47 protein-coding genes (1 of these 47 running past the window's edge) are annotated in these 42,880 nt (G+C 64.3%); 16 read left to right on the plus strand and 31 right to left on the minus strand.

The window, feature by feature from the left end; genetic code table 11:
- The 3 genes from FJ940_RS03665 to pncB form a co-directional block, all read right to left on the minus strand.
- Positions 1-142: the 5' end (the start) of an ABC transporter substrate-binding protein gene (locus tag FJ940_RS03665; protein ID WP_140655316.1), read on the minus strand. The gene continues 1,163 nt to the left of window position 1, outside the view; only the first 142 of its 1,305 coding nucleotides appear in the window; it begins with the start codon at positions 140-142; its stop codon lies beyond the left edge, outside the window.
- Between the two features lie 156 nt (positions 143-298).
- Positions 299-1,738, minus strand: coding sequence for a hypothetical protein (locus tag FJ940_RS03670; RefSeq protein ID WP_140491380.1), 1,440 nt, complete (start codon positions 1,736-1,738; stop codon positions 299-301).
- Between the two features lie 200 nt (positions 1,739-1,938).
- The gene (pncB, locus tag FJ940_RS03680; protein WP_140655318.1) at positions 1,939-3,243 is read right to left on the minus strand and encodes a nicotinate phosphoribosyltransferase; all 1,305 of its coding nucleotides are present in this window, start codon (positions 3,241-3,243) and stop codon (positions 1,939-1,941) included.
- Between the two features lie 194 nt (positions 3,244-3,437).
- Here pncB and speB point away from each other — a divergent pair, with 194 nt between their 5' ends.
- Positions 3,438-4,493, plus strand: a complete 1,056-nt coding sequence (gene speB / locus FJ940_RS03685) for an agmatinase (protein WP_140524199.1) — start codon at positions 3,438-3,440, stop codon at positions 4,491-4,493.
- Between the two features lie 48 nt (positions 4,494-4,541).
- Here the strand turns inward: speB and FJ940_RS03690 are convergent, their stop codons facing one another.
- Entirely contained in the window at positions 4,542-5,945 is a 1,404-nt protein-coding gene (locus FJ940_RS03690; RefSeq protein WP_140524197.1) for an MATE family efflux transporter, read from the minus strand.
- 254 nt (positions 5,946-6,199) lie between these two features.
- Between FJ940_RS03690 and FJ940_RS03695 the strand changes: the two genes are divergently transcribed.
- From FJ940_RS03695 to ugpC, 6 genes are all read left to right on the plus strand, one after another.
- Positions 6,200-7,117 (plus strand): AraC family transcriptional regulator, encoded by a 918-nt coding sequence (locus FJ940_RS03695; RefSeq protein ID WP_140649649.1) that lies wholly within the window; start codon positions 6,200-6,202, stop codon positions 7,115-7,117.
- A gap of 241 nt (positions 7,118-7,358) precedes the next feature.
- On the plus strand, positions 7,359-8,630 hold the full coding sequence (locus tag FJ940_RS03700) for an extracellular solute-binding protein (RefSeq protein ID WP_140655321.1): 1,272 nt from the start codon (positions 7,359-7,361) through the stop codon (positions 8,628-8,630).
- 154 nt (positions 8,631-8,784) lie between these two features.
- Positions 8,785-9,651 (plus strand): sugar ABC transporter permease, encoded by an 867-nt coding sequence (locus FJ940_RS03705; RefSeq protein ID WP_140655324.1) that lies wholly within the window; start codon positions 8,785-8,787, stop codon positions 9,649-9,651.
- 11 nt (positions 9,652-9,662) lie between these two features.
- Complete coding sequence (locus FJ940_RS03710) at positions 9,663-10,475, plus strand: carbohydrate ABC transporter permease (RefSeq protein ID WP_140559032.1); 813 nt, start codon at positions 9,663-9,665, stop codon at positions 10,473-10,475.
- 15 nt (positions 10,476-10,490) lie between these two features.
- The gene (locus FJ940_RS03715) at positions 10,491-11,537 is read left to right on the plus strand and encodes an NAD(P)-dependent alcohol dehydrogenase (protein ID WP_140628697.1); all 1,047 of its coding nucleotides are present in this window, start codon (positions 10,491-10,493) and stop codon (positions 11,535-11,537) included.
- A gap of 2 nt (positions 11,538-11,539) precedes the next feature.
- The gene (gene ugpC, locus FJ940_RS03720; protein ID WP_140655327.1) at positions 11,540-12,628 is read left to right on the plus strand and encodes a sn-glycerol-3-phosphate ABC transporter ATP-binding protein UgpC; all 1,089 of its coding nucleotides are present in this window, start codon (positions 11,540-11,542) and stop codon (positions 12,626-12,628) included.
- Positions 12,629-12,636: 8 nt separating this feature from the next.
- On the opposite strand, the gene FJ940_RS03725 is transcribed toward ugpC, so the two are convergent.
- The 9 genes from FJ940_RS03725 to gcvA form a co-directional block, all read right to left on the minus strand.
- Positions 12,637-14,223, minus strand: a complete 1,587-nt coding sequence (locus tag FJ940_RS03725) for an FGGY-family carbohydrate kinase (protein WP_140655330.1) — start codon at positions 14,221-14,223, stop codon at positions 12,637-12,639.
- Entirely contained in the window at positions 14,220-14,903 is a 684-nt protein-coding gene (locus FJ940_RS03730; RefSeq protein ID WP_140655332.1) for an HAD family hydrolase, read from the minus strand. Before FJ940_RS03730 ends, FJ940_RS03725 begins: the two co-directional genes overlap by 4 nt.
- A 9-nt stretch (positions 14,904-14,912) precedes the next feature.
- A complete protein-coding gene (locus FJ940_RS03735; RefSeq protein WP_140491354.1) occupies positions 14,913-16,391 on the minus strand; it encodes a mannitol dehydrogenase family protein in 1,479 nt (492 codons plus the stop codon).
- Positions 16,392-16,550: 159 nt separating this feature from the next.
- Complete coding sequence (locus tag FJ940_RS03740; RefSeq protein ID WP_140491352.1) at positions 16,551-17,321, minus strand: L-iditol 2-dehydrogenase; 771 nt, start codon at positions 17,319-17,321, stop codon at positions 16,551-16,553.
- Positions 17,318-18,322: an ABC transporter ATP-binding protein gene (locus tag FJ940_RS03745; protein ID WP_140491350.1), complete on the minus strand. Its 1,005-nt coding sequence runs from the start codon at positions 18,320-18,322 to the stop codon at positions 17,318-17,320. The genes FJ940_RS03740 and FJ940_RS03745 overlap by 4 nt, the downstream gene beginning before the upstream one ends.
- A gap of 60 nt (positions 18,323-18,382) precedes the next feature.
- A complete protein-coding gene (locus FJ940_RS03750; protein ID WP_140491348.1) occupies positions 18,383-19,207 on the minus strand; it encodes a carbohydrate ABC transporter permease in 825 nt (274 codons plus the stop codon).
- Between the two features lie 11 nt (positions 19,208-19,218).
- Complete coding sequence (locus tag FJ940_RS03755) at positions 19,219-20,091, minus strand: sugar ABC transporter permease (RefSeq protein ID WP_140491346.1); 873 nt, start codon at positions 20,089-20,091, stop codon at positions 19,219-19,221.
- A gap of 125 nt (positions 20,092-20,216) precedes the next feature.
- Entirely contained in the window at positions 20,217-21,527 is a 1,311-nt protein-coding gene (locus tag FJ940_RS03760) for a sugar ABC transporter substrate-binding protein (RefSeq protein ID WP_140491344.1), read from the minus strand.
- Between the two features lie 212 nt (positions 21,528-21,739).
- On the minus strand, positions 21,740-22,645 hold the full coding sequence (gene gcvA / locus FJ940_RS03765; RefSeq protein ID WP_140655335.1) for a transcriptional regulator GcvA: 906 nt from the start codon (positions 22,643-22,645) through the stop codon (positions 21,740-21,742).
- 110 nt (positions 22,646-22,755) lie between these two features.
- On the opposite strand from gcvA, the gene FJ940_RS03770 reads away from it, so the two are divergent.
- Complete coding sequence (locus FJ940_RS03770; protein WP_140514372.1) at positions 22,756-22,941, plus strand: hypothetical protein; 186 nt, start codon at positions 22,756-22,758, stop codon at positions 22,939-22,941.
- A gap of 47 nt (positions 22,942-22,988) precedes the next feature.
- Here the strand turns inward: FJ940_RS03770 and FJ940_RS03775 are convergent, their stop codons facing one another.
- The gene (locus tag FJ940_RS03775) at positions 22,989-23,948 is read right to left on the minus strand and encodes a sugar-binding transcriptional regulator (protein WP_140491340.1); all 960 of its coding nucleotides are present in this window, start codon (positions 23,946-23,948) and stop codon (positions 22,989-22,991) included.
- 256 nt (positions 23,949-24,204) lie between these two features.
- On the opposite strand from FJ940_RS03775, the gene FJ940_RS03780 reads away from it, so the two are divergent.
- Positions 24,205-24,837 carry an HAD family phosphatase gene (locus tag FJ940_RS03780; protein ID WP_140514374.1) on the plus strand — a complete coding sequence of 211 codons (633 nt, stop codon included), beginning with the start codon at positions 24,205-24,207 and terminating at the stop codon, positions 24,835-24,837.
- A gap of 3 nt (positions 24,838-24,840) precedes the next feature.
- Here FJ940_RS03780 and FJ940_RS03785 read toward each other — a convergent pair whose 3' ends face one another.
- The 9 genes from FJ940_RS03785 to ureC form a co-directional block, all read right to left on the minus strand.
- Positions 24,841-25,608: a class II aldolase and adducin N-terminal domain-containing protein gene (locus FJ940_RS03785; protein WP_140514376.1), complete on the minus strand. Its 768-nt coding sequence runs from the start codon at positions 25,606-25,608 to the stop codon at positions 24,841-24,843.
- Positions 25,609-25,685: 77 nt separating this feature from the next.
- Complete coding sequence (ureG, locus tag FJ940_RS03790; RefSeq protein ID WP_140514378.1) at positions 25,686-26,327, minus strand: urease accessory protein UreG; 642 nt, start codon at positions 26,325-26,327, stop codon at positions 25,686-25,688.
- The gene (locus tag FJ940_RS03795; protein ID WP_140514380.1) at positions 26,324-26,764 is read right to left on the minus strand and encodes a DUF3995 domain-containing protein; all 441 of its coding nucleotides are present in this window, start codon (positions 26,762-26,764) and stop codon (positions 26,324-26,326) included. The genes ureG and FJ940_RS03795 overlap by 4 nt, the downstream gene beginning before the upstream one ends.
- Complete coding sequence (locus FJ940_RS03800) at positions 26,761-27,432, minus strand: urease accessory protein UreF (protein ID WP_140514382.1); 672 nt, start codon at positions 27,430-27,432, stop codon at positions 26,761-26,763. The genes FJ940_RS03795 and FJ940_RS03800 overlap by 4 nt, the downstream gene beginning before the upstream one ends.
- Complete coding sequence (locus FJ940_RS03805; RefSeq protein ID WP_140514383.1) at positions 27,425-27,985, minus strand: urease accessory protein UreE; 561 nt, start codon at positions 27,983-27,985, stop codon at positions 27,425-27,427. The genes FJ940_RS03800 and FJ940_RS03805 overlap by 8 nt, the downstream gene beginning before the upstream one ends.
- A complete protein-coding gene (locus FJ940_RS03810; protein ID WP_140514385.1) occupies positions 27,982-28,587 on the minus strand; it encodes a glutathione S-transferase family protein in 606 nt (201 codons plus the stop codon). The genes FJ940_RS03805 and FJ940_RS03810 overlap by 4 nt, the downstream gene beginning before the upstream one ends.
- A 45-nt stretch (positions 28,588-28,632) precedes the next feature.
- Positions 28,633-29,226, minus strand: coding sequence for a hypothetical protein (locus FJ940_RS03815; protein WP_140514387.1), 594 nt, complete (start codon positions 29,224-29,226; stop codon positions 28,633-28,635).
- 50 nt (positions 29,227-29,276) lie between these two features.
- The gene (locus FJ940_RS03820) at positions 29,277-29,765 is read right to left on the minus strand and encodes a DUF29 domain-containing protein (RefSeq protein ID WP_140514389.1); all 489 of its coding nucleotides are present in this window, start codon (positions 29,763-29,765) and stop codon (positions 29,277-29,279) included.
- A gap of 126 nt (positions 29,766-29,891) precedes the next feature.
- The gene (ureC, locus tag FJ940_RS03825) at positions 29,892-31,607 is read right to left on the minus strand and encodes an urease subunit alpha (protein WP_181171736.1); all 1,716 of its coding nucleotides are present in this window, start codon (positions 31,605-31,607) and stop codon (positions 29,892-29,894) included.
- 164 nt (positions 31,608-31,771) lie between these two features.
- On the opposite strand from ureC, the gene FJ940_RS03830 reads away from it, so the two are divergent.
- Together FJ940_RS03830 and FJ940_RS03835 are read left to right on the plus strand one after the other, a co-directional pair.
- Positions 31,772-32,149 carry a hypothetical protein gene (locus FJ940_RS03830; protein WP_140514392.1) on the plus strand — a complete coding sequence of 126 codons (378 nt, stop codon included), beginning with the start codon at positions 31,772-31,774 and terminating at the stop codon, positions 32,147-32,149.
- Positions 32,150-32,281: 132 nt separating this feature from the next.
- Positions 32,282-32,770: a hypothetical protein gene (locus FJ940_RS03835; RefSeq protein WP_140514393.1), complete on the plus strand. Its 489-nt coding sequence runs from the start codon at positions 32,282-32,284 to the stop codon at positions 32,768-32,770.
- Positions 32,771-32,850: 80 nt separating this feature from the next.
- Here FJ940_RS03835 and FJ940_RS03840 read toward each other — a convergent pair whose 3' ends face one another.
- The 5 genes from FJ940_RS03840 to FJ940_RS03860 are packed head-to-tail and all read right to left on the minus strand — an operon-like array spanning position 32,851 to position 35,246.
- Positions 32,851-33,156 (minus strand): urease subunit beta, encoded by a 306-nt coding sequence (locus FJ940_RS03840; protein WP_140491317.1) that lies wholly within the window; start codon positions 33,154-33,156, stop codon positions 32,851-32,853.
- 6 nt (positions 33,157-33,162) lie between these two features.
- The gene (locus tag FJ940_RS03845; RefSeq protein ID WP_140655338.1) at positions 33,163-33,756 is read right to left on the minus strand and encodes a HupE/UreJ family protein; all 594 of its coding nucleotides are present in this window, start codon (positions 33,754-33,756) and stop codon (positions 33,163-33,165) included.
- Positions 33,757-33,807: 51 nt separating this feature from the next.
- Positions 33,808-34,062 carry a DUF1272 domain-containing protein gene (locus tag FJ940_RS03850; protein WP_140655341.1) on the minus strand — a complete coding sequence of 85 codons (255 nt, stop codon included), beginning with the start codon at positions 34,060-34,062 and terminating at the stop codon, positions 33,808-33,810.
- Positions 34,063-34,072: 10 nt separating this feature from the next.
- Positions 34,073-34,375, minus strand: a complete 303-nt coding sequence (locus FJ940_RS03855) for an urease subunit gamma (protein ID WP_140655344.1) — start codon at positions 34,373-34,375, stop codon at positions 34,073-34,075.
- Between the two features lie 28 nt (positions 34,376-34,403).
- Positions 34,404-35,246 carry an urease accessory protein UreD gene (locus FJ940_RS03860; RefSeq protein ID WP_140655347.1) on the minus strand — a complete coding sequence of 281 codons (843 nt, stop codon included), beginning with the start codon at positions 35,244-35,246 and terminating at the stop codon, positions 34,404-34,406.
- Positions 35,247-35,448: 202 nt separating this feature from the next.
- On the opposite strand from FJ940_RS03860, the gene FJ940_RS03865 reads away from it, so the two are divergent.
- The 3 genes from FJ940_RS03865 (at position 35,449) to FJ940_RS03875 (ending at position 37,814) form a co-directional block, all read left to right on the plus strand.
- The gene (locus FJ940_RS03865) at positions 35,449-35,703 is read left to right on the plus strand and encodes an acyl carrier protein (RefSeq protein ID WP_140491308.1); all 255 of its coding nucleotides are present in this window, start codon (positions 35,449-35,451) and stop codon (positions 35,701-35,703) included.
- 4 nt (positions 35,704-35,707) lie between these two features.
- Positions 35,708-36,916, plus strand: coding sequence for a beta-ketoacyl-[acyl-carrier-protein] synthase family protein (locus tag FJ940_RS03870; RefSeq protein ID WP_140655350.1), 1,209 nt, complete (start codon positions 35,708-35,710; stop codon positions 36,914-36,916).
- 193 nt (positions 36,917-37,109) lie between these two features.
- Positions 37,110-37,814 carry a glutathione S-transferase N-terminal domain-containing protein gene (locus FJ940_RS03875; protein ID WP_140655353.1) on the plus strand — a complete coding sequence of 235 codons (705 nt, stop codon included), beginning with the start codon at positions 37,110-37,112 and terminating at the stop codon, positions 37,812-37,814.
- 40 nt (positions 37,815-37,854) lie between these two features.
- On the opposite strand, the gene FJ940_RS03880 is transcribed toward FJ940_RS03875, so the two are convergent.
- From FJ940_RS03880 to FJ940_RS03890, 3 genes are all read right to left on the minus strand, one after another.
- Complete coding sequence (locus FJ940_RS03880) at positions 37,855-38,172, minus strand: hypothetical protein (RefSeq protein ID WP_140655356.1); 318 nt, start codon at positions 38,170-38,172, stop codon at positions 37,855-37,857.
- Between the two features lie 94 nt (positions 38,173-38,266).
- Positions 38,267-38,878, minus strand: coding sequence for a nucleoside triphosphate hydrolase (locus FJ940_RS03885; RefSeq protein ID WP_140655359.1), 612 nt, complete (start codon positions 38,876-38,878; stop codon positions 38,267-38,269).
- A 129-nt stretch (positions 38,879-39,007) separates the two neighbouring features.
- Positions 39,008-40,111 carry a hypothetical protein gene (locus tag FJ940_RS03890; protein ID WP_140655362.1) on the minus strand — a complete coding sequence of 368 codons (1,104 nt, stop codon included), beginning with the start codon at positions 40,109-40,111 and terminating at the stop codon, positions 39,008-39,010.
- A 272-nt stretch (positions 40,112-40,383) separates the two neighbouring features.
- Between FJ940_RS03890 and FJ940_RS03895 the strand changes: the two genes are divergently transcribed.
- Together FJ940_RS03895 and FJ940_RS03900 are read left to right on the plus strand one after the other, a co-directional pair.
- On the plus strand, positions 40,384-41,214 hold the full coding sequence (locus FJ940_RS03895; RefSeq protein WP_224704518.1) for a D-alanyl-D-alanine carboxypeptidase family protein: 831 nt from the start codon (positions 40,384-40,386) through the stop codon (positions 41,212-41,214).
- A 758-nt stretch (positions 41,215-41,972) separates the two neighbouring features.
- The coding region (locus FJ940_RS03900) for a DUF1003 domain-containing protein (RefSeq protein WP_140655368.1) at positions 41,973-42,880 on the plus strand (908 nt) is incomplete at its 3' end.

Consider the following 42,880-nt stretch of genomic DNA (forward strand, 5'->3'; position numbering starts at 1 on the left):
TCGGGGCGGAGCTTTGCGCCTGGGAGTAGCGGACGAAACCGGGCGCGACCGCCAGGCCGGCGCCGGCGGCCAGACCCTTCAGCGCGGTGCGGCGGGTGAGACCGGCCTTGGAGAGATCGAAAAACCCATTCTTGTCAGTCACGGCAGTTCCCCTGTTTTTGAGTTTTGACCAATGGCTGGAACGTAGCAGACCGCTTCCTGCGGACGGCCGAAATTGCATGTGTACAAACTAAATCACCAAAGTCCGGACACGGCAATGCCGTTTCCCCAGGGGGATCCCGGTTTATTTCCACCGCGTCTAGCCAACGGTCGGCGTGGCGAGCAGCCAGAGGCCGAAGACGGTGTAGGCGATCATCAGCAAGGTGAGCGGAAACTGGCTGAGCGCGGCGCGAGCGGGAACCGGATGCAGGCGTGCGGCGAAGCCGTGGGCGACGAGCACGGCAAGCAGATGACCGAGAATGATGGCACCGGCCTGGATGTTCCACAGCCACCATGCCGAGCCCGCGCCGGCGACGATGCCGGCTTCGATCTGCATGTCGGCGGTGCCTAAAAGGTTCCAGCCGAGCGCAAACGGATCGGACAGTGCCGCAAGCGCATACTGGCCGTCGACCAGCAGCGCCGTCAGGTAATGCGCGATGTGGTAGGCGAGCGCGATCGGCACGATCGACCAGACCAGCAGCCCCGTCGCCTCGCCAAGCCTGTGGCCGTCGCCGGCGAGCTTCTGGCCGACGACCACGGCAAGCAGGAAGACCGCCGCAAGCAGCATGAATGTCAGGACGAGGCCAAAACTGCCACTGCCGATCACCGCCGTGCGGCCGGGGAATTCAAGCGGATTGATGCCGAACAGGCCCAGCCAGAAGAAGGTCTTCGACAGGCCGTCATAGGAAACCGAGGACAGGGCGAGCAGCAGGAAGGCCACGCCGCTTGCCGGCAAAGGCGCGGCGGTCAGCAGCTTGGCGCCCGGCCAGCATAGCGCAAGCCGGCCGCGCTCGTCGCGCACGAGCGGCGCGAAGCGTGCCACCATCGAGAAAAAGACGGTGAGGAATTCGCCGCTACGGGCCCACGCCCCATAACCGAACGACAGCATCGCCAGCAAGGTGAACAACCAGTAGAGGCCGGCGGCCCGGGCCAGCCGTGTCGGATCGTCGGGCGCCGGATCGATGAGCTCGAACCAGGCAAAAGCGAAGAACAGGAGGACAGCCGGCCAGTATCCGAGCCATGATGGAAGGCGCCTGGCCGCTTCACCGCCCCTGCCGGCCAGGCGCGACAGGAGACGCACCGGCCCGTACCAGGGATTGAGCCAGGACCAGAGGTCGCCGAGGAAACCTTGCAGGAGCGTGAAGCCGGCCCACAGCAGTGTCCAGATCACCAGAGGCAGCGGGTTGGAGAGCGGATCGCGGCTGCCGAGAAAACCCGCGGCAATGAGACATGCAAAGCCGGCAAAGGATATCAGGCTGGCAGCGGTGCGGGCATCATCACCCAGTGTGAACAGTGGCAGGCGCCGCCGCCAGAAACGATCGAGCCGATGCGCCGGCAGCAGCGCCAGCACGAGGAAGCTGGCGGCCACGGCGAAAGCGCCGCCGACAAGGTAATAGCCGGTCGGGAGAAGCAGGACGTGGCCGCGGTCCGAGGCGTGGGCGAAGGCTGGGGTGGGTGAGAGGAGCAATAGAGCGATAGGCAAAGATGCTAATGACCGACGACGGCACTCTACGGCGCCCCCCTCTGTCCTGCCGGACATCTCCCCCTCAAGGGGGGAGATTGGCGGTTTCTCTGTCGGCGCTTCCCTTGCAACGCCGGAGGTTCGCGAAGACGAAGATGACAGCATGATCTCCCCCCTTGAGGGGGAGATGTCCGGCAGGACAGAGGAGGGCGCCAAGGAACTCAGCCTATCCGACTTTGCCGTCTCGTATGGCGATGCCGGAAGCACCGGTGGTGCCCTCACACCTTGATCAACTGCTCCACCCGGTCCTTTTCACCGAAGATGCGCAGATACCGCTCGATCTCCTTGAGGTCGCCCGTCGCCTTGGCCGGATTGTCGGAGAGCTTGACCGCTGGCCGGCCGTTGGCCTCGGTCACCTTGCAGACCAGCGATATGGCGTCGAGGCTGTCGGTTGCCGTAGGCGCGCAGCCCTCGAAATCATTGGTCAGGTTCGTGCCCCAGCCGAAGGACATGCGCACCTTGCCCTTGAAGTGGCGGTAGGTCTCCTCGATGGTCTCGACCTCGAGCCCGTCGGAGAAGATCAGCAGCTTCTGCCTGGGGTCCTTGCCCTTCTCGCGCCACCAGGACAGGATCTTCTCGCCGCCCTCGATCGGCGGCGCGCTGTCGGGGCGAAAGCCCGTCCAGTCGGCCACCCAGTCCGGCGCGTCGCGCAGGAAGGAAGCCGTACCGAAGGCGTCGGGCAGCACGATCAGCAAATTGCCGCCATAGTAGCGCTGCCAATCCTGCAGCACCTTGTAGGGCGCCTGTTTCAATTCCTTTTCCGAATTGGCCAGCGCCCCAAGCACCATCGGCAGTTCATGCGCGTTGGTGCCCAGCGCCTCGAGGTCGTTGTCCATGGCCAGAAGCACGTTGGAGGTGCCGGTGAAAGCCTCGCCGATGCCTTCCTTCAGCGCTTCCACGCACCAGCGCTGCCACAGGAAGGAATGGCGCCGGCGCGTGCCGAAGTCGGAAATACGGATGCCGGGCAGCGCCTTCAGCCGTTCGGTCTTGGCCCACATCTTGGCCTTGGCGCGGGCGTAGAGCACGTCGAGCGTGAAAGGCCCGAACGACCGCAAGGCGGCGCGCGAGCGCAATTCGTTGATGATGGCGAGTGCGGGTATCTCCCACAGCGTGGTGTACATCCACGGGCCGCTGAAGGAGAGTTCATACTGCCCGCCGCGCCTGGAAAGCTCGTAGTCGGGCAGCCGGAAATTCTCCAGCCAGGCCAGGAATTCCGGCTCGAAGATCTGCTTGCGGCCATAGAAATTGTTGCCCCCCAGCCAGATCATCTCCTTCTTGGAGAAGCGCAAGGTGCGGGCGTGGTCAAGCTGTTCGCGCAACTCGCCCTCGTCGATCTCCTCGGCCAGCCGCACCGAAGTGGTGCGGTTGATCAGCGAAAAGGTGGCGTCGACCTTGGGGTACATGCCCCAGATCATCTGCAGCATCAGAAGCTTGTAGAAATCCGTGTCCAGCAGGCTGCGCACGATCGGGTCGAGCTTCCAGGTGTGGTTGTAGACGCGCCGCGCAATATCGGTCCTGGCCATGTCTCGTTACCGCCTTCGCTGCCTGCCGCCCATGATCGCGACAGGCCTCATAGCATCGAATTGGCAAAAGCGCTGCCCGGTTTCAGGCTGGCCCGACAAAAAGAAAGACGTGCGGCAGCCAACCCGTCCGAACGCAATTGATTTTTCCAAAGCGCTACCGGACACTCCGGAGAGACAGACAGGAGAAAACCGACATGGGTTATGACAGCGGCAAGCTCGACGCCTTGCGCCGCAAATATGGCGAGAGCCATGGCGGCGAGATGTTCGACCCGAAGTTCCGCAAGGTCGCCGACAAGATATTCTCCAAGTCGGGCACGCGGCTGGCGCCCTATTCCGGTATCCCCACCTTCCTCGCCGCACCCTATCGCGAAATATCGGCCGACAACCCGGATTTCGGCGATTTGCAGGTGGCGATAACAGGCGTGCCGATGGATCTCGGCGTCACCAACCGGCCGGGCTCCCGCTTCGGGCCGCGGGCGCTGCGCGCCATCGAGCGCATCGGCCCCTACAATCACGTGCTGGAATGCGCACCGACGCATGAGCTCAGGGTCGCCGACATCGGCGACGTGCCGTTCCAGAGCCGCTACCGGCTCGAGACCTGCCATGAGGACATCGAGCGCCGCACCAACCAGATCGTCGATGCCGGCGTCATTCCATTGTCGGTCGGCGGCGACCATTCGATCAGCCATCCGATCCTGAAGGCCGTCGGCAAGAAGGCCCCGGTCGGCCTCATCCACATCGACGCCCATTGCGATACAAGCGGCTTGTTCGACATGACCAAGTTCCACCATGGCGGCCCGTTCCGCAACGCGGTGCTCGATGGCGTGCTCGACCCGACGCGCACCATCCAGATCGGCATCCGTGGCTCGGCCGAATATCTGTGGGAGTTCACCTACGAATCCGGCATGACCGTGATCCATGCCGAGGAGGTGACCGGCCTCGGTATCCCCGCCATTATCGGGAAAGCGCGCAGAATAGTCGGCGACGGACCGACCTATGTCTCCTTCGACATCGACAGCGTCGATCCGGCCTTCGCGCCGGGCACCGGCACGCCGGAAGTCGGCGGCCTGACGACTCGGGAAGTGCTCGAACTGCTGCGCGGCCTCAAAGGCCTCAACATCGTCGGCGGCGACGTGGTCGAGGTGGCGCCGCAATATGATGCGACCACCAACACCGCGCATGCCGGCGCCCAGGTGCTGTTCGAAATACTGAGCCTGATGGTGTTCAGCCCGGCGCTCAAAAACAGCTGACGCCGACAATGACGGAAAGGCCACCGGACAACCCGGCGGCCCTCTGCATCAGTGTTCGAACACCAGCGGCGGCGCGAGGCGATCCCGCCGTAGCCAGCGCGCCAGAAGCAACGCCGCCACCACCGCCAGTCCGCTGGACAGCCCGATCCAGATGCCGACGCCATGGAAGCCGAAAGGGAAGGCGAGCAGCACGCCCAGCGGCAGGCCGACGCCCCAATAGCCGATCGCGGCATAGATCATCGGCACCTTGGTGTCGTGCAGGCCGCGCAGCATGCCGGCGGCAACCGCTTGCGCGCCATCGAAGACCTGGAACAGGGCCGCGAAGACCAGGAACGATACGGCAAGCGTGATCACCCTGGCATTGGCCGGATTGGCCAGGTCGATGAAGGCGCTGATCAGGAGATGCGGCCACAGGATCATTATCAGGCCCATCAGGGCCATGAACGAGACGCCGATGACGAAGGCGGTCCAGCCGGCGCGCGAGACGCCTTCCGGATTGCCGGCGCCATGCGCAAGCCCGACGCGCACCGTCACCGCTTGGTTGAGGCCGAGCGGCACCATGAAGGAGATCGACGCGATCTGGATGGCGATGGCGTGCGCGGCAAGCGAATCCGCGTCGATAAGGCCCATCAGCAGCGCCGCGGCATTGAAGATCGTCACCTCGAAAGCAAGGATGCCGGCGATCGGCAGGCCAAGCCGTAGCAGGCCCTTGAAGCGCGGCCAGTCGGACCGCCAGAAGCGGCCGAACAGATGATAGCGCCTGAATTTCTTCTCCCACATCACCACGGCGGCCATGCCGACGAACATCAGCGTTGAGGACAGCGAGGTGGCAAGGCCCGAGCCTGATATGCCCATGGCCGGGACGCCGAGATTGCCGAACATGAACACCCAGTTGAAGAGCGCGTTGCAGGCGACGGCGACGAAGACGATGATCAGCGCCCAGCCCGGCCGCTCCAGCGCCGAGATGAAGGAACGCAGCACGATATAGCCGTAGAAGGGCAGCACCGCCCATTCCAGCCAGCGCAGATAGATGCCGGCGCTGTGCGCCAGAGCCGGTTCCTGGCCCATGGCGAGCAGCACGTTCTCGCCGTGCCAGAGGAAGATCCAGATCGGGATGCAGATGAGGATCGCCAGCCACAGGCCCTGGCGCACGGTGCGGCGCAGGTCGCGCACCGAATGACGGCGGCGGCCGAGCTCGGTCGCCATCATCGGCGAGGTCGCCAGCATCAGGCCGAGGCCGAAGATCAGCGGCATGAAATAGAGATTGGCGCCAAGCGCGCCGCTGGCCAGCGTGTCCGCCCCCAGCCTGCCCATCATCATGACGTCGGTGGCCGTCATGGCGGTCTGGCCGAGATTGGTCAGCACCATCGGCCAGGCGAGCGCCAAAGTCGCCCTGATTTCCTGACGCCAAAGATTTTCCGGCGCGCGAGCGCCGGCTTCGATCGCAGACATTGTTCCGCTCTTTCAAGGTCGCGGCGCGTCGGCAAAAAGCCGGAAGCCGCGTGTCAAACGGCAAAACCTTCGGTTTCGCGGCGTTTGCGCCGTCTCTTGAACGAAATGCGACATGAAGGCAAGGGACGAGGCACCGGAAGAGATTGAGCCAGCGGCATGTCAGGGAGATGCCTGCGTCTCGTTCCCTTGCCGGCCGGGGGCTGCTACGGATCACCAAGAGACATGAGCAGCCGGCGAATTGCCGGGAGGGAAGGATGCAGTTCAGGCGCAGGAAAAATCCGGCCGCGATCCCGCGCACGGCGCCGGCCTTCGAACATATCGTCACCGAGGCGAGCGACAGTTTCCTGTGGCGGCTGGACGACTATCCCTGGGAGCGCAATGTCTGGAATTTCCATCCTGAGTACGAAATCCACCTCTTGCGAAAATCTTCCGGCGTCGTGCTGGTCGGCGACCACATCGGCGAGTTCGGGCCGGGTTACCTGACCATCGTCGGCGGCGGGCTGCCGCATGATTGGGTGACGGCGGTGCAGCCGGGCGAGCTGATCGAAGGCCGCGACATCGTCCTCCAGTTCGATGCCGAGAGGCTGCGCGGGTCGGCTGGCCTGTTGCCCGAACTGCGCGAACTGGAGCCGTTCCTGGAGCGGTCGCTGCGCGGCATGGTTTTTCATGGCCGCACGGCACTGGAAGGCGCCGAGATGATGGAACGGATGGGGGAGGTCAGCGGGCTAACCAGGTTCTGCCTGTTCCTGAACCTCGTCGATCTCCTCGCCAGGACCGACGAATACGAGCTGTTGTCCTCGCCGGATTTCTCCCCGGTTCTGGATGCCGCCTCGCTCGACATCATCCAGCGCACGCTGACCTATCTGTTCCAGCATTTCGCCGATGATCTGAAGCTGCCTGATGTGGCGGCGGTCGCGGGAATGACCGAGAGCACATTCTCGCGCTTCTTCCAGAAGAACACCGGCAATTCCTTCAGTGACCACCTTGCCAAGCTGAGGCTGTGGCAGGCCTGCAAGCTGCTGGCCGATACCGATATTCCGATCACCGACATCTGTTTCCAGGTCGGCTACATGAACATCTCCAATTTCAATCGCGCCTTCATGCGCAAGCACAAGATGACGCCGTCATCCTATCGCAAGCTGTCGCGGCAGCGGTTGGCGATGCGCGCGTAAGCACGCCCTAAAATCACTGTCCCAGAGTCCGATCGATACTCATGTGAGATTGGCCGCAACCGGATGCCGGTTTTTGCGCCGCACAATGCATAAAAGTACAGGTCTTCTGCAACGGGGCTTCTAGCGCGAGCCGCTGCAACTCCGCATTTTGGCGATGGGTGGCAAGTCGCTCGGGCGATGGTGAGGATCGCGCAACCCGAGGACGTCCGCTTCCTGCGACGTGTTCCTGGAGGAGAAAATAATGAAACCAATTCGGCTCGCTGCCAGCCTTGGTGCAGCTTTCATGCTTTCCGCTACCGTTTCAACCATCGCTTTAGCGCAGGCGCCGGTCTGCTCGGCGCCGGTCAAGGTGCTGGCGCAGCCACGTGACGGCCTGACGCTTCTGGAGGACTCCAAGGCCGAGTTCGAGAAGCTTGCCGGCGCCGGCTTCCAGATCGATTACCTCAACGAGAACGACCGCCGGGCAAAATCGCGCGCCGACGCGTCCACGGTCGGCAACTACAACGTCTACTATGTCGACGAAGCCAATGTCGCGCTGTTCGCTTCCTCGAAATGGATCGTGCCGCTGGCCGACTATTATCCGGCCGACTACGACTATGCCGATTTCGACCCCGGCCGCCAGAAGGTCGCCACCTATGACGGCAAGGTCTGGTTCGCGCCGCTGACCGGCGGCGGCGACCTGATGGTCTATCGCAAGGACGTGCTGGAGGCCGCCGGCATCCAGCCGCCGAAGACGCTCGACGAGCTGATCGCCGACGTGCCGAAGCTGACCAATCCGGACAAGGGCATGTACGGCATCGCGCTGCGCGGCGCGCGCGGTTCGGGCGCCAATGTCTGGCGCTGGATGCCCTTCTTCAAGGCCTATGGCGGCCAGTGGTTCGACGGCGACAAGCCGGTCTTCAATTCGGATGCCGCGGTCAAGGCGACCGAGACCTACCTGAAACTGTTCAAGGATTCGGCGCCCGGCACGCAGACCGGCAGCTGGGATGAATCGACTGGCGCCTTCCTGTCGGGCCAGGTCGCGATCCTGGTCGAATCGACGCCGCTGTCGGGCATGGCGGTCGACCCGAAGACCTCGCAGGTCGTCGGCAACATCGGGTTCCTGCCGCCGCCGTCGCCACTGCCCGGCGGCGGTTACGGCCATGGCCTCGCCATCGCGGCGAAGGCCAATGCCGACGACGCGTCGAAGAAATGCGCCGGCCTGTTCATCGCCTGGGCAACATCGAAGGAAAACGAGAAGCGCCGGCTCGACGCCCACCAGTTCGGCGAGCTGAACCGCACCAGCATCCTGGCCAGCAAGGAATTCGCCGATATTTACGGCGCCGATCTCGGCCAGGCACTGGCCGAAACCGGCAAGGTCACGGCGGTCAATTTCTGGCAGGACCCGCGCTGGCCCGATCTCGGCGACCGCTGGGGCATCATCCTCGAGGAACTGGTCACCGGCACCCGCACCGATATCAAGGGCGGCCTCAACGAACTCGAGGCTTATGCCAACGAGCTGGTGAAGAAATAAGCCATCCTCCCCCTGCGGCGCGCGGTCCACGGCATTCGGTGGAGCGCCGGAACCTGTGCGCCGCAGGTCTTGGTTCATCATTGCGGTTTGAGCCAGCCTTCGCGCGAAAGGTCAGTCATGCTCAATCGTTCGAGACGCAGCAGAGGTTAGACAGATGCCGCGACGCTCATCCCTGCCGGTCACCTTCGTCGTGCCGACACTTGCCATCCTTCTGGTGCTGTCGATGGTGCCGACGCTCTACGCGGTCGTCATCGCCCTGCAGAACCGTGAACTCAGCTCGACAGCCTATTCCTATGTCTGGTTCTCGAATTTCGCCGACCTGTTCGTCGACCGCCGCTTTCTCAACGCCGTCTGGGTGTCGGTGAAATGGGAATTCGTCACGGTTATCGCGACGATGACGGTCGCCATCGGACTGGGCGTCCTGATGTTCGAGGTCGCCTCGCCGCGCCTTCGCAACGTCTATTGCCTGCTGTTCATCATCCCGGTCCTGCTGCCGCGCGTCTCGGCGGCCTTCGTCTGGAAGTTCGCCTACCATCCGCTCTACGGCATCGCCACTTACCCCTACCGGCTGCTGACCGGTGGGCTGATCTTCGATCCGCTATCCAAGCCGTCGACGGCGCTGTTCGCCGTCGCTTCGGTCGACGTCTGGCAATGGGGCCTGTTCTTCGCCGTCATCGTGCTGAAGCTCCTGGAAACGCTGCCGCCGCAGCCGATCGAGGCGGCCCGGCTCGACCATGCTAAACGCTGGCAGATCCACGCCTATGTGACCTTGCCGATGCTCAAGGCGCCGCTGATCAGCCTGATGTTCGTCAAGATGATCGAGTCGCTGCGCTCCTTCGACCTGATCTATGTGATGACCCGCGGCGGTCCGGGCGTGGCGACCGAAACGCTCGACATGTACGCCTTCTCGCAAGGCTTCATCGAGTCCGGCAAGGTCTCCTACGCCTCGGCGATGGCGGTGCTGATGATGATCGCCACGGTCATCACCTTCACCATGCTGTGGAGGCGGGTGCAGGCATGAGACCATATCGCATGAGACCCGGCCGCCTGATCGGCAAGACCGTGCTGGCGTTTGCAGGCTTCATGGCCGTGTTTCCTTTGCTGTGGACGGCGCTCAATTCGCTGAAGAACAATGTCGACATCATCACCCGCGTCCCGCGCCTGGTGTTCACGCCGACGCTGGCTAACATCAGCTATATCGTCGGCCGCGACAGTGTCATGACCGGCCTCTACAATTCGGTCGTCGCCTGCGGCTGCGCGGTACTGATCGGCGTGGTGCTCGGCCTGCCGGCGGCTTACGCGGTGGCGCGCTACCCGAACCGCTGGGCCGGCGACATCCAGTTCTTCGTTTTGTCGCTTCGCTTCCTGCCGCCGGTGGCGGTCGCCATCCCGCTGATGGTGATCTGGCTTCAGCTGGGGCTTTACGACACGCTCGCCGCGCTGATCGTCACCTATTGCCTGCTCACCATCTCGGTGATCATGTGGCTCGCCATTCCCGCCTTCCAGGCCGTGCCGAAGGAGGTCGAGGAAGCCGCCTTCGTCGATGGCTACGGCGCCTATTCGGTGTTCTGGAGGGTCGCGCTGCCGGTCGCGGCGCGCTCGCTGATCGGCGCGGTGGCTTTCAGTTTCGTGCTGGTCTGGAACGAGTTCCTGATCGCGCTGATGCTGTCGAGCTCCAATGCCAAGACCTTGCCGATCGTCGCCTCGGAACTCTCCCAGCAAGGCATGAATGTGCCGTGGGGAATCCTGAACGCCTCGGTCGTGCTTCTGTCGCTGCCGCCGCTGTTGTTTCTCGGCGTGCTCAGCGGCTTCCTGAATTCCGTTTTCCGGCAAAAAAAGACTTGAAGCGAGGACGACACGATGCGGGCACTGGTGCTTGAAAAAAAGGGCGAGCTGTCGCTGCGCGAAATCGCGTTGCCGCTCGAGGTCGGGCCGGACGACGTCAGGATCGCCATCCACACGGTCGGCGTCTGCGGTAGCGACGTGCATTATTACACCCATGGCGCCATCGGCAGTTATGTCGTGCGCGCGCCGATGGTGCTCGGCCACGAAGCGTCCGGAACGATCGTCGAGATCGGCGCCAATGTCCGGACGCTGAAGGTCGGCGATCGCGTCTGCATGGAACCGGGCGTACCGAACCTGTCGTCGCGGGCGACAAAACTCGGCATCTACAATGTCGACCCGGACGTCACCTTCTGGGCGACGCCGCCGGTGCACGGCATTCTGGCGCCGCAAGCCGTGCATCCGGCGGCGTTCACCTACAGGCTGCCCGACAACGTCTCCTTCGCCGAAGGCGCGATGGTCGAACCTTTCGCCATCGGCATGCAGGCGGCGGCGCGCGCGCGCATCGTTCCGGGTGACGTGGCGGCTGTCGCCGGCTGTGGCCCGATCGGCATCATGATAGCGCTGGCCGCCCTGGCCGGTGGTTGCTCGAAAGTGCTGATTTCCGACTTCTCCGCGCCCAAGCTCGAAATTGCCGGGCGCTATCCCGGCGTCGTTCCGGTCAACATCGGCGAGCAGTCATTGGCCGAGGCGGTGGCGGAGGCGACCGACAATTGGGGCGCGGACATCGTCTTCGAGGCCAGCGGCAGCCCCAAGGCGTTCGCCAATCTGTTCGACGTTGTGCGCCCTGGCGGCGCGGTGGTGCTCGTCGGGCTGCCGGTGGAGCCTGTGGCGCTCAACGTGCCGGCGGCCATATCGAAGGAAGTGCGCATCGAAACCGTGTTCCGCTATGCCAACATTTTCGACCGCGCTTTGCAGCTCATCGCCTCCGGCAAGGTCGATCTCAAGCCGCTGATCACTGGCACCTATGATTTCTCCGACAGCATCGAGGCTTTCGAGCGGGCGGCGGCAGCGCACCCGCAGGACGTCAAGCTGCAGATCCTGCTCAGCGGCGAAAAGGGCTGACCATGTCCGCGATCACCTGTTCTCATGTCGACAAGGCCTATGGCACCACGACGGTCATCCGCGACCTCAATCTCTCGATCGAGGAGCACGAGTTCGTCGTGTTCCTTGGCCCGTCCGGCTGTGGCAAGTCGACCTTGCTGCGCATGTTGGCGGGGCTGGAGGACATCAGCGGCGGCGAGGTCTCGATCGGCGGCACGGTGGTCAACGATCTCGATCCGGGCGACCGCGGCATCGCCATGGTGTTCCAGAACTACGCGCTCTACCCCCACATGACGATCTTCGACAACATCGCCTTCGGGCTGCGGCGCCAGAAAGTGCCGGCGGCCGAGATCCAGAAGCGGGTCGAAGCGGTGTCGAGGACGCTCGGGCTGGAACCCTATCTCGGCCGCAAGCCGGCCGAGCTTTCCGGCGGCCAGCAGCAGCGCGTGGCGATCGCGCGCGCCATGATCAAGACGCCGAAAGTCTTCCTGTTCGACGAGCCGCTGTCCAATCTCGACGCCAAGCTGCGCAACCACATGCGCGTCGAGATCGCGCGGCTGCACCAGTCGCTGAAGACCACCACCGTCTATGTCACCCATGACCAGCTCGAAGCGATGACGCTCGCCGACCGCATCGTGCTGCTCAAGGACGGCGTCATCGAGCAGGTCGGCTCGCCGGCGGAAATCTACGAGCGGCCGGGCAATCTGTTCGTTGCCAGCTTCATCGGCACGCCGAACATGAATTTTGTCGACGTGACGATGGCCCGGAAAGGAAATGGCTGGACGCTGACCAATGGCGGAACTGTCTTCACCGTCAACGGCTCGCGCTTCAAGCTCCAACATGGCGAGCAGGCGGTGCTTGGCATCAGGCCCCCGGATCTCAAGCCCGCGAACCCCGACAGCGCCGGAAATTTCCTGGCGGGAACGGCCGATCTCATCGAGTTTCATGGCAACGATGCACTGGTGACATTCGCTCTTGGCGGCAAGGAGATCAGCGCACTCGTTCCCAGCCGCGTCTGCCCAACTATCCGCAGCGATGTCCGCTATACGTTTGACGAATCGGATATGCATCTGTTCGATGCCAAGTCCGGCCTATCCTTGTTGACACGGTAAGGCGCGTTCTACTGGATCGCGTCGAGCGCCTGGCGTTGCCGGTGCATCTCCAGGAAAATCCGGTAGTCGCGATCGAAGCGGGCGCCGGCGGCCGGGTTGGCGGCGCGGGTCCTGCCGCCCTGCTGCATGGCCAGACAGGCCGCGTTGAGGTCGCGGAAAAGCCCGGCGGCGGTCGCAGCCACCATGCCTGTGCCGAGCAGCACCGCCTCGTCGGCCAGCGGCTCGACCACCGTGCAGCCGGTGGCGTCGGCATAGAGTTCCATCAAGAGCGGATTTTTGGTGTGGCCGCCGGTGACATGCAGCGTGTCGATGAGATAGCCGTTCTCGTTCAGCGCTTCCAGCACATGGCGCACGCCGAGCGCGATGCCCACGGCGGTGCGCCAGTAAAGTCGGCACAGGCTGTCGAAGGAGGAATCCAGCGTAAGCCCGCTGACCACGCCGACCGCATGCGGGTCGGCGAGCGGCGAGCGGTTGCCGTGAAAGTCGGGCAGCACATGCAGCCGGCCGGCAAGTGCATCGCCCTCCGCCGTGCGCAGCTCGGCGACGCGGCTTGCAATCCTCGCATGCATGGCCGCGTTCGGCTCGCCGCCCGCGCCGTGCCAGCGGATGATGTGGTCGAGCAGGGCGCCGGTGGCCGACTGGCCGCCCTCCGACAGCCACAGCTTCGGCAGCGCGGCGCCGTAGTATGGCCCCCAGACCCCGGCGAAGGGCTGCGGATCGGGTGACATCGCCATGACGCAGGAGGATGTGCCGGCGATCAGCGCCAAATGACGGCCGATATTCCGCTCGTCGCCGGCAAACCCGCCGAGCACGCCAAGCGCACCGGCATAGGCATCGATCACCCCGGCGCCGACCCGGCATGTCTCCGTCAGGCCGAGCTCCGCCGCTGCTTGCGCGCTCAAAGAGCCGATGTAGGCGCCGACCGGACTGGCCCTTTCGGGCAGATTGCCGTGCTCGAAGAGGTCGCCGAGGCCGACGAGTTCGAAGAAATCGCGCTGCCATGCGGGTTCCCGGTGCGCCAGATAGGTCCATTTGGCGGTCAGCGTGCACTGCGAGCGGGCCAGCGACCCCGTCGCCTGCCAGGTCAGGAAGTCGGTGAGGTCGAATAGATAGCCGGCTTCATTCCAGGTCTTCGGCAGGTTTCGCTTCAGCCACATCAGCTTCGGCGTCGCCATTTCCGGCGACATCACGCCGCCGATATAGTCGAGCACCTCGTGGCCGCTCGCCGTGCATTCGTCGGCCTCGGCGATGGCGCGGTGATCGAGCCAGACGATGGTGTCCCAGCGCTCCTCTCCGGTCACCGAAACGCTGAGCTGGCCGCCTTGCCTGTCGCGCACGACCAGCGAGCAGGTGGCATCGAAGGAAATGCCGGCAATGTCCTCGGCGGCAACACCGGATTTTTCGCGGGCCGCACGCACCGCGGCGCACACGGCTGACCAGATATCGCGCGAATCATGCTCGGCGTGATCGGCTTTCGGCTGGTGCATGGCGATCGGGTGCTCGGCGCGGCCGAGCAAGGTGCCACTGGTGTCGAGAATGCCCGCGCGGGCGCTCCCGGTGCCGACATCGACCGCGCAAACGAACTGTTTCGTCAAGATGCTCTGTCTCTCGCTCCCAGGCCTGCAATCAGATCGGGCAATTGCAGCATGTCAGCGAATATAAAGTCCGGCTCACTCGACGCAAGCCGCGCTTTCAGGGCAGGGTTGCCGGCATGCGCGCCGCCGGTGAAGGCGAACACGCGCATATCAGCCGCCCGCGCCGCCGCGACGCCGGCGGGGCTGTCCTCGATGACAAGGCATTTGCGCGGATGCGCCCGCATCGAGGCGGCGGCATAAAGGAACAGGTCGGGCGCCGGCTTGCCCCTGGCCACCATGCCGGCACTGAACAGATGCGGCTCCATCAATCCGAGCAGGCCGGTGACGTCGAGCGCGTAGCGGATGCGGTCGAGCGTGCCGGACGAGGCGACGCAAAACGGCAAGCCTAGCCTCGGCAGCACTTCCTTGACGCCGGCGATCGGCTTCAGCTCCTCGCGAAATTTGCGCATCAATTCGACGCGCATCGTGGTCAGGTGCTGATCGGTGATGGGAAGGCCGAAGTCGCGGGCGAGGATCTCGCGCACGCTCTTCATGCTCTTGCCGAGGAAATGCTCGTAGGCCGTGTCTTCGCCAATGCTGCCGCCGGCAAGCGCAATCATGCCGAGCAGCGCCGAGACCGACAGCGCCTCGCTGTCCACCAGCACGCCGTCGCAGTCGAAAATGACCAGTTCCGGCGCCATGGTCCCGTTTCAGAGCTTGCCGGCGAGGTAGCGCGTCAGCGTGGCGCGCGTGCCATCCGTCCACAGCAGGTTCAATGCATGCGCGAAAGCCTCGACGAACGCGGTGGCGCGCCCGACATCGCCATAGATGTCTTCCATCGCAAGCCAGGCGGCGGGCGCGTCCTTTGCCGCCTTTGCCGTCGCCTGCAAGCGGTCCCAGTTCGGATCGTTGGGCTCGATGACCGCGCCGCTGTCCGTCGTGCCGAAGCAGTAGCGGCACCACAGCGCCGATTCCAGTGCCAGGCCGGCGACGCTCTTTCCCGCCTTCAGGCGGTCGGCGATGGTCGGGATGATGAATTTCGGCTGGCGATTGGACCCGTCGAGACAAAGCCGGCGCACCGTGTCGCCGATCTTGGGGTTGGAAAAGCGCCTTTCGATGAGCTGGTAATAATCCTCCAGGACCGTGTCCGGCACCGGCGGTACGGTCGGAATGATTTCGTCATGCTCGAGCTTGTCGAGAAAGCCGCGCACCAGCGGCTCCTGCATCGCCTCATGCACGAAATGGATGTCCATCAGCCCGGCCGGATAGGCGATGGTGGCATGGCCGCCATTGAGGATGCGGATCTTCATAAGCTCGTAGGGCGCGACGTCTTTGACGAACTGCACGCCGACCTTTTCAAGCGGCGGCCGGCCGTCGGTGAAATGGTCTTCCAGCACCCATTGCCGGAAGGGTTCGCAAAAGACAGGCCAATTGTCCTCGACGCCGAAATCCTTGGCCAGGATCGCGCGTTCGCGGTCCGACGTAGCCGGCGTGATGCGGTCGACCATCGCGTTCGGGAAAGCGACATTGCCGCCGACCCAGGCCGCCAGATCCTCGTCGATCAGGCGGGCCAACCCGATGACGCCATCCGACGTCACATGGCCGTTGTGGGGAATGTTGTCGCAGGACATCACCGTGAACGGTGCGATGCCATCGCCGCGCCGCCGCACCAGGCCGGCGAGGATGATGCCGAACACGGTCTTCGGCGTCGCGTCCGGCTGCGCATCCGCGACGATATCGGGATGCGTCGGGTTGAACACGCCGGAGGCAGGATCGATGAAATAGCCGCCTTCGGTGATGGTCAGCGACACGATCTTGATCGCCGGATCGGCCAGCCGTTCGATGATGGCGGCGGCATCGCCGGGCGTCAGGAAGTCGATCATGGCGCCGGTGACGCGGGCGCTCATATGCCCCTCATCCTGCTCGACCACCGTCGTCAGCCAGTCCTGCTCTTCCAGTTTGCCGCGGCCGGTCTTCTCGCCCTCGAACACGCCGGCGCCAACCAGCGCCCAGTCATGGCCGATGCCATGGTTGAACAGGTCGTCGAGATAGACGGCCTGGTGCGAGCGGTGGAAATTGCCGACGCCGAAATGCACGATGCCGGCCTTCAGCGCTGCGCGGTCGTATTTCGGACCTGCGACCCTGGCGGGCAGGTTGGCGAGATTGGCGGAAGAGAGTTTCACGGTCATCTGTTTACCCTTTGGCCGGGTTGCGGCCTTCGTTACCCTTGTCCCCCTTCACCGGGAGAGAGTAGGGAGCGGCACATGCCTTCCGAGGCGATGCGGCCGCCATCTTGATGTTGGCCTCTTCTCCCCGCGGAGGCACGGGGAGAAGAGGCCGCCCCCGCCTCAACTCATCCACTGGCCGCCATCGACATTGTAGGTCTGGGCGACGATGTATTCGGCTTCGTCGCTGGCCAGGAACACGGCCATGCCGGCGAGGTCCTCCGGTCTGCCCATGCGGCCGTAAGGCACGCCTTCGCCGACCAGTCTTTTCTTTTCGCCCTTGGGCCGGTTTTCGTATTTGGCGAACAGCGCGTCGACCTGGTCCCACATGTCGCTGTCGACGACGCCAGGCGCGATGCCGTTGACGTTGATGCCGTGCTTGATCAGGTCGAGCCCGGCCGACTGGGTCAGTGAAATGACCGCCGCCTTGCTGGCGCAGTAGACCGCGACCAGCGCTTCGCCGCGCCGCCCGGCCTGGCTCGCCATGTTGATGATCCTGCCGCCCTTTCCCCGCGTGATCATCGAGCGGGCGGCCGCCTGCAGCATGAACAGCGTGCCTGCGACGTTGACGGAAAACAGTTTGTCGTAGCTCGCTTTGGTGATGTCGACGATCGGAGCCAGGTCGAACAAAGCGGCGTTGTTGATCAGTATGTCCAGGCCGCCGGTCCTGGTTTCCACCGCCTGCACCGCGGCATCGATGGAGGCCTGGTCCGTGACGTCGAGCTTCACCGCATAGGCCTTGCCGCCGATCTCGGCGGCCGTCTTTTGCGCCGCCTCGAGGTTGATGTCGGCTATGGCAACGGTGGCGCCTTCGCCGACATAGGCTTCGGCGAAGGCCTTGCCGATGCCGCGCGCCGACCCGGTGATCAGCGCCGATTTGCCTTTCAGCCTCATGCCGCCAACGCCTTGCCGTCGGGGCCGAAGCGATGCAGCTTGGCCTTGTCGGGCGTGAGATAAATGCTGTCGCCATGGTGGACGCTGAGTTCGCCGTCGGCGCGCACCGTCAGCGGGCCGACACCGTCGGCCTGGACATGCAGGAAGGTGTCGGATCCCAGGTGTTCGGCGACGCCGACTGTTGCCTTCCAATCGCCCGCCGTGGTCGAGATCGCCATGTGCTCGGGCCGGATGCCGATGGTCTTGGAGCCGTACTTCGCCGCTGGGGCGCCTTCGATCAGATTCATTTTCGGCGAGCCGATGAAGCCGGCGACGAACAGGTTTTTCGGCGTCTTGTAGAGCTCCATCGGCGAGCCGACCTGCTCGACATTTCCGGCATTCAGCACGACGATCTTGTCGGCCATGGTCATCGCCTCGACCTGGTCGTGGGTGACGTAGATCATCGTCGTCTTGAGCTGGTGGTGCAGTTCGCTGATCTCCAGCCGCATCGTGCCGCGGAGTGCCGCGTCGAGGTTGGACAAGGGTTCATCGAACAGGAAGGCCGAAGGCTGGCGCACGATGGCGCGGCCGATGGCGACGCGCTGGCGCTGGCCGCCGGAAAGCTGGCCGGGGCGGCGCTCCAGATAGTTGGTGAGGTTGAGCACGCGCGCGGCGTCCTTCACCTTCCTGTCAATGGTCGCCTGGTTCTCGCCCGCCATCTTCAGTGGGAAGGCGATGTTCTTGGCCACCGTCATGTGCGGGTAAAGCGCATAGGACTGGAACACCATGGCAAGCTTGCGCTTGGCCGGCGCCTCGCCGGTGACGTCGCGGCCGTCAATGTTGATGGTGCCGCCGCTGGTGTCCTCCAGGCCGGCGATCAGGCGCAGCAGCGTGGACTTGCCGCAGCCCGACGGGCCGACGAAGACGACGAACTCGCCGTCCTCGATGACGAGATCGATGTTAGGAATGATCGAAGTCGAGCCGAAGGATTTCGAGACGTTCTTGAGCGTGATATTTCCCATGCTTTCCTCCCGGTGGATTTCCGTCCGCCGCCTGGCGCACGCTGCTACTTCACGGCGCCCCTACTTCACCGCACCGAAGGTCAGGCCGCGCACCAGTTGCTTCTGGCTGAACCAGCCCATGATCAGGATTGGCGCGATCGCCAGCGTCGAGGCGGCCGAGAGCTTCGCCCAGAACAGGCCTTGCGGGCTGGAGAAGGAGCTGATGAAGGCGGTCAAGGGTGCTGCTTCCGTCGTGGTCAGCCGGATCGTCCAGAACGCTTCGTTCCAGGCCAGGATGATGTTGAGCAGCATGGTCGAGGCGATGCCCGGCACCGCCATGGGTGTTAGCACATAGATGATCTCGTTCCACAGCGAGGCGCCGTCCATGCGCGCCGCTTCCAGGATCTCGCCGGGGATTTCGCGGAAATAGGTGTAGAGCATCCACACCACGATCGGCAGGTTGATCAGCATCAGCATCACCATCAGGCCGATGCGGCTGTCGAGCAGGCCGGTGTCGCGGAAGATCAGGTAGATCGGAAACAGTACGGCCACCGCCGGCATCATCTTGGTGGACAGCATCCACATCAAAATGTCCTTGGTCCGCTTGGTCGGCGAGAACGCCATCGACCAGGCCGCCGGAATGGCGACCAGCAGGGCCAGGATGGTCGAGCCGACCGAGAGCAGCACCGAGTTCAGGAAGAACTTGAAATAGCCGTTCTGCGCCTGGACCTCGGAATAGCTCTCGAAGGTCCCGGACGGGATCAGGTTGAAGCCTTGGATCGCCTCCTGTTCCGACTTGAACGAGGTGATGATGGTGTAGAGGATCGGGAAGAAGATCAGCAGGGCGACGATCCAGGCGGCAGCCGTCGCGATCGTCTTGTGCCGGGTTGTGACTGCGCGTGCCATCTTTTCCTCCCTTATCTGTCCAGGTTCTTGCCGACGGCGCGCATGGCGAAGAAGGCGACGATGTTGGCGAGAATGACCGCGATGATGCCGCCGGCGGAGGCCTGGCCGATTTTGAATTCGAGCAGCGCCTTCTGGTAGACCAGGAAGGGCAGGTTGGTGGAGGCGTATCCCGGGCCGCCATTGGTGGTGACGAGGATCTCGGCATAGACCGAAAGCAGGAAGATCGTCTGGATCAGGATGACGACGGTGATCGCGCGCGACATGTGCGGCAGCGTCAGGTAGATGAAGCGGCTGATGAAGCCGGCGCCGTCCATCTCGGCGGCTTCCTTCTGCTCGCCGTCCAGCGACTGAAGCGAAGTCAAAAGAATGAGCGTCGCGAAAGGCAGCCACTGCCAGGCGACGATGATGATGATGGCGGTCAGCGGATATTGTCCGAACCAGTCTATGGGCTGGAGGCCAAAGAACCGCGCTATGTCGGCGAAGACGCCGTATTGCGGATGCATGATCATGTTCTTCCAGACCAGTGCCGCCACCGGCGGCATGACGAAGAACGGCGAGATGACGAGGATGCGCACGATGCCCTGGCCCCACATCGGCTGGTCGATCAAAAGCGCCAGCAGGATGCCGCCGACCACGGTGATCACAAGCACGCTGACGACGATCAGCAGCGTATTGAGGATCGATTGCAGGAAGGCCGGGTTGGAATAGAACAACGCGTAATTGGAGAAGCCGACGAAGCCGTCGCGGATCGGATTGAGCGGATTGTACTGCTGGAAGGAGAACCAGAGCGTGAGCGCCAGCGGAACGACCATCCAGACGAGCAGCAGGACGACGGATGGCGCCATCATGAAACGGGCAAGCGAACGGGTCTGCTGAGTAGCCATGACGGTCACCCTTCAAGGATCGGACGGAATTTTCTCGAGCTGTCGGGAAGTGGCCGCCCGAACTGGGTTTCGGGCGGCCGTTGCCGGCCATGGTCGGCGACCGGCCTTAGGCACCGGGAGGAGCCTTACTGGATGTAGCCGCCCTCGGTCATCGCCGCGGTTGCGGCGTCCTGGGCCTGCTTCAGCGCGTCGTCGACGCTCGACTGGCCGGCAAGTGCTGCCGAGAACAGCTGGCCGACGGTGGTGCCGAGGCCCTGGAATTCGGGGATGGCGACGAACTGCACGCCGACATAGGGCACCGGCTTGACGGTCGGATGCGTCGGGTCGGCAGCATTGATGGAGTCCAGCGTCATCTTGGCGAACGGAGCCGCCTTCTGGTACTCGGGATTGGCATAGAGCGAGGAGCGCGTTCCCGGAGGAACGTTGGCCCAGCCTTCCTTCGAGGCGACCAGTTCTGCATAATGCTTGCTGGTTGCCCATGACACGAACTTCTCGGCGGCATCGGCCTTCTGCGTGCCGGCGGGAATGGCCAGCGACCACGCCCACAGCCAGTTGCCGCGCTTGCCGAGCCCATTGTCAGGCGCCAATGCGTAACCGACCTTGTCGGCGACCTGCGAGGCCTTGGGATCGGAGACGAAGGAGGCGGCGACGGTGGCGTCGATCCACATGCCGCACTTGCCCTGCTGGAACAGCGCCAAATTCTCGTTGAAGCCGTTGGAGGACGCGCCCTCCGGCCCGTCGGCCTTCATCAGGTCGACATAGAACTGCAAGGTGTTCTTCCATTCGGGCTGGTCGAATTGCGGCTTCCAGTTCTCGTCGAACCAGCGCGCGCCGAAGGAGTTCGACATGGCGGTCAGGAAGGCCATGTTCTCGCCCCAGCCGGCCTTGCCGCGCAGGCACACGCCGTTCACGCCATTGGCGCGGTCGGTCATCTTGTCGGCGGCCTGCTTGATGAAGTCCCAGGTCGGCGCGTCGGGCATCTTCAGCCCCGCCTTCTCCATCAGGTCCTTGCGGTACATGACGAAGGAGCTTTCGCCGTAGAAGGGCGCGGCATAGAGCTTGCCGTCGACCGAGAGGCCGCCGGCGATCGCCGGAATGATGTCCTTGGCGTCGTAGTCGTCGCCGAGCTTGTCGAGCGGCAACAGCCAGCTCTGCTTGGCCCAGATCGGGACCTCGTAGGTGCCGATGGTCATCACGTCATACTGGCCGCCCTTGGTGGCGATGTCGGTGGTCACGCGCTCGCGCAGCACGTTCTCTTCCAGCGTCACCCAGTTGAGCTGGATGTCGGGGTTCGCCTTGGTGAAGTCGTCGGTCAGCTTCTGCATGCGGACCATATCGCCATTGTTGACGGTGGCGATGGTGATGGATTCGGCATGTGCCGCGAACGCGAGCGCGCTGGCCGAGCACAAGCCCAGGATGAGCGTACGAAGTTTCATCAAATTCCTCCCATGGACCAAGATGAGCATTTGCCTTGGCTGTGAGCAATTACTCACTAAGAATGAATTATGTCAAGCCAGATTCGATGGTGCAGCGCACACTCGATGGAGGAACGCCGACATGGCGAGTTGCAAATGGCCGTCCCGCAGGTGCGGAGCGGGCGACAACGGCGATTTGGATGGAGCGCGGTTTTGATCCTGGAGTTAGCCGGTCAGCAGGCGATCTCGGCCAGGATCCAGTCGCGGAAAGCGCGGATCTTCGGCACGTTGCGGCGCGCCTCCGGATAGACCAGCCAGTAGGCGTGGCCGTCGTCGCCGACCAGGTCGAAGGGCTGGATCAGGCGGCCGTCGGCGAGTTCCGCCTTGAACAGCGCCCTGGTCAGGATCGCCACGCCATGGCCTGCGATGGCCGCATTGGCCTCATAAGCCTGCGCGCCCATGCTGCTGCCGGGGCGCTTGGCAAGGTCATGGCTTTGCACTCCCGCGGCCTCGAACCATTGCGTCCACCAGATGTCGCCGGGATCAAGGATCGGCAGCTTGAGCAGATCGGCCGGTTCCTTGACGCCGCCGATGCTCGCGGCGAGCTTGGGGCTGAGCATCGGCGTGAAATCGGCGTCGAGCAGCTTGTAGGCCTCCAGTCCCGGCCATTTGCCGCCGCCCGAGCGGATGGCAAGGTCGACATCCTCGCGGGCGAAATCGGTCAGGCGGCTGGATGTGTCGAGCCGCACGGCAAGGGCGGGATGCGCGATCTGGAACGAACCCAGATGATGCGCCAGCCAGTTGGAGGCAAAGGTCAGCACCGTGGTGACGCACAGCAGACCGTCCGCCCCGCCGCGCGCCGCCGCATAGGCCTGGCCGAGTATGGCGAAGGCCTCGCTGACCGCCGGCGCCAGGCGCTGTCCGGCCTCGGTGAGTTCGATCTGCCGCGGCCGGCGCAGGAAAAGCGGCGCGCCGACCCGCTCCTCCAGCACCTTGATCTGATAGCTGACCGCTGCCTGCGTCATCGCCAGTTCCTCGGCCGCCTTGGTGAAGGACAGATGCCGAGCCACCGCTTCGAACACCCGGATCGCCTGCAGCGGCGGAAGCTGCGCAACCTGTCGCGAGCTGAGATCCGGCATAAAGCCTCCTTATGGGTCCTTATCGACGTTCGATTGGCAAAGGCGGCCGGCAAGACCGACATTCATCCTCAGCCCGTCACTCGGGTTGAAGATAGCGAAGGTTGACGATCATGACCATGGCGCAGCAAAAATGCACTCCCGCTCCGGATCATCGCTGGATTTCATGGCTTGCGGACGGATTCGGCTGGTTCGCGACCAGGAAAAAGGCGCATCTCGACATCAGGGACCTGTCACCGCACTTGCGGCGGGACCTTGGCTTCCTCGACGGCAACGACCCCTTCGGACGGCATGGATAGCCCGCCCGGATTTTATGGCAAATCGATGTTGCCTCGAGGCTTTTGGCTCATCCGCTCGCCAGCAGCGCGGCGGCGGTTCGTTCGTCGGTGATGAGGCCGTTGACCAGCCGGCGGTTCACGGCCGCCAGGATGCCCGGCAGCTTGCGCTCACCCATGGCGAGCGCGATGACCAGCGACTTCTCGCGTGACGGCAGGGCCGCCGACGACACCCGGTCGTTGGTGATGCCCTCGATCATGCGGCCGTCGCGATCGAACACCCAGCCGACGATTTCGGCGACGCCGCCGGCCTTCTGTAGCGCCTTCAGTTCGGCGTCGGAAATGAAGCCGTCCTCGTAGAGCGGCGCCTTCGGGCCGAGGTCGCCGATGCCGACGAAGGTGACGTCGGCCTCCGCGGCCAGCGCCAGCGTCGGCTGGATCATCGGCTGGCTGAGCAGCATCTCGCGTTCCTGCGGCGAGGAGGCGATGACCGGCAACGGCATCGGGAACGACCGCGCCTTGACCCTGTCGGCCATGGTGAAGATGACGTTGTAGAAAGCGGCCGAACCGTCGGGCGAGATATTGCCGGTCAGGGACACCACCTTGTGCTGTGGGCACTCCATCGGCGGCAGTTGCTCGATCGCCGCCTTCAGCGTACGGCCGGTGCCGATCGCCAGCACGATCGGCGCCGGCGATCTCAGCCGCCTCTCGATTTCCGCTGCCGCCGCCTCGGCGATACCGATCGTCGTCGATGATGAGGTCGGGTCGCTCGGCACCACCTCCACCAGGTCGAGCGCGAAGCGCGACTTCAGGCGGGCGGCGAGGTCGAGGCAGTTGGCGATCGGATGGTCGACGCGCACCTTGATCAGGCCTTCCGACACTGCCAGCGACACCAGCCGCTGTGCAGTCTGCCTGGAGATGCCGAGCGTGGCGGCGATCTGGTCCTGCGTGTTGCCGGCAACGTAATAGAGCCAGCCCGCGCGCGCGGCATCGTCCAACCTGTTGCTGCCGCCTTCCTGCCGGTTGTTCACGTCCTGCCTCCCGAAACCGCCGGTCATGGAAGCGGTCCGCTCCTACTTTCGCAGGGAACCACGCGCTGCGCAATTGTCAATCGCCAGGGCAATTGCTTGCGCCAGCGGGCGTGGGATCGGCCGGATCATCGTTGGCCCGGGGGATTCCACGGCGGGCAACAGGGGGATTTCCGTTCCGACAGGTGGCACGTTCTGCCGTCCGGATGGTTTATCTCGCGGGGTAAACCCTTTAAGGGAACGCCAAAAGGAGCGTTGCATGACACCGAAAGCGGTTTTCTGGGACATGGACGGCACGCTGGTCGACAGCGAACCACTGCACGAAGCAGCCCTGGTGGCGGCGATGCGCAATGTCGGCCTTCAGCCTCCGCCCGACCTGCATGAGCGCGTTCTCGGGGTCGCTGCCTGGCCGGTCTACCTGATGATGCGCGACGAGTTCGGCCTGGATCTGCCCTTCGACGAGTGGATCGTCCATAAATACGAGCATTATCTGCCGCTTGTCGCGACATTGAAGCCGCGCCCCGGTGCGATCGAGATATTCAACGAATTGCGCGCGCTTGGCGTGCAGCAAGCCGTGGTCTCGAATTCCGACCGCATGATCGTCGACGCCAATCTGCACATGGTCGGCCTGACCTATCCAGGCATGAAGACCATCAGCCGCAACGACGTGCGCGAAGGCAAGCCGCAAGCCGAGCCGTTCCTGCGCGCCGCCTATCTGGCCGATGTCGATCCCGCGAACGCGGTGGCGGTCGACGACAGCTGGCCGGGCGCCATGGCGGGGCTGGCGGCAGGCATGAAGACAATCTTCTGGCCGGAAAAACCGATGGACGGCCCGCCCGGTGCGGTGGTCATCAACAGCGCCGAGGAATTGCGGGCTGAACTGGGGCTTTAAACCTCAATTCCGATAAACCGGCTCCTGCTCGTCGAGGATCGCCTTCAGTTCGCTGAGATGGCGTTCGGCCTGGCCGGGATAGTCGTCCATTTCACTTGCGGCCTTCTCGGCGATGGCGTCGGAAAGCGTGCGCAGCGGACGCCCGGTCCACAGCGCCTTGATGTAGGTCTCGGCGGCGCGTTCGAAATAGAACATGCGATTGAAAGCGTCGGCCACCGTGTCGCCGATGACCAGCACGCCGTGATTGCCCATCACCATTACCTTGACCTTGGGGTCGGTCAGGAGCTGCGAGCAGCGCTCGCCCTCTTCCTCGAAGGCCAGCCCGCCATAGTGGGCGTCGACGACGTGGCGGTTGAAGAACATCGCCGAATTCTGGTCGACCGGCGGCAGCCTCGAATCGGCAAGCGAGGCCAGCACGGTGGCATGGATGGAATGCACATGCATGACGCAGCGCGCGTGGCGGACATTGCGGTGGATGGCGCCGTGCAGGCCCCACGCCGTCGGGTCGGGCGCATTCGGGCCGGACAGCGTCTCGGGATCGTTGGCGTCGATCATCAAAAGGTCGCTCGCCTTGATGCGCGAGAAGTGCACCTGATTGGGGTTCATCAGGAATTTTGTGCCGTCTTCGTTGACCGCCAGCGAGAAATGGTTCGCCACCGCCTCATGCATGTTGAGCCGCGCCGTCCAGCGGAAAGAGCAGGCGAGATCGACGCGCTCCTCGTAGAAGGGCAGGTTGGTCAGCTGTTCCTTTTGCAGGCGGGCGATGCTCATCGAAAAATCCTCCGGGTTTTAGGAACAATGCCGTGCCCTGCTTGTGCCCGCAACCGGTTTCGGTTGGTGCAGCCGGCTCACGCCGCCGTGTTTGCGGCGGCCCCGACCTTCAAGCCGCCATGCTCGACGATGAAATCGATCACCTCCCGCAACCCCTTGCCGCGCGACAGGTCGGTGAAGCCAAACGGCCGTTTGCCGCGCATGCGGGCGGCGTCGCTCTCCATCACGTCGAGATTGACGTTCACATAGGGCGCCAGGTCGCTCTTGTTGATGATCAGGAAATCGGAACGGGTGATCGCCGGACCGCCTTTCCGCGGGATCTCCTCGCCCTGGCAGACGGAGATGACATAGAGCGTGAGGTCGGCGAGATCCGGCGAGAAGGTGGCGGCAAGGTTGTCGCCGCCGGATTCGATGAAGATGATGTCGAGATCGGGGAATTTGCGGTTGAGCTCCGCGATCGCCTGCAGATTGATCGAGGCGTCCTCGCGGATGGCGGTATGCGGGCAGCCGCCGGTCTCGACGCCGACGATGCGCTCCTCCGGCAGCGCCTGCAGCCGCGCCAGCATCATGGCGTCTTCCCTTGTGTAGATGTCGTTGGTGACGACGGCGATGGAGAATTCCTCACGCAGCGCCTTGCACAGTTTCTCGGTGAGCGTCGTCTTGCCCGAACCGACGGGGCCGCCAATGCCGATGCGAAGAGGACCGTTGGGCTGCGTCATGTCGGGAACTCCGTGATGGCGAGAACTGCGAAGCCGAGCCCGATCAGCAGGCACAGCGGCGAATAAAGGCTCCTATCGAGCCGCGCGAAAGGCTGTTCCGGTGCCAGCCGGCGCCACCGGGGCGTGAAGCCGGCAATGCCGCGTCCGAGAAACACCAGCCCGATCAGCAGCGCGGTGGCGGCGAGGCCTTCCCTGGGAAAGGGCGAGGCAAACACACCCTCCAGAGCCATCGGCCAGAGCGTTGCCAGCGCCAGGCAGGCGGCGACGGCAAAGCAGGCGAACGGCGCCGGCATCTCGTCGACGCCGCGAAAGCCGACGACCGCATGCGCGCAGGACGCCGCATCCTTGCCCGGCCATATCCCGCCAATGCCCCAATAAACGTGCAACGCGGTGATCACCAGCAGGACGAATGAGAGGATGAAGGCAAGGACGATCATGAGCGGAACAATCGCGAATACTGGGTTTCGTGCTGCATCGCCACGATATCAGAGACAAAGGCGCAACCGCCGAGATCGTCCAATGTCGAGCGGGATGCGCGGGCGGCGGTCGCAAGGGCCAGCTGCTCGAAGCCGGCGAGCAAACTGGTCGCGCCGCTTTGTCCGATGACGCCCAGCCGGATCGCGGCCTGGACGAGATTGGAGAAGAAGGCCTGCAGGAAGGCGGACAGCGCGTCCTGAAGCGCGATACCATTGCCGCCGGCAACAGCGCCGACGGCGACGCAGTACGCACAATCGGCGGGCAAGCGCTCCAGCACGGGAGTGGGCCAGGCGGCGGCCGCTTTGAGGAAAGCCGCACCTTGCAGCATGGTCTCGGCATGGCGCTCACGCGACCCGGCCAACGCCTCCGCCAGTGTGGCGACTTCGGCCGGATCGCCGCCGTCGCGGGCGTTGCGCCAGCTCTCCGCGAACAGCACGGCATCGTTCCAGGCGGAGCCCATCTCGACCAGCGTTTCAAGCCAAGCGGCGAGGCTCGCCGCATCGGTCACCAGCCCATCATGCGCGGCGCGCTCGAGGCCATGGCTGTAGGAAAAGCCGCCGACCGGAAAGACCGGCGACAGCCACGCCATCAATCGCAGCAGGGCGACCCCGGATGGCTGGTCAGTCATGATGATCGTGATGGTCGTGCGAATGCGAATGGCTGTGCGAATGCGCTTCGGCGTGGCTGTGGGCGTGCGCATGGCCGTGGTCATGGCCGCCGGAATAGGCGCCCCGCACCGGTTTGAACGGTTCGGAAACCTCGCTCACCGTGGCCCCGAGCCCCTCCAGCATCGCCTTGATGACATGATCGCGCAGGATGAGGATGCGCTCCGCCTCTATCGCCGCCGCGAGATGGCGGTTGCCGATATGCCAGGCAAGCTCGGCCAGATGCACGGCGTCGCGGGCGCGGATATCATAGACCTCCTCCGGCGCCGCGATGATCTCGACGTGGCGGCCGTCTTCCAGCACCAGCCTGTCGCCGTCGTTGAGGGTGACGGGCTCCGGCAGGTCGACCAGTACCTTGCTGCCATCGGACAATTCGATCGCCCGGCGGCGCAGATGCCGCTCGTCATGGGCAAGAACCGCGCGGCCGGATGGCACCGTGGTGCCGGCATTGCCGGAGGTCAGCACCGAGATGGCGCGCGGGAACTTCGTGAAGTCGGTGTTGAGGTTGAGCTTCATTTCATGGCTCCGCCATTGGCTTGCGCCCGGGCACGGGCAGGGCGTGAAAGCACGCGGTCGAAATAGGCGTTGACGCGGTCGGATTCTATTGGAAAGCGGCCGGCTCGGGCCCAGCCGCCCATGTCGCCGAGCAGCACGTCGACAGCCGAGAACCGGTCGCCGAGCGCGAAAGGCTTGTCGCCAAGCCGGCGGTCCAGCGCCTTGACCTCCGAGGCGAAATCGTAGGCGGCCGCGGGGCCGACATCGACCCGGACTTCCCTGGGCAGCAGGAAACGGTGGCGCAATTTGTTCCACAACGGCGCTTCCAGCTCGGACTGGGCGAAATGCATCCAGGAATCCATTTCGGCGCGGCCTGCGAGGCCGGGACTGGCGCCCATGCCCTTATCCGCGTGCTTATCGGCGAGATAGACGCAGATCGCCGCCGAATCCGTCAGCGTCAGCTCGCCGTCGATCAAGATCGGCACCTTGCCCGAGGGATTGAGCGCATAGGCTTCGGGCGAGCGCAGGGGAATTTCGACGAATTCATAGGCCTGCCCGAGTTCTTCGAGCATCCACAGAACACGGCTAACCCGGGATCCACGCGATCCGACGGCCTTGTACATGATTGAACCCTGCCTTTCCCGGTCAGCCTAGAGCATCCGCGGCCGTCATACGATCGTGTCGAACAGCCGCAGGATGAACGATACCTGGTAAATCAGCGCCGCCGCGACGAAGGCGATGTGAAACCGGCGGTCGCGCACCAGGATCGCGGCGATGCACAGCGCGACGAAGACCGGCGTGCGGAACAGATATTCGTTGCCGAAGCGGGCGAAATGCTCCGGCCCCTTCAGCAGCGTGTCGATCACGTCGAGCACGTAGGTCGCGGCCAGCAGGCCGAAGAACCAGGCGCGGCGCGAATAGAAGAAATCCTCATAGCTGGTGTAGTCGAGCATCGAATCCGGAAACAGCAGCGCGCAGAGCAGGAACAGGGTGATGGCGTAGAAGATGATGAACAGGTACTTGCCGAAGGTCCATGTTTCGATGGCGTAGAGGCCGAACTCCCACCACCAGAAATGCACCAGCATCAACAGCACCGAAGCGACCCAGGCCAGATGCACCGCATAGAGCCGGTACTGGCCGGGATGCTGGACGATGCGCGCCACCCCCGACAACAGGCGCGCGACGCCGAGCCCGATCACCATGCCCAGGACGATGCGGATATGCGGGAAGATGTCGTGGGGCGAAGCTATTTCGGTGGCCATGCCGAATGCTCGCCAGGTGATGGAACGTCCGTCAACACACCACTATCAGTCTATTCGCGCATAAGGTTGTCTGAAGACCACGGTGATCCTGGAAAATAATCATCGTCCAAGATTTCCTTGATCCCATAGGGGCAATGGACAGGGAAATCCCGATCTCTCAGGCCTGTTTCGTCCAATGCCTTTAATCTTACTATCTTGAACTCTCGATCGAGCACCTGCGCAGGATATTTTTTGAGGCTCGGACTTTCATCAAGCAGGCCCTCAATCCGAAGCCGTTGCTCCCGAATTGTCAGCAACCAGCCCGTTTTGCGCTGCTCAGACTGAAACTCCCATTTCAGCAAGTGAAGGACCAAAGTGCCAAGCCTGCTCGCAATTTCCCTTTTGTCGCTCCGCCCCAAGCTCTCGATCTCCTCGGCAACATTCTCACGATCGAGGTCGGAAAGACGACCTTCGCGCAGCAACGCGCCCTGCTCGGCGCACCACTGAGCATAGTCGGCCTCGTAGGGCGTCAATTGCTGTTTGCGAAATATCTTGTTCATTGAGGAGATATTGCTCCCAAAGTGCACAATTTCCAAGTCCGCGGAGAACGAGTGGGCCCATTCGGGCAGTCGGCACAACCCACTCACCGCCGCATTTAACGAGGGCAATGGCTCGCGGCGATCTTATCAAAAAAGAAAATACCGCTGCGCCATCGGCAGCACCGTCGCTGGTTCGCAGGTCAAGAGTTCGCCGTCGGCACGAACCTCGTAAGTCTCGGGATCGACTTCGATATGCGGCGTGGCGTCGTTGAGCACCATGGAGTGCTTGCCGATGCCGCCACGCGTGTTTTCGACCGCGGCGAACTGCTTGTCGACGCCGAGCCGGCCGTGCAGACCGGACTCCAGTGCCGCCTTCGAGACGAAGGTTACCGACGAGTTGGTGCGCGCCTTGCCATAGGCGCCGAACATCGGCCGATAGTGCATCGGCTGCGGCGTCGGGATCGAGGCGTTGGGGTCGCCCATCGGCGCCGCCGCGATCATGCCGCCGATCAGTACCATATCAGGCTTGACGCCGAAGAAGGCCGGGTTCCACAGCACCAGGTCGGCGCGTTTGCCGCTAGCGACCGAGCCGATGTCCCTGGACAATCCATGCGCGATGGCAGGGTTGATCGTGTATTTCGCGATATAGCGGCGGACGCGGAAATTGTCGTTGTTGCCGGTCTCCTGCGGCAGCGAACCGCGCTGGCGCTTCATCTTGTCGGCGGTCTGCCAGGTCCGGATCGCCACCTCGCCGACGCGGCCCATCGCTTGTGAGTCCGAGGAGATGATCGAGAAGGCACCGATGTCGTGCAGAATGTCTTCCGCCGCGATGGTCTCCTTGCGGATGCGGCTTTCGGCGAAGGCGATGTCTTCCGGGATCGACGGCGACAGATGGTGGCAGACCATCAGCATGTCGAGATGCTCGGCCAGCGTGTTGACCGTGTAGGGCCGCGTCGGGTTGGTCGAGGACGGGATGACGTTGGGCAGGCCGCAGACCTTGATGATGTCGGGCGCATGCCCGCCGCCCGCGCCTTCGGTGTGGAAGGCGTGGATGGTGCGGCCCCCGATCGCCGCCACCGTGTTCTCGACGAAGCCGCTCTCGTTGAGCGTATCGGTATGGATCATCACCTGAACGTCATGGTCGTCGGCGACCGACAGGCAGCAGTCGATCGCGGCCGGCGTCGTGCCCCAGTCCTCGTGCAGCTTCAGCGAGCAGGCGCCGCCCAGCACCATCTCCTCGAGCGCTGCAGGCAGGGAAGCGTTGCCCTTGCCCGACAGGCCGATATTCATCGGGAAGGCGTCGAAGGACTGGATCATGCGCGCCATGTGCCATGGCCCGGGCGTGCAGGTGGTGGCGAGCGTGCCGTGCGCCGGGCCGGTGCCGCCGCCGAGCATCGTGGTGATGCCCGACATCAGCGCTTCCTCGATCTGCTGCGGACAGATGAAATGGATATGCGCGTCGAAGCCGCCCGCGGTAAGGATCTTGCCTTCGCCGGCGATGATCTCGGTGCCGGGGCCGATGATGATGGTGACGCCATCCTGTGTGTCCGGGTTGCCGGCCTTGCCGATTGCCGCGATGCGGCCGTCCCTGAGGCCGATATCGGCCTTGAAGATGCCGGCGCTGGCGTCGATCACCAGCGCATTGGTGATGACGGTGTCGACCGCTCCTTCAGCGCGGGAAACCTGGCTCTGGCCCATGCCGTCGCGGATGACCTTGCCGCCGCCGAATTTCACCTCCTCGCCATGAATGGTGAAATCCCTCTCGACCTCGACGAAGAGTTCGGTATCGGCAAGCCTCACCCTGTCGCCGACCGTCGGCCCGTACATCTGCGCATAGGCGGCGCGGGTTATTCTGGCCATCAGTGATTGCTCCCGAATTGCGGTGCTGGTGAAACCGGGCTGCACATTGCTGCCATCCAATGGTCACGCAATGACCCGCTGGTCGACACCTTCTGATCCCATTTGGCGGTTGAGGTTGGAGGGTCACCCCAAAACGACCGTTTGCCAAATCGATGGAAGGAAAATCCATGCGCAAAACGATAGTTCTCGCCGCTGCCGCCACCCTGATGCTGGCGGGTGCCGCCAGTGCCCAGCAGCAGCCCGCGCAGCAGCCCGCTCCGGCAGCGCCGGCCGCGCCCGCCCCCGGCGGGCAGCAGGCCGCGCCGACGATCCAGAGCGTCAACATCGTCGACATCACCGAACTGCCGAAGGACACCCAGACGCAGGTCAACCAGGTGATCGCCCAGCGCGGCGATGCCGGCCTGCAGAAGCTGCGCAGCTCGATCGATGCCACGCCCAAGGTCAAATCCGCCCTCGAGGCCAAGGGAATGACCTCGGCGCAGGTGGTCGCGGCCAGCATGGAGCCCAACGGCGCCCTGACCCTGATCACCAAGAAGGCGAGCTGACGGCGCGCCTGCGCGGCGGGCCGTCGTCCGGTCCGCCCGCGCTATCTGGAAGGGAACCTTGGCCGGGCAGGAGCCGTTTCGTTTCATCGGCGCTGAACGGCGCCGCGAAACGAACCCGTCCAGGAGCGAGCGATGGCGACCAACCCCGGCAAGAGACGGCTCTATGCCTTCGCCTCCATGGCATTCCTGGCGGCGGGCAGCCCCGGAGCCTCCCTTCACGCACAAGGACTCGAAAGTCCCGAGACCGTCAATCGGATCATCGGCTCGGACGTCAAGCAGGAAGAAACCAGGAGCGATGCCGAAGCGGGCAAAGTTGCCAGGGCGATCGACCGGACGCGTGAAAACATCGGCACGGTGCGCAAGACCTCCAAGCTCGACAAGGTCGACATCGTGTTCCTGACCGATGCCGCGCGCACCGAAGGCGGTCCGCCGCCGGCGATCGAAACCAAGGTCAAGCAGCATCAGGACGACATTGCGGAGCTGCGCAAGGAGATCGAGGCCAACGCGCTGCTGTTCAACGCCATCGACTCGCGACGCGTGCTTGCGCAGGACGTTCTCGCCGTGGAATTCGACGACCCCGGAAAGATCGTCATCTATGCGGCGGCCAAGCCGTCCGATTGAGCCGAGGGCACAACTCGCTTTCGTGCTGGCCCGAAAGCCCTTTGCCCTCTTTGCACGCCGCGCATGAGACGCCCTCGGCCTCACAGCCTGCCCATCACCTTCTGCTGAAAGCCATAGACCTCGCGCTTGCCGCCCAGCGGCACCAGCGTAACGTCGCGCTCCTGTCCGGGCTCGAAGCGCATGGCGGTGCCGGCGGCGATGTCGAGGCGCATGCCGCGCGCCTGTTCGCGGTCGAATTTCAAGCCCTCATTGGTCTCGAAGAAATGATAGTGGCTGCCGACCTGGATTGGCCGGTCGCCGCTGTTGGCCACTTTGAGCGTAACCGTCGGCAGGCCTTTGTTCAGGTCGATGTCGCCGTCGGCGGGAATGATTTCACCTGGGATCATCGTTCGTCACACGGCGCCGAAGACGAGGCCGAGCCCTATCGCCGTGCAGGCGGCACCCGCGGCCCGCACGAGCACGCGAAATCGCCTGCCGAGGCCAAGCCCGGCGGCGATGCCGACGGCGTGCAGCAGCGTCGTGGCGACGGCAAAGCCGGCCATATATTCAAGCCCTGCGGCATTTTCCGGCACTTCGGTGCCATGGGCGTGGCCATGAAACAGCGCGTACGCGCCGATGATGGCGACGCCGGCCGTGACAGGAAGATCGACGGCCAGCGCCACGAACAATCCGAGCGCCACCACCGACGCCAATATGCCCGGCTCGACGAAGGGCAGCGGCACATGCAGCATGCCGAGCGCGCCACCGGCCAGCATGACGCCCACAAAGGCCGCCGGCCATGCCCACACCGCCTTGCCGCCTTTCTGTGCCGCCCACAGGCCGACCGCGACCATCACCGTCATGTGGTCGAGGCCGGAGAGCGGATGCATGAAGCCGGCCGCGAGGGAGGAGGTCGTGCCGGCCCCGACATGGGCGTAGGCGGGCATGGCGGCTGCCATGAGCAGGGTCGCCGAGAGGGCTGTGCGTTTCATCTGTGCTGAGATCATCGGTGCGTCTTTCCTATCGGGATCGTCTGGCCTATCAGGATCGTCTGGCGTTCACGCGGCCTCGCGCGGGCCACAGCCCTCGGCTTTGAGGACGCGCTTGGTCGACGCCGGATGTTTCTTCAGCATTGCCGCCGGACGGATCGGCCGTGCCGAAAAATTGCCGCCGCAATTGGGGCAGACGCCGCCGAGCACGTCTTCCACGCAATCGGCGCAGAAGGTGCATTCGAAGGTGCAGATTAGCGCATCCGTCGCTTCCGGCGGCAGGTCCTTGTCGCAGCATTCGCAGTTCGGGCGCAGCTCAAGCATATCTGTCTCCTCACCGTATCGGCTCATGCACGGTCACCAGCTTGGTGCCGTCGGGGAACGTCGCTTCCACCTGCACGTCATGGATCATCTCGGCGATGCCTTCCATCACCTGGGCGCGGCTGACGACGTAGGCGCCGGCTTCCATCAGCTCGGCGACGGGACGGCCGTCGCGGGCGCCTTCGACGACGAAGTCGGTGATCAGCGCGATCGCCTCCGGATGATTGAGCTTGACCCCGCGCTCCAGACGCTTACGCGCCACGACCGCCGCCATGGCTATCAGCAGCTTGTCCTTTTCCCTCGGCGTCAGGTTCATGCGTTTCCCTGAAATGATGCGGACACGATCACAGTGACCATATTTTGGGCAGCCCCGCCTTTCCGTTGAGCAAGCCGACGAGCGGAACCAGATGCTGGCGCAGCCGGTAGCCGTCGCCGGCATACAGCCTCGCAAGAAGCTTGCCAGATTCCTGCACGCTCCAGGTGCTGGCGCCGCCCTGGCCGCCGATGATCTCCCGAACCGGATCGAGAAGCGCTTCCGCCCGCGGCGAGATCAATAGCACCGTCGCCATGGCGACGGCGCCGCCGGCAATCGGTGGGCGCGCCAGGGTCGCGGCGATGTCGGGCCCGATGCGGAAATCCTCGGCATGGATGAGAGCCCCGCCCCGGCGGACGCGCCAGCGGTCGTGAAAGCCGCCCTGGACCGCGCGTTCGCCCATCGCCGTCCGGCCGAAGACGGTGGCTTCCAGCACCAGCGCCTCGGCGCCGGCGGCAAGATCAAGGTCGAGCGTGCGGGCAAAGGCCGATCGGTCGAAAACGATGGTCTCCTGCGGCAGCCAGGCGACGCGGCCGTTTTCGCCGACCGTTAGCCGGACGCTGACTTCGGCCCGGTCGGAAGCGGCGCGATAGATTTTCTCGCAGGCCTGCGTCGTTATCGTGGCGCTGGCATGCGCGCCGACGTCGATCTCCCAGCCGAGGCGGTCGCCTCCGGTCAGCCCGCCCGCGGTGTTGATCAGCACGGCTTCCAGCGGGCCGCCGGAAACGGCCGGCATCCTTATCTTGGCGGAACCGTCCTGATAGAGGCGGCGCAGCCGTGTGCGGCCGTCTTGACTGGCGCAGGCGAGCTGCGCCAGTCCGGCCGCCCGCTGCGCCGGCGGGGCCGAAAATCCGGTATGTTCGATCGTATCCACGCCGTCAGGTTAAGCACCGCGGCGGTTTTGTCGATATATAGCTTGTTGCTTGATGGCGTTTCCGTTTCTATAGAGGGAGCCACCTTGGTACGCTCATGCGACGCCTGGCGGGGGTCCAAGGCGACGGTCGCGGCCTGATATCGAGGACAAAAAGGCGCTGTTCAGTTGGCGTCGGGAAACGACAAAGTGGGGAAGAAACCGAATGGCTGACCAACTGGCGACCGAAATCATCGAAAAGATCAAGGCTCATGCCGAGCCGGGCGGCGAGGAGATCACCACCAGCACCGAATTGACGGCGCTCGGCATCCATTCGCTGGAACTGACCGAGATCATCTTCGATCTCGAGGAGCAGTATGGCATCGAAATCGAGATGAACACGGTCGATGCCTGGAGCAACCTGAAGAATGTTGGCGACATGGTCGAGGCCGTTCGCGCGCTGATCGCGAAAAAAGCCTGACCGGATGCACAAGCGCGTCGTCATTACCGGCATCGGCGGTTTGTGCGGGCTTGGCACCGACGTGCCGGCGATCTGGACCGAGATGCGCGCCGGCCGCTCGGCGATCGGCCCCATCGATAACCCGTTCCTGCACGATTTGAAGGTCAAGATCGGCTGCGAGATCAAGGCGCTGCCCGACCATGGCATAGAGCGCAAGCAGCTGGTGTCGATGGACCGTTTCAGCCTGTTGGCGGTGATTGCCGCCCGCGAAGCCTTACAGCAGTCCGGCTTGGCCCCCCATGCGGACAATACCTACCGCATGGGCGCCGTTATCGGCATCGGCGTCTGCGGCTTCGAGACGGTCGAGGAGAACTACCGCGCCATCCTGATCGAGGGCAAGAATCGCGCCGGCATCTTCACGGTGCCGAAGGTCATGCCGGGCGCCGCCGCCGGCCAGGTCAGCATGCATCTTGGCCTGCGTGGACCGGTGTTCGGCGTCACTTCGGCCTGCTCGTCGGCCAACCATGCCATCGCATCGGCGGTCGACCAGATCAGGCTCGGCCGCGCCGACGTCATGGTCGCCGGCGGCACCGAGGCACCGCTGGTCTGGGGCGTGCTGAAGGGGTGGGAGGCGCTGCGCGTGCTGTCGCCCGATACCTGCCGGCCGTTTTCGGCCGATCGTCAGGGCCTGGTGCTGGGCGAAGGCGCCGGCATGGCGGTTCTGGAAAGCTACGATCATGCGGTGGCGCGCGGCGCAAACATCCTCGCCGAAATCGTCGGCGCCGGCCTCTCGGCCGATGCCTCCGACATCGTTGCGCCGACCATAGAAGGGCCGGAAGCGGCGATGCGTTTCTGCCTGGCGGACGCCGGGTTGAATCCCGAGGACATCGACTACCTCAATGCGCACGGCACCGGCACCAAGGCCAATGACCAGATCGAGACCGCCGCGATCAAGCGCGTCTTCGGCGAGCACGCGCGCTCGCTTTCCGTCTCCTCGACCAAGTCGATGCATGCCCATTGCCTTGGCGCCTCGGGCGGGCTGGAGATGATCGCCTGCGTGATGGCGATCCGAGAGGGCGTGGTGCCGCCCACGGCGAATTTCCGCGAGGCCGACCCCGATTGCGATCTCGACGTGACGCCGAACGTCGCGCGCGAGCGCAAGGTGCGCGCCGCCATCAGCAACGGCTTCGCCTTCGGCGGTACCAATGCGGTGCTGGCGTTCAAGGCGATCTGATCCCGGCGATCGTGTTCTGCCCCGGCAGGTCAATCTGCCGGCTCCCGATGCCGGCATCATTCGATTTGTTGACTATGCGTGCACGGCCAAACGTCTGCCGCCGCATTGATCATCCCTGGGCCTGCGCCTAATTCTTTGCCGACCTCACCCAGACCGCGCCGCTCGGTGCTAAATCCCCGCCCAGGAGTTCTCGATGGCCGACCTGTCCGCCTATCCAATCACCGCCCGCTGGCCGGCTAGGCACCCGGACCGGATCCAGCTCTATTCGGCGACGACCCCGAATGGGGTGAAGATATCGATCGCCCTGGAAGAGATCGGCCTGGCCTACGAGCCGCACTATGTGGACATCGGCAAAAACGAAAGCTGGACGCCGGAATTCCTGTCGCTCAATCCCAACGGCAAGATACCGGCGATCATCGATCCGAACGGTCCCGACGGCAAGCCGATCGGCCTGTTCGAGTCCGGCGCCATCCTGCTCTACCTCGCCGACAAGACCGGCCTGCTCGTCCCGGCGGACGCGGCGCGGCGCTACGAGACGATCCAGTGGGTGTTCTTCCAGATGGCGGCCGTCGGCCCGATCTTCGGCCAGGTCGGCTTTTTCCACAAATTCGCCGGCCGCGAGATCGCCGACAAGCGGCCGCTGGAGCGCTACCGCGATGAATCGCGCCGCCTGCTCGGCGTTCTCGACGGCAGGCTGAAGGGTCGCAGATGGATCATGGACAATGACTACACCATCGCCGACATCTCGCTCATCGGCTGGGTGCGCAACCTGATCGGCTTCTATGAGGCGCGCGACCTCGTCGGCTTCGATGATTTCGTCAGCCTGGCGGCATGGCTGGAGCGCAGCCTGGCGCGGCCGGCGGTGCAGAAGGGCCTGACCATTCCGGCAAAGGGCTGAAAGCTCCCGCGCCCTGGGCGGCGGAATGTCGTAGGCTCGGCTATTTCGCCTTGGCTTTCGAGCCGCCTTTGCCCATCACGGAAGCCGCCAGCGACGCGGCGCCGCGCGCTGTTGCCACCACCGCGCCGGCTGCAACGCTCGCCACCGTGCGAACGGCGCCGGATTTGTCTGGCGCCGGCTTGCGCGCGCTGGCCGGCTTTGCGGCCGCGGCCGCGACTTTCCGAGGTGCGGCCTTGCCGAAGCTGGGCTTGGCGTCCTTCGAACGTTCGGCGATCGCCGGACCAGCGCCGGCTTTCGCCTGCGTCGTCTTCGTCGTCCTGGTCTTGGCGGTCGCGGGTTTTCTTGCCTTGGTTGCCATTGCAAAATCCCCTTACGCAGGACAATCGGTTCCCCGCCATAACGGTGCGAAACCCCTTAAGGTTCCCGTCGAAAAATACCGACAATTAAGCAGGTTAACCAATCACCAGGTCGGCCGCCCGGCGCCGCGCCAGCACGCGTTCGATGTTGGGCATGTCGTTGGAGGCGATCCAGGCGCGCGCATCCTCCTCGGAGCGGCCATGTTCGTGCCAGCGCTCCATCAGCCGGCGCTCGAGTTCGTTGCGCGGCACCTCGACGAAGATGGAGAAATCGAACAGTGGCGCCAGCCGCGACCACGGCTCCTCGTCGAGCAGCAGATAATTGCCCTCGACCAGGATGAATTTGGTCTCCGCGCCGATGATCGCGGCCGCGGCGCGCGACAGTTCCATGGTGCGGTCGAACACCGGGATGGCGATGTCGGGCTCTCCCGCCCGGATGCGCTTCAGAAGCGTCTCGAAGCCGCCGAAGTCGAACGTATCCGGCGCCCCCTTTCGCGTGCGCAGCCCGCGCCGGTTGAGGACGACGTCGTCATAGTGGAAGCCGTCCATCGGCACGACCTCCACGGCGCCTTCCGGCAACAGATCGTGCAGGCTCGCCGACAATGTCGACTTGCCGGCCCCCGGGGGCCCGGCAATGGCGACGACGAAGCGCTTTGCCTTGCCGGCGCGCTTGAAGATGGTGGCCGCGAGATGGGCGATTTCGGACATGGCGGCCTCGCTTGCCCCTGATGGTTGGAGCGACCGTTATTCTGGCCGCACTCGGCGGAAATTTCAAACCGGCATTTTGGGTAAGGTGCGGTGGTCAAGTGTCGAAAAGCCGACGTTCGAAGCATCCACTCAACCAGCCGCAGCCTGCCCGATGCGCAGGAAACCGCTGTCGAACGGCACCTCCCGCGCCGAGCCTCCGCCCGCCAGCCGCATGCGGCCCTCCGCCGTGGTGACCTCTTGCGGCGGTTCACCGCCCGCCAGCGGCAGTGCGCCGATGACATGGCGGAAGGAGACGCTGGCGCCTTCGCCGAGCGCGAACGCCGTCGCCACGCCTTCGCGCGTCAGCCAGTTGTCGCCGATCGAGGCGGCATGGCCTATCGCCGTGCGCCCGTCCTCGATGCCGAGCACGCCCAGATGCCGGCCGCTCCAGGGCGCGTAGTCGCGGCCGCCATTGCTGAACCACAGCATGGTGACCGGCAGCTCCGCCGGGTTCTTCAGCACCAGAATTAAGTCGTCCTCGGCCCGGCGCGCCAGGGCCGTCCAGCCCGGCCCGCCATGATCGGCCTCGACCAGCGTGACAAAATCCTCGCGCCAGTCATCCATGCGGTAATCCGTCAGGTCGAGCGTGCCGCCGTCGGCGGCGGGAAAATGGCCGAGATCGCTGCTGCGCCCGGGATAGGCGAGCAGGAAGCGGCCGCGCTTGGGATCGGGCTCCAGCGGATCGGCGGGCGAGGCCGCGAAGCGTTTTGGCGAAAAGGCCAGCCGACCGCCATCCGTCATCGCCGTCATCGGATGATGGGCGACCGAGATCGCGCCGTGGCCGCCGGAAAACACATGTTCCTGATAAAGGAAGGCATGGCCGTCGCGCAGCGTCAGGATCTTGTCGACGGTCGCGCCCATGACCTTGCGGCGCAGCCGGAAAACGGCTCGCCAGCCGCCGTCCACGGCGCTGCTCTGGGTGACGTCCCAGGCGCTGTTGGCCGGCCAGCCATGCAGCGGCGCTTCCTCGACGTCGCTGCGCGAAAACGGCGCGCACAGGAAATCGCCGGACAGTCGCACCGTGCCCTCGGGCAAGTCGGCCGGCAGCGTGTCGCGTGGCGCGCCGACCCAGGGCGCGCGGTGCAGCGGCCGCAATTGGCGCCCGCCATTCTCGATCACCATGTCGGCGACATGGCCGACCGTGGTGTCCAGCGAAACCGAAATGCCGCGTGCCTTGAGGGTGACCGTATCCATAGCGCTCTCATCGAATCCCGAAGGCGCAACAAGAACCGTTCGCCACCGGTTGCGCAAGCGTCGCGACCGGCATTTTGCATCACCTTGGAACGCAAGCTTGCGAAAGCAGACAAAGCTGGGGCTACCGCTATTAACCAAATGGACGCAGCCGGCGGGTTACGTTAGCTTCGCCGCATCTCAGCAACAGCCCAGCCAGAACAGACCTGTCCTTGTCCCCCTTGCGTCGCCTTCCGCTCGTCCAGAGACTTTTCGTCGCCCTTGGCCTGTTGCTGATGGCTGCGGGCTGCTCGACCACGACACCGCCGGACTCTGTGCTCGCCGTGCCGGCGCCGCCGCAGAAATACGCCGCCATCGTCGTCGATATCAGGAGCGGCAAGCAGCTGTTCGAGGTCAATTCGAGGGCGCCGCGTTATCCGGCCTCGCTGACCAAGATGATGACGCTCTACCTCCTGTTCGAGGCGATGGAGAGCGGCCGCGTCTCCAAGGAAACGCAGATCCCGGTCTCCGACCACGCCGCCTCGCAGCCGCCGACCAAGATGCGCTTCCGGCGCGGGGAAACGATCGACGTCGATTCCGCCATCCGCGCCATCGTCGTCAAGTCGGCCAATGACGTGGCGGTGGCGGTGGGCGAATATCTCGGCGGCTCGGAGGACGAGTTCGCCGCCATGATGACGTCGAAGGCGCGCCAGCTTGGCATGACCAGCACCATTTTCCGCAACGCCTCGGGCCTGCCCGACGACGGCCAGGTCACCAGCGCGCGCGACATGGCGGTGCTCGGCATGGCGCTGCACCAGCGCTTCCCCCAGCATTTCCACTATTTTTCCGAGAGCGACTTCATGTTCCGCGGCCGGCTGGTGCGCGGCCACAACGACATGCTCGGCCGCGTGCGCGGCGTGAACGGCATCAAGACCGGCTATATCAGGGCCTCCGGCTTCAACATCGTCACCTCCTACGAAGCCGACGGCCGCCAACTGATCGTGGTGGTGATGGGCGCCGACAGCGCCCGCCAGCGCAACGACCATGTCGAGGCGCTGATCCAGCGCAACCTATCGCCGGCGGTTGCCGACGCCCCGACCAGGGTGATGTACGCCGAACAGCAGTGAGCGGGCGAGCTTCGGGGCTGCCTCGCTTCGGACCAGCTTGCTCAACTATCGAAGTCAGTGCCGCCCCTCATCGCCCTGCCGGGCACTTCTCCCCGTATAGTGACGGGGAGAAGAGGCTGACCGCAACCTCGGCACCCTTTTGCAGCGTTGGTGATGGGCGAAACCGGCGATAACAGCCCCTCTCCCCGTTCTACGGGGAGAGATGTCCGGCAGGACAGTGAAGGGGCGGCGCAGTCGCTCGAAAGCGGGCGATGGCGTCGACTTGACCCGATAGGAATTTTTTCTTGACAGGGTGAAGGCAACTGTGCTACTATTCTCGCTATGGTGCTGATTTGCGCCAGCCACCCGCCGCAAGGCGGGTTTTTTGTGCCGTCGCCCAGGCGCCGGCCAATCACTTCGTCATCCACGGGCGGAGCAAGGAGCGTAGCGACGCGGCGCGAGGATCCATGCCGCGACTCGGCAAGCGCCGCAACGGTTCGCAATTCTGCTCCACTGAGGCCAATGTCATGGAATGGATCCAGGCTCCGCGACGGAGCTTCGCCCCCGTTATGGTTCCCCAGGGGGTTGATGACGATTTCATGGAGCCGCCGCCAACCTCGAATGTCTCTCGACCAGGCGAGCCCCGAAAGGCGGCCCGCTGCCCCTTCCTGTCACGCAATCGTCCGCAAGGCGTGGCATAGGCATGCCAAATCGCCGCGATGCTGGCTAAGCATCGCCGCATCGGTCTATCGTCTTCCACCACAGCAGGAGCCCGCATCATGAGCACCCTCCCCAAGGCGTCCGAGCAGCAGGCGGACAATGACAGCGGCGGCGAATATTTCGAGGCGCCGACCACGGGGGAGGACCTGCACGGGGCTTCGGACGAGCATTTCGACACGCCGGAGGTGCCGGACTCCGAGCCGGCCTTGCCCGGCGCTTCGCGGGCCAAGCCCAAGAAAAGACCGTCGGCGATCTCGGGCCGCAAATTCCGCAAGCGCGACCTGGTGCGCATCGACGATCTGCGCCCGAGCCTGGCCGACCGCATCCGCTCCGACCATCCCGACCTGCCGCATGGCGCCCGCATCAGCCGCGAGGAGCTCGGCCGCTACCGCATGCGCTACATGGAGGAGCTGCTCCAGCAGGAGCACGGCGAATTCTCCGAGCTCGACCGCCAGGTGGTGGAATCGATCGCCAGGCAGGACACGATTTCGGAAAACTCGGAAGAGGAGTTCGAGGAGCACCGCTCGTTCGCCGACCGCGTCTCCGACAACATGGCGGCCTTCGGCGGCAGCTGGTGGTTCCTGATCTCGTTCGCCGGCGTGCTCCTGGTGTGGATCGCCATCAACCTGTTCGAGGGCTTGAACCGCGCCTTCGATCCCTACCCCTTCATCCTGCTCAACCTGCTGCTCTCCTGCATCGCCGCCATCCAGGCACCCATCATCATGATGAGCCAGAAGCGCCAGGAGGTGAAAGACCGCCTGCGCTCCTTCAACGATTACCGCGTCAACCTCAAGGCCGAGCTCGAAGTGCGCCATCTGCACGAAAAACTCGATTACCTCATCTCGCGCCAATGGACCCGCCTGGCCGAGATGCAGCAGATGCAGCTCGACGCCATGCACGAGCTGACCGGCGCGAAGAAAGCCAAGCGCGCGGCACGGGGAGTGAGGAGGCGGGCGGTGCGGGGTGA

This window comes from Mesorhizobium sp. B2-3-7 (assembly GCF_006442695.1).
Lineage (GTDB): Bacteria > Pseudomonadota > Alphaproteobacteria > Rhizobiales > Rhizobiaceae > Mesorhizobium.

Excerpts from the sequence above, each read along its gene's own strand:
- FJ940_RS03875 (WP_140655353.1), top strand. The coding sequence starts at position 37,110 with ATGGCCGACCTGTCCGCCTATCCAATCACCGCCCGCTGGCCGGCTAGG.
- ureG (WP_140514378.1), bottom strand. The coding sequence starts at position 26,327 with ATGACGCAGCCCAACGGTCCTCTTCGCATCGGCATTGGCGGCCCCGTC.
- FJ940_RS03890 (WP_140655362.1), bottom strand. The coding sequence starts at position 40,111 with ATGGATACGGTCACCCTCAAGGCACGCGGCATTTCGGTTTCGCTGGAC.
- FJ940_RS03710 (WP_140559032.1), top strand. The coding sequence starts at position 9,663 with ATGAGACCCGGCCGCCTGATCGGCAAGACCGTGCTGGCGTTTGCAGGC.
- FJ940_RS03780 (WP_140514374.1), top strand. The coding sequence starts at position 24,205 with ATGACACCGAAAGCGGTTTTCTGGGACATGGACGGCACGCTGGTCGAC.
- FJ940_RS03690 (WP_140524197.1), bottom strand. The coding sequence starts at position 5,945 with ATGTCTGCGATCGAAGCCGGCGCTCGCGCGCCGGAAAATCTTTGGCGT.
- FJ940_RS03715 (WP_140628697.1), top strand. The coding sequence starts at position 10,491 with ATGCGGGCACTGGTGCTTGAAAAAAAGGGCGAGCTGTCGCTGCGCGAA.
- FJ940_RS03810 (WP_140514385.1), bottom strand. The coding sequence starts at position 28,587 with ATGTACAAGGCCGTCGGATCGCGTGGATCCCGGGTTAGCCGTGTTCTG.
- FJ940_RS03830 (WP_140514392.1), top strand. The coding sequence starts at position 31,772 with ATGCGCAAAACGATAGTTCTCGCCGCTGCCGCCACCCTGATGCTGGCG.
- FJ940_RS03800 (WP_140514382.1), bottom strand. The coding sequence starts at position 27,432 with ATGACTGACCAGCCATCCGGGGTCGCCCTGCTGCGATTGATGGCGTGG.
- FJ940_RS03845 (WP_140655338.1), bottom strand. The coding sequence starts at position 33,756 with ATGATCTCAGCACAGATGAAACGCACAGCCCTCTCGGCGACCCTGCTC.
- FJ940_RS03740 (WP_140491352.1), bottom strand. The coding sequence starts at position 17,321 with ATGAGGCTGAAAGGCAAATCGGCGCTGATCACCGGGTCGGCGCGCGGC.
- FJ940_RS03850 (WP_140655341.1), bottom strand. The coding sequence starts at position 34,062 with ATGCTTGAGCTGCGCCCGAACTGCGAATGCTGCGACAAGGACCTGCCG.
- FJ940_RS03745 (WP_140491350.1), bottom strand. The coding sequence starts at position 18,322 with ATGGGAAATATCACGCTCAAGAACGTCTCGAAATCCTTCGGCTCGACT.
- FJ940_RS03880 (WP_140655356.1), bottom strand. The coding sequence starts at position 38,172 with ATGGCAACCAAGGCAAGAAAACCCGCGACCGCCAAGACCAGGACGACG.
- ugpC (WP_140655327.1), top strand. The coding sequence starts at position 11,540 with ATGTCCGCGATCACCTGTTCTCATGTCGACAAGGCCTATGGCACCACG.
- FJ940_RS03820 (WP_140514389.1), bottom strand. The coding sequence starts at position 29,765 with ATGAACAAGATATTTCGCAAACAGCAATTGACGCCCTACGAGGCCGAC.
- FJ940_RS03870 (WP_140655350.1), top strand. The coding sequence starts at position 35,708 with ATGCACAAGCGCGTCGTCATTACCGGCATCGGCGGTTTGTGCGGGCTT.
- pncB (WP_140655318.1), bottom strand. The coding sequence starts at position 3,243 with ATGGCCAGGACCGATATTGCGCGGCGCGTCTACAACCACACCTGGAAG.
- FJ940_RS03785 (WP_140514376.1), bottom strand. The coding sequence starts at position 25,608 with ATGAGCATCGCCCGCCTGCAAAAGGAACAGCTGACCAACCTGCCCTTC.
- FJ940_RS03700 (WP_140655321.1), top strand. The coding sequence starts at position 7,359 with ATGAAACCAATTCGGCTCGCTGCCAGCCTTGGTGCAGCTTTCATGCTT.
- FJ940_RS03670 (WP_140491380.1), bottom strand. The coding sequence starts at position 1,738 with ATGTCCGGCAGGACAGAGGGGGGCGCCGTAGAGTGCCGTCGTCGGTCA.
- FJ940_RS03815 (WP_140514387.1), bottom strand. The coding sequence starts at position 29,226 with ATGGCCACCGAAATAGCTTCGCCCCACGACATCTTCCCGCATATCCGC.
- FJ940_RS03805 (WP_140514383.1), bottom strand. The coding sequence starts at position 27,985 with ATGAAGCTCAACCTCAACACCGACTTCACGAAGTTCCCGCGCGCCATC.
- FJ940_RS03695 (WP_140649649.1), top strand. The coding sequence starts at position 6,200 with ATGCAGTTCAGGCGCAGGAAAAATCCGGCCGCGATCCCGCGCACGGCG.
- FJ940_RS03795 (WP_140514380.1), bottom strand. The coding sequence starts at position 26,764 with ATGATCGTCCTTGCCTTCATCCTCTCATTCGTCCTGCTGGTGATCACC.
- FJ940_RS03855 (WP_140655344.1), bottom strand. The coding sequence starts at position 34,375 with ATGAACCTGACGCCGAGGGAAAAGGACAAGCTGCTGATAGCCATGGCG.
- speB (WP_140524199.1), top strand. The coding sequence starts at position 3,438 with ATGGGTTATGACAGCGGCAAGCTCGACGCCTTGCGCCGCAAATATGGC.
- FJ940_RS03835 (WP_140514393.1), top strand. The coding sequence starts at position 32,282 with ATGGCGACCAACCCCGGCAAGAGACGGCTCTATGCCTTCGCCTCCATG.
- FJ940_RS03705 (WP_140655324.1), top strand. The coding sequence starts at position 8,785 with ATGCCGCGACGCTCATCCCTGCCGGTCACCTTCGTCGTGCCGACACTT.
- FJ940_RS03895 (WP_224704518.1), top strand. The coding sequence starts at position 40,384 with ATGGCTGCGGGCTGCTCGACCACGACACCGCCGGACTCTGTGCTCGCC.
- FJ940_RS03760 (WP_140491344.1), bottom strand. The coding sequence starts at position 21,527 with ATGAAACTTCGTACGCTCATCCTGGGCTTGTGCTCGGCCAGCGCGCTC.
- FJ940_RS03755 (WP_140491346.1), bottom strand. The coding sequence starts at position 20,091 with ATGGCTACTCAGCAGACCCGTTCGCTTGCCCGTTTCATGATGGCGCCA.
- FJ940_RS03730 (WP_140655332.1), bottom strand. The coding sequence starts at position 14,903 with ATGGCGCCGGAACTGGTCATTTTCGACTGCGACGGCGTGCTGGTGGAC.
- FJ940_RS03735 (WP_140491354.1), bottom strand. The coding sequence starts at position 16,391 with ATGACCGTGAAACTCTCTTCCGCCAATCTCGCCAACCTGCCCGCCAGG.
- FJ940_RS03865 (WP_140491308.1), top strand. The coding sequence starts at position 35,449 with ATGGCTGACCAACTGGCGACCGAAATCATCGAAAAGATCAAGGCTCAT.
- gcvA (WP_140655335.1), bottom strand. The coding sequence starts at position 22,645 with ATGCCGGATCTCAGCTCGCGACAGGTTGCGCAGCTTCCGCCGCTGCAG.
- FJ940_RS03750 (WP_140491348.1), bottom strand. The coding sequence starts at position 19,207 with ATGGCACGCGCAGTCACAACCCGGCACAAGACGATCGCGACGGCTGCC.
- FJ940_RS03885 (WP_140655359.1), bottom strand. The coding sequence starts at position 38,878 with ATGTCCGAAATCGCCCATCTCGCGGCCACCATCTTCAAGCGCGCCGGC.
- FJ940_RS03840 (WP_140491317.1), bottom strand. The coding sequence starts at position 33,156 with ATGATCCCAGGTGAAATCATTCCCGCCGACGGCGACATCGACCTGAAC.
- FJ940_RS03770 (WP_140514372.1), top strand. The coding sequence starts at position 22,756 with ATGACCATGGCGCAGCAAAAATGCACTCCCGCTCCGGATCATCGCTGG.